This window comes from Mycobacteriales bacterium (assembly GCA_036497565.1).
Classification (GTDB): Bacteria; Actinomycetota; Actinomycetes; order Mycobacteriales; family QHCD01; genus DASXJE01.
Window position 1 is genome coordinate 1 of sequence record DASXJE010000117.1, and the last position, 57,047, is coordinate 57,047.

A 57,047-nucleotide genomic window follows, 5' to 3' on the forward strand; every position below is an offset into this window, starting at 1 on the left:
TCCGACGACGCCCAACCGGCTTTACCACTGGACCGGCACCATCGACCCGGCCGGCGCCGCCGGCGGACCGGCGATCTCCAACCCCGCCGACTACGTACCGGTCTACAACTGGACGACGTACCCGGAGCGGCTCGAGGCGGCCGGTGTCAGCTGGCAGGTCTATGCCAACGACGAGGTCGGCGACGGGGCCGACGGTTACGTCGGCGACTACGGCGACAATCCGCTGTGGCTATTCCAGGCCTACCACGACGCACTCGCCTCGTCCGATCCAAAACGGCGGCGGCTCGCCCAGCGGGCAAGCCTGCGCGCCGCCTGGAAGCCGGATGCCGGCAAGGGCCACGACGTGGACCACGTGCTCGAACAGTTCATCGGGGACTGCCGGTCCGGGTCGCTGCCCACAGTGTCGTGGGTCGTCGCGCCGTACGCCTACAGCGAGCATCCGCAGGCCCGCCCGGCCGACGGCGCGAACTACACCAACCGGGTGCTCGAAGCGCTGTGGTCGAACGAGAAGCTGTGGGAATCCAGCGTCGTCTTCCTCAACTTCGACGAGAACGACGGCTTCTTCGACCACCTGCCGGCGCCGTTCCCGGCACCCGGAACGCCGGGCGAATACGTGACCGGGCTGCCGATCGGCCTCGGGCCGCGGGTGCCGATGACCGTCGTCTCGCCCTGGAGCCGCGGCGGTTGGGTCGACTCGCAGGTGTCCGACCACACCTCGGTCATCCGCTTCCTCGAGGCGCTTACCGGAGTCCACGAGCCGAACATCTCCCGGTGGCGACGCGAGGTGTGCGGCGACCTCACCAGCTGCTTCGACTTCACCCACCACGACCCGAGCATCCCGACCCTGCCGGACACCGCGGCGCTCGTACGCATCGCGGACGCGGAGAAGTCACTGCCGCCGGCCACCCCGCCGCCGACGGGTCAGCAGCACCGGCCCAAGCCGGAATTCGCCAGCCGCCGACAACGCATCCTGCCCTACCAGGTGACGGCGGACGCCGGCGTCGGCGGCCACACCCTCCGGATCCGGGCCGACAATGCGGGTTCGGCGGCCGTGTCTCTGCTCGGCTACGACAAGCTGGCCGCCGACATCACCGCCACGCCGCTGCTCGTGGGAGAAAAGTCCTCCGCGGACTGGCACGTCGCCACCAGCGACGGACGCTATGACGTCGAACTGCACGGACCCAACGGATTCCTGCGGACCTTCGCCGGCAGCGACACCGGTGACACGGCCGTGTCGTCCCGGCTGCAGACCGGGCATTCGCGGGCCCTGCAGCTTCGGCTGTCCAACAAGAGCCGGCGGGCGGCGCGCTTCACGCTGCACGCCAACGACTTCGGCGCAGAGGAGCGCATCGTCGAGGTCCGCCCCGGCCGGACGGTCCGCGTCGACTGGCCCACCGCCGACGGTTGGTACGACGTCACCGTCTCCGCCGTGGATGAGCTCACCTACCGCTTCGCCGGAAAGATCGAACGCCCCTGATCACCCGGCGGAGGGGCCACCGTCGACCGCTGTGTTGTGGATGACCATCAGGCTGACGATCCTGCCCTCCCGGACGGTGAAATAGTTGGTCAGGATCAGCTCGGTGGGCAGATTCGTCCTGTCGTACTCGCCGTCGTAGCGGGCACGCACGATCGTTTCGCCGTAATGGTCGACGACCTCGACGACCTCGAGGCTGACCTTGTCTCCGACCATCTCCCTCGCGACCCAGCGCCGGATCGCCTCGGTGCCCCAGAACTCCCGATGTGCGTCGTTGACGAGGGCGTCGTCGGCGAACGTGGCGACGATCGCGTCCTCGTCGAAGGCGTTGACGGCGGCGACGTGCTCGGCCAGTACGCCGGTCAGGTGGGATGCGGTGGTCATGGTCGTGCTCCTTCGTGTGTGGTGACGTCGCCGGTCGGCAACGAGTCCACGCTCACCGCTCTCCCCGCGGGAGGGTCAAGCCCGCAATGGCCGCTTGACCCTCCCATGGGGGGAGAGTCGACACTGGCGGTATGGCAGCAGCGCTCACGGTCGGCGACTTTTCCCGGATGACGCACCTGAGTGTCAAGATGCTGCGGCACTACCACCAGGTCGGCCTGCTCGTACCGGCAGAGATCAACCCGCAGACGGGCTACCGGTACTACGCGCATGCGCAGATCCCTACGGCGCAGGTCATCCGGCGGCTCCGGGATCTGGAGATGCCGGTAGCCGACGTGAAGGCCGTGCTCCTCGCACCCGATGCTCCGACCCGAAATGCCCTCATCGCCAGGCATCTCGACCGGTTGGAGGCCGAACTGGCCCGGACGCGCGGCGCGACCAACTCGCTGCGCACTCTCCTGGAGCAGCCCGAGACGACCGCTGAGGTCGAGCACCGGACGGTGCGCGCGACGCCGGCGGTCGGTATCGCGCAGGTCGTCGGCCGCGACGACATCGAGTCGTGGTGGCAGGGGGCTCTGGGCGAACTGCACGCCACCGTGCACGCGCAGCACCTGCACGCCACCGGGCCGAGCGGCGGGCTCTACTCGAGCGATCTCTATCAGCACGACAGCGGCGCCGCGACCGTCTTCATCCCGGTCGAGGGGACGGTCCGGCGGATCGGCCGGGTCGTTCCTCTGGTGGTACCCGCCGTCGAACTGGCGGTCATGACTCATCACGGATCGCTGACCGACGTCGACCTCACCTACGGAAAGCTCGGGTCCTACGCGACCGGCCACGAGATCAGCGTCGACGGTCCACTGCGCGAGTACTACCTGCGCAACTCGCACGACACCCTGGACGAAGACACCTGGGAGACCGAGATCGGCTGGCCGATCTTCCGTTCCGACAGCGGACGCTGACGGATCCCACGCCTATCGGCGCTACGGCCGTGGTGGCACCTGCTGCAATGACCAGGTGTTGCCGTCCGGGTCGGCGAAGTAGACGAACGTGCCCCAGTCCTGCACGTCGATGTCGCTGACCTTGACCCCGCGGCCGGCGAGCTCGCTGCGGGCCGCCGCGGCATCGTCGACGACGACCTGCAGCCCTTTCTGCGAGCCTGGTGTCATCGTGGTGATCCCGGTGCCCATGCAGATGGAACACGCGGAACCGGGTGGGGTGAGCTGGACGAAGCGCAGCTCCTCGTTGACCTGGAAGTCGTGGTCGGCGTTGAAGCCGACCTGATCGACGTAGAAGGCCTTCGCACGATCGACATCGGTGACGGGGACGGGGACGAGCTCGAGTTTCCAATCCATGGCCGGAACCTACGCGTAGGGTCCGACAGATCTGGCCCGATCACACGACCGCACCGATGAATTTCCGCGGCGACCAAGGTCACAGCTCCCATGAGTCCGGCCGATATGCGTGATCTGGTGGTCACTGAGAACATCTCCCTCGACGGCGTCATCGCGCCGATGGACGGCTGGTTCGACCGTCACCGGCAGCGCAACCCTCGTCCGATCCCTGCTGCCGACCGGGCTGGTCGACGTCTACCGGCTCTTCGTCTATCCCGTCGTACAGGGGTATGGCGAACGCCTCTTTCCCGAGAAGGTGGCGGCCGGCCTGCGCCTGACCAGGACCACCGCATTCGCCGCCGGCGTCGTGCTGCTGGAATACCGGGCCCCGCGGGCGGGATAGGGCGCGGCCCGCTACACACCGGCCGGAACCTTGCAGGCCACGCAGATGTCGAGACCGCCGATGGGCATCGACGTCATCCAGTTGTCAGCACGATCCGGGCTCTCGCGCGCCCATAACCGAATCTCCCGCGGATTCATCGGGCGGGGCGGGATGAGCAGCACTCCGCACCGATCGCAGATCAGGACGGTGGTGGCGCTCACAAAGGGACGGTATCCCCGGCGTATGACAGCTTTCCGTGCTTATTTAGCTTGACAGTTAATCAACCAGATGGTGAAGTAGCAGTACCGAGCGGCTACCAGGGCCACTCGCCGAGCAGGGCCGCGAACCCGGAGATGGCGGGACGATGACGACGACGGTGGAGGACCGCCTCGATGCCACCTTCACGGCCTTGGCCGACCCGACCCGACGGGCGATCGTGACCCGCCTGGCGAAGGGGGACGCCACGGTCAACGAGTTGGCGGCGCCCTTCGACATGAGCCTGCCAGGCATCTCCAAGCACCTGAAGGTCCTCGAGCAGAGCGGGTTGATCTCGCGCACCCGGCAGGCGCAGTTCCGCCCCTGCCATCTGGAGCGTGACGCGCTCGACTCGGCGCTGACCTGGATCGAGGACAACCGGCGGATCTGGACTGAACGGTTCGACAAGCTCGACGCGCACCTGCGCACCCTCCAACGAACGCCCTCCCGGAGCAAGAAAGGACAGCAGCGATGAGCAATGCAACTCCCGAGGTGGCTGAGCTGGTCTACACCCGGGTCTTCGACGCCCCGAGAGAACTCGTGTTCCGGTGCCTGATCGAACCGGCGCACCTGACCCACTTCTGGGGCCCGACCGGGATGAGCGCCCCGCTCGATGAAATCACCGTCGATCCGCGTCCGGGCGGCGTGTTCGAGACGGTCATGGTGAACGACGCCGACGGGAGCAGATACCCGACGCGCGCGGTGTTCGTCGAGGTCGTGGAGCCGGAACGCCTGGTGTGGACCGAGACCGGGAGCGGTGTGACGACCACGTCGACGCTCTCCGACCTCGGCGACTCCCGCACCGAGGTACGGATCCACCAGGTCAACGTGCCGGAGGCATTCCGCAGCCGCGAGGCGCAGGCCGGTTTCTCGACCTCGCTCGACCGCTTCGCCGACTACCTCTCGACGCTCGTACGCGCGTCCCGGCAGGAGAACGTCGTCGGTGACGAGGCGTCGTCATGACGAGCTCGACGACGACGGAGCGCGAGATCCGCGCGATGATCGCGGCCGAGCGCCGGGACCTCGCCGACGTGCTCGGTGGTCTGCCCGACCGGTGCTGGGATCTGCCGACGCTGTGCGCCGGCTGGCGGGTGCGTGAGGTCGTGGCGCACATGACGATGCCGTTCCGGTATTCGACGCCGCGGTTCGTCGCCGAGGTCGTCAGGTCGGGCGGACAGTTCCACCGGATGGCCGACCGCTGCGCGCGCCGCGATGCGGCCACAGCGCCCGACGAACTCGTATCAGTGTTGCGGGACAATGCGACGTATCCCTGGAAGCCGCCCGGTGGCGGCTTCGAAGGTGCGCTGACCCACGACGTCATCCACGGGCTGGACATCACGGTGCCTTTGGGCATCGGCCGGCGTGTGCCCGAGGAACGGCTACGGACCGTTCTCACCGGCATGTCCACCCCGAAGACGCTGAAGCACTTCGGTACTCAGCTCGACGGGGTCCAGTTGCGGGCCGACGACATCGACTGGTCCTTCGGCTCCGGGACACCGTTGTCCGGTACGGCGCAGGACCTGCTCCTGGTGCTGTGCGGCCGGCGGCTGCCCGCGGGTCTGCTGCGCGGAGAGCCCAGCACGCGCTTCACCGGCGCGTGACCCGGCCCGGTACTCACTCCTGGTGGGTCGGTGCCTGCCACGGCTGCACCCACGGCGAAGGCGGCCAGTGTTCGACCGCGGCCATGAGCGGGTATGCGGTCGCACCGTCGATCGATTCGCGGATGATGTCGGCGTGGCCGGCATGGCGGGCGGTGTCGGAGATCAGGTGCAGCAGGACCCAGCGCACCGACCACCCGTCGATGTCGGTCGGGAGCCACGGGCTCCCCGGCGGCACCGGCACCGCCAGGTCGAGGTCGGGGATGGCGGCGAGCGCCGTACCGGTCTCCGCGGCGGTGTGCTCGTAGTCGTCGAGTACGCCGGCCAGGGACTCGTCCGGGCCGAGTCGGAACGCCGCCAGGTAGTCCTCCGTCGTCCTGGGGGTTCGGCGCTGGAGCACCGTGTCGATCCAGCCCCGCTCGACGTTGGCGGCATGCTTGATCAGGCCGCCGACGGAGAGCGTGCTCGTTGTCGGCGTAGCCCGCGCCTGCTCGTCGGTCAGCCCGTAAGCCGCGAGGAGGAGGGCCTGGCGCTCGTGTGCGAGGTAGGACAGCAGTCCGTCCCGCTCGTCGGCCACCGGAGGAACGAGTGCGGGCATCGCGATGTCACCTCTGCTCGGACCTGCCTGCTGCGGGCCGGATGCCCGGATGATGGCAGCCCGCTCCGACAGTCCCGCGCCGCAGGCTCGGCACGCGCTGGACAAAACCCACTACTAGTGGGTTTTGGTCCACGACACGCCCTACGGCAAGTCCAAAACCCACTACTAGTGGGTTTTGTCCACGAGCGGTCCGCTGACCAAAACGCACTCCTAGTGCGTTTTGGGGAGCGAGTACGGCGTGTCGTGGACCACAACGCACTCCTAGTGCGTTTTGGTCACGCCTGCGCGGGGTGGACGGCGAAGGTGAAGCAACCGGCGGTCGCGCTGCGGACGTGCAGGTAGGCGACGTCCGGTTCGGCGAGGATCTTGCGGATGTGCGCCTCGTGGTCGTCGTCGCGATCGACGAACGTGATGTGGTCGTACGCCCGGGATCCGGTGTGGTCGAAGGGATTCAGCATGCTGCGCCGCCGCCGGAACGCCTCGGGGAAGTCGTCGTGCGCCGCGTATCCCGCGCAGCGGCCGAAGTGGACGAACACCGGTCCGGCCTCCGCCCACGGGCTCGGTTCGGTCCACGGGCTGAAGCAGATCAGCGCGATGTCCTCATCGGCCGTCGCCGGGCGCAGGCAACAGCGCAGCGGTTCCCAGCCCTCCGCCAACCGCAGGGTCCAGGGGTTGCCGAACTCGTCGGCGCCGCGGTCGCGCATCGCGTCGAGCCGGTCGGGGTCGATGGGCAGGTATCGGATCTCACTCATGCGGTCCAGCGTGGCCGGTGCCGGTCCGAAAGACCGGCGGGAATCGGACCTGGCGTCGCCCGGACCAAATGCGCCCCCGGCTCAGGCCATGGCGTCGAGCTCGGCGGCGACCACCGGGAACGCGAACGGCTCACCGGCGGCGTAGCGCTGCACCTCGCCGACGGCCGACTCCCCCAGCCGGCGGATCTCCAGACCCTGCGCGCCGGCGACGTGCGGCGTGAGGATCACGTTGGGCAACGTGTAGAGCGGTGAGTCCGGCGGCGGGACCTCGGGCAGCGTGGTGTCGATCACCGCGTCGAGGCGGCCCGCGGTCAGCTCTTCGATCAGCGCGTCGTGGTCGACCAGCCAGCCGCGCGCGGTGTTGATCAGGGTGGCGCCGTCCCGCATGAGGCCGAGCCGGCGGCGGTCCATGAGGTGCCGCGTCGCAGGCACCGCCGGCGCGTGCAGGCTCACGACGTCTGAGGTGGCGAGCAGCTCGTCGAGATCGAGGCGCTGCACGCCCAGCTTCGTGGCGCCGGGCTCGTCGAGAAACGGATCGGACACGACGACCTCGAGGTCGTAGGGCCGCAGCGCCTCGATGACCCGCCGCCCCACCCGGGATGCCCCGACGATGCCGATCCGGCGGCCGTAGTTGCCGGCCGCGGCGAGTTCGCCCCGGACGTCGACCCTGCCGCGCCGGTCGCGGTACTGCCGGGTGAGCGCGAAGACCCGCTTGCCGACCAGCAGGATCATCGCGACGGTGTAGTCGGCGACGGGTACGGCGTTGGCGTCGGCGGCGGTCGACACCGTTACCCCCCGACTCCAGACCGCCGGGGTGACGTGGCCCTTGACCGTCCCGGCCGCATGCACGATCGCCCGGAGCCGTGGCGCCGCGGCCAGGGCCGCCTCGTCGACCGGCGGGCAGCCCCAGCAGGTCAGCAGCACCTCGGCGTCGGCCAGCGCGGCCCGCGCCGGCGGGGTCGTGAAGTCACGCAGCACGAGGTCCGGATCGACCTCGGCGGCAGCCGTCAGCCGCGCGCGGGTCGGAGCGGTGAACAGCCGACCCGGGAGATCCGGGGACATCGCAAGAACGGTGACCGGTCTGCTCATCTCTGGGCCCGGCGGCCTAGGCGCCCCAGCCCATCGCCGACCCGCCGACCCGCTCGGCGGCGATCTTCTCCGCGTAGCCGGACCGCTTGTAGGCCGCGATCGGGTCGGGGTCGAGCCCCATCTCGTCCCGGAGCTCGGCCAGCAGCGGGCGTACGTCGGTGTTGAACGCGTCCATCAGTACGGCGTTGGCCTCCAGCACCTGCCCGGCCGACTGGGCGGCGGCCAGGGCGTCCCGGTCGACGAGCAGGGCCTTCGCCGTGGCCTCCTGCACGTTCATCACCGAGCGGATCTCGGCCGGGATCTTCGGCTCGATGTTGTGGCACTGGTCGAGCATGAAGGCCACCGACCCGGAGAGCTCGTCGGCGTCGACGATCTCGTTCATGATCAGGAACAGCTCGAACGGGTCGGCCGAGCCGACCATCAGGTCGTCGTCGCCGAAGTGCCGCGAGTTGAAGTGGAAGCCGCCGAGCCGGCCCTGGCCGAGCAGCAGGCCGACGATGAACTCGATGTTCGTGCCGGGGGCGTGGTGGCCGGTGTCGATGAGCACCTGGGCCTGCTCACCGAGGCGCAGGCACTGGCTGTAGGAGACGCCCCAGTCGCAGACGTCGGTGTGGTAGAAGGACGGCTCGTAGAACTTGTACTCCAGCAGCATCCGCATGCCGGACGGCATCGCGGCGTAGGTCTCGGCCAGCGTCTCGTGCAGCCGGTCCTGCCGGGCCCGCATGGAGTCCTGGCCGGGGTAGTTGGTGCCGTCCGCGAACCACAGGCTGAGCAGGTCCGAGTCGGTTTCCTTGGCGATCTCGACGCACTCGATCAAGTGGTCGACCGCCTTGCGGCGTACCCGCGGATCCGGGTTGCACACGCTGCCCAGCATGTAGTCGTCGTCCTGGAAGGTGTTGGGGTTGATCGCCCCGATGCGCACTCCGCAGGCCGCGGCGTGCTTGCCGAGGTCGGCGTAGTCGTCGACCTTGTCCCACGGGATGTGCAGGGCGACGCTCGGCGCCACACCGGTGAAGCGGTGCACCTGACCCGCGTCGGCGATCTTCTCGTAAGGCGTGCGGGGGATGCCCTCCTGCGCGAAGACCTTGAACCGCGTCCCGGAGTTGCCGTACGCCCACGACGGTGTCTCGATCCGCTGCCGCCGCAGGGCTTCCTTCACGAGGTTCGTCGCCATACCCGCTCCCGTCCGTCTCCGATGAAACGATTCAGCCTTCTGGGCACCCTAGGTAGCCTGGCACCGAGCGTCAAGCCATCAGCCTTCCGCGGGTCACCGTGAAACGTTCTAGGAGTCGCGGTAGGCTACCGGACTGGCGCGCACTGTTGCGTGGCCATACCTGATCCGCCCGCGACGTTCGGAAGGAACGTGAGCGGCACATGCAGAGCAGCCGGCCGGGCCTGGTCGACGACCGACCCCGCGCCCTCAGGCACCTCGCTTCGACCCTCACCCCCATCCACCGCGATCCTCGCGATCAGGACGCTCGCGCTCTCCTGACAGCCATCAGCGCGCACTGACAGGTCGGTCGGCGCCGACCACCCTGACACCAACCCGTCGACGGCGGGGTGTCCTGTGCCGCAATGCCCTCATGTCCTGACCAGCCGTCGGCAGGAAGAGAAGACCGTGTCCACCCACGGGGCCGACCCCAAGAGTCGCTGGCTGCGCTGGCTGCTCCCGTACCTGTTTCGATATCGCCGCCAGGTGAGCTTCGCCGTCGTCTCGTCGATCCTCTGGATGGGGACCGTCGTCGCCGTACCCCTGGTGCAGAAGGTCATCGTCGACGGGGCCATCGTGAGCCACCACCGGCGGCTGATGCCGTGGATCTGCCTGCTCGTCGCGCTCGGCGTGGGGCGCTTCGCCACGGCCGCCTTCTGGCGCTTCCACGGCGGCCGGGTCAGCCTGCAGGTCGCCTGCGACCTGCGCACCGAGCTCTACGACCACCTCCAGCGCCTGGACGCCGCCGGGCACGCCCGGCTGCAGAGCGGTCAGCTCGTGTCCCGGGCCAACTCCGACCTGATGCTCGTCCAGCAGCTCGTCGGCTGGCTCCCCATCGCGATCGGCAACCTGCTCAAGGTGGTCTTCGCGCTCGGGATCATGGCCGTGCTGTCGCCACCGCTGTCGCTGGTGATCGCGGTCGTGCTGGTCACCGTCTTCACCCTGAGCCGCCGGATGCGGCGGACGGCGTACGCCGCCGGGTGGGTGTCCCAGCAACGCGAGGCGGACATGGTCACGACGGTCGAGGAGGCCGTCTCCGGCGTCCGGGTGGTGAAGGGCTTCGGACAGGAGCGGGCCGAGTTCGGCCGCTTCGTGGCCGGATTGACCGACATGTTCGGCGCCCGGGTGCGGGCGATCCGGGTCCGGGCACCGCTGCTCGCCTCGCTGCAGGCCGCCCCGCTGCTCGGCCAGGTCGCGCTCCTGATGCTCGGCGGCTGGCTCGCGCTGCGCGGTCACCTCACCGTCGGGACGTTCCTCGCCTTCGCCGGCTATCTCGCCGACCTGACCGGCTCTACCCGGGTGCTCGGCACGATCGTCACGATGGGCCCGCTGGCCCGCTCCGGCAGCGAGCGGATCGCCGAATTGCTCGCCCTCCCGTCGAGGGTCGAGACCCCGCCGATCGGGACCGAGCCGCCCCGCGGCGGTGGCGGCGTCTCCTTCCACGGGGTGACCTTCTGCTACCCCGACACCGACCGGCCGGTGCTGTCCGACCTGCAGTTGCGGGTGGACCCCGGGGAGACGGTCGCGGTGGTCGGACCATCCGGCTGCGGCAAGTCGACCGCGCTGCAGCTGCTGCTGCGGCTGCGCGACGTGAACTCCGGTGCCGTGCGGCTCGAGGACGTCGACGTCCGGGAGTGGGAGCTCGAGGCGCTCCGCCGGCGGATCGGGATCGTCTTCGAGAACAGCTTCCTCTTCTCCGACTCGGTCGCGGCCAACATCGCCTACGCGCGGCCGGACGCCAGCCAGGAGGAGATCGAGGCCGCTGCCCAGGCGGCGGTCATCCACGACTTCGTCGCCACCCTCCCCGAGGGCTACGACACCCAGGTCGGCGAAAACGGCATCGCCCTGTCCGGCGGGCAACGGCAGCGCATCGCGCTGGCCCGGGCGCTGCTCGCCGACCCGGAGGTCCTCGTCCTCGACGACGCGACCTCGGCGGTCGACGTCCGGGTGGAGAAGCAGATCCACGACAACCTGCGTCCCCGGCTGGCCGGCCGGACGACGATCATCGTCGCCTACCGCGAGTCGACCGTGCGGCTCGCCGACCGGGTGGTGCTGCTCGACCACGGCCGGGTCGTCGACGAGGGGACGCACGACGAGCTGCTCGAGCGGTCCGAGCTCTACGGCCGGCTGTTCGGCGAGACCGCGGGCACGACGGCCGAGGAGCCCGCGGAGATCGTCGACGGCGCCGTCACCCGGGAGGCGTGGGTCGCCCCCGACCTCGGCGACCTGAACGCGCCTCCGACGCAGGAGCTCGCCAGCGCCATCGCGACGCTTCGGCCGGTGATCGACGAGCCGCAGATCGACCCGGACGGCGAGGCCGAGCACAGCGAGGGGTTCCGGCTCCCGACCTTCCTCCGCCCGCACTGGCGCCCCCTGGCGATCGGCCTGCTGCTGGTCTTCATCGACGCGATCGCCTCCCTCGTCGGGCCGCTGCTGGTACGCAACGGCGTCGACGCCGCGCTCGTCTCGCACTCCCAGCTGCTGCTGGTCGGTGCGTGTGCGGCGTACCTCGCGGTGGCCCTCGTCGACTGGTGGGACATGTGGGCGACCACGCTGTTCACGTCCCGGACGACCGAGCGGCTGCTCTTCGCACTCCGCGTCAGGATCTTCGCCCACCTGCAGCGACTCGGGGTCGACTTCTACGACCGCACCGAGGCCGGGCGGATCATGACCCGGATGACCAGCGACGTCGACACGGTGTCGCAGCTGCTGCAGGTCGGACTCATCAACGCGATCGTCGCGGTGGTCACCTGCATCGGCATGGCCGGCGTACTCGTCATCCTCAACGTGCACCTGGCGCTCGTGGTCCTCGCCGTCGTCCCCCCGGCGGCCGTGGCGACCGTCTGGTACCGGCGCACCGCCGGGCCGGCGTACGACCGGGCGCGGGAGCAGATGTCGGTCCTCAACAGCGTGCTGCAGGAGGGGATCGCCGGGGTGCGGGTCACCCAGGCCTTCTGCCGCGAGCAGGTCAACCTGGGCCGGTTCGCAGCGATCGCCCGCGGCCAATTGCGGGAGAGCGAGACGGCGTTGCGCTCCACCTCGCTCTACGTCTCCATGATCGACCTGCTCTCGGTGGTGGCGATCGCGCTGACCCTTCTGGTGGGGAGCCGGCTGGTCGGGGCGGGCACGCTCCCGATCGGTGGGCTGCTCGCGTTCCTGCTCTACCTGGCGCAGGTCTTCGCGCCGGTGCAGCAGCTGTCCACGGTGTTCGACGTCTACCAGCGGGCCAAGGTCGGCCTGTCCCGGATCACGACCCTGCTGGCCCGCACCACCTCGACGCCGGAGCCGGAGCAGCCGAGCCGGCAGGGCCGGCTGCGCGGCGACATCGAGCTGGAGGGGGTGACCCTGCGCTACGCCGGCGTGCGGGCGCCCGCACTGAAGACGGTCGACCTGACGATCCCGGCCGGCGAGCGGGTGGCGTTCGTCGGGCGCACCGGTGCCGGCAAGTCGACCATCGCCAAGCTGATGGCCCGCTTCTACGACCCGACCGACGGCCGGGTGCTGGTCGACGGGCGGCCGCTCCGCTCGCTCGACCTGGGCGGCTTCCGCCGGCAGCTCGGATACGTGCCGCAGGATCCGTTCTTGTTCTCGCGCACCATCCGCGACAACATCGCCTACGGGCGCGACGACGCGACCGATGCGATGGTGGAGGCGGCGGCGAGGGCGGTCGGTGCGCATCAGTTCATCACCGAGCTCGACGGGGGTTACCTTGCCGTGGTCCAGGAACGCGGCAGGTCGCTCTCGGCCGGTCAGCGGCAGCTGATCTGCCTGGCCCGGGCGTTGCTGGTCGACCCGTCCATCCTGATCCTGGACGAGGCGACCTCCAACCTCGACCTCGCCAGCGAGGGACTGGTCAACCGGGCGATGCGGGTCGCGTCGGCCGGGCGTACGACGATCGTGATCGCGCACCGGCCGCAGTCCCTGCAGTGGGTCGACCGGGTGGTCACGGTCGACAACGGACAGGTGGTCGACGAGCGCCGGACCGAGGCGGTCGCCTGACCGGCGGAGTACAGACATCGGCGACGGAGAGGACAGGGCAGTGGACATCACGACCGCGTTGACCGAGCTGGGCGTCACGTCCGGCGATCTCACCGACAAGGAGCGGGCCCGCCTCGACGAGGAGGGTTTCCTTCCCTTCGAAGACCTCCTCGACACCGACCAGCTCGACGCGATACAGCGGCGGACCGCGGAGCTCACGGCCGCGGAGGGCGAACGCGCCGGGCTGGAGGTGCACCAGGAGGCGGGCACCGACCGGCTCTCCGACCTGGTGAACAAGGACCCGATGTTCGACGTGTGCCTCACCCACCCGCGGGTCCTCGCGGCGATGGCGCACGTGCTCGAGGACTTCAAGATGTTCTCGCTGAACAGCCGGGCCGCGCTTCCGGGGCAGGGCCACCAGGCCCTGCACACCGACTTCGCGGCGCCGCCCGAGCCGGGCCGCTACCAGGTGTGCAACTCGATCTGGTTGCTGGACGACTTCACCGAACACAACGGCGCGACCCGCATCGTCCCGGGGTCGCACCGCAGCGGCAAGGTGCCCGGCGACGCGTTGGCCGACCCCGCGGCGACCCACCCCGACGAGGCCCTCGTCCTCGGCCGCGCCGGCACCGTAGTGGTCTTCAACAGCCACGCCTGGCACGGCGGCACCCTCAACACCACGGACCGCCCGCGCCGCGCGCTGCACGGCGCGTTCTGCCGCCGGGGCGTGACCCAGCAGCTGGACCAGCAGGCCTACCTCAGGCCGGAGACGGCGGCGCGGCTGAGCCCGGCGGCGACGTACATCCTCGGGGTCTGAGTACGCCGCACATGGCCGCCGCCGCGCCCGGGAATGTCCTTCGGGTCGCCACCCTGAACCTCTGGGGGCTGCGCGGCGACTGGCCGGCGCGGCGATCGGTCATCGCCGCCGGCCTCGCCGAGCTCAACCCCGACCTGGTCGCGCTGCAGGAGTCGGTGGTGACCGAGGAACGGGACCAGGTGGCCGAGATACTGCCGTCCCACCACCTGGTTCACCAGCGCCGCCGGGAGCCCGACGGTCAGGGCGTGTCCATCGCCAGCCGGTGGCCGGTCGACGGGGTCCACGAGGTCGACCTCGACGTCAGCCCGCGCACCGCCGACTTCGCCTGCACGACGCTGGTGGCCGAGATCGACGCCCCGATCGGGGCGCTGCTGTTCGTCAACCACCTGCCGAACTGGCAGCTCGGCCTCGAATACGAGCGCGAGCAGCAGGCGGTGGTCGCGGCCCGATTCGTCGAGGGGCTCGTCGAGGAGACCGGCCGGCACGTCGTCCTGGCCGGCGACATGGACGCCGACCCCGAGGCGGCCAGCATCCGGTTCTGGAGCGGGCGGCAGTCGCTCGACGCGACGAGCGTCTGTTACCGGGACGCCTGGGCGAGCGCGCGGCCAGGAGAGGCGGGGCACACGTTCGTCCCCGACAACCCGCTCGGGGCCGACTGGGACTGGCCCTTCCGGCGGATCGACTACATCTTCGTGCGGTGCGGCGAGCACGGCGGGCCCACCCTCGCCGTCCGCTCCTGCCGGCAGCTGTTCGAGCGGCCGGTCGACGGGGTGTGGGCGAGCGACCACTTCGGTGTCACGGCCGACCTGGCACCACCTCTTTGAAAGCTTTCAGTCCGCATCTACCATCGCGCCATGACGACCCGTACCCCCGATGAGTCGCCGGCTCGCCGTCGTCCGGCCCGCACCGCACGCTCGGCGAAGCCGACGGCGACCACCCGGCGCAGCATCCGCGACGTCGCGAGCCTCGCCGGCGTCTCGGTGGGGACGGTCTCCAACGTGCTGAACAACCCGGATCTGGTCGCCGACACGACGCAGGCCCGGGTACGGCGCGCGATCGAGGACCTGGGCTTCGTCCGCAACGCCTCCGCCCGCCAGCTCCGGGCCGGGCGCAGCCGCGCGGTCGGCGCGATCGTGCTCGACGTGGCCAACCCGTTCTTCACCGAGGTGACGCGGGGCATCGAGGACCGGCTCAGTGAGGCCGGATGCGTGCTGATGCTGTGCAGTTCCGACGACTCCCGCGAGAAGGAGTCGCACTACCTGACCATGCTCGAGGAGCAGCGCGTGCTCGGCGTGCTCATCACTCCGGCGGCGCGCGACGTCGCCGAGTTGGAGCGGGCCCGCCGGCTCGGGACCGCGGTGGTCCTACTCGACCGGCCGAGCCCCAGCCCCGAGCTGTGCTCGGTCGCCGTCGACGACGTGCGGGGCGGTGAGCTGGCCGGCGACCACCTGCTTGCGCTCGGCCACCGGCGGATCGGGTTCGTCAACGGACCCCGCGCCATCCGCCAGTGCGCCGACCGCCGGCGGGGCCTGCGCAAGGCGGTTCGGGCGGCCGGTCTCAATCCCGACGAGGTGATCGTCGAGGTCAGCACCGGGGCGATGAACGCCCACGGCGGCGAGGCGGCTGTCGCCGGGATGCTCGACGGCGGCCGGCGTAGGCCGACGGCGATCTGCTGCGTGAACGACGTGACCGCCCTCGGCGTGCTGCGGGCCCTGATCCAGCGCGGAATCACGGTTCCGGACGACATGGCGGTGGTCGGCTACGACGACGTGGAGTTCGCGGAGATGCTCGCGACGCCGCTCACGTCGGTGCGGCAGCCCAAGTACCGGCTCGGCCACGCCGCCGCCGACCTGCTCCTGGCCGAGGCGGTCGACCCGGAGCACCGCCACCAGCAGCTGCTGTTCCGCCCGGAGCTCGTGGTCCGGGAGTCCAGTCAGGCGGTCGGCTCGGGCAGCCCGGCCCAGGGCTCGCGCGCCGGCGCTGCGGACTGACCGGCCGGGCAGTGCCGGCGTAGATCGCACCAGCCGCAGTGCGGTCCGGTGCGGACCGGGAAGACCGCGTCGGGGTCGGCGCCGGCCGAGACCGTGTCCGTCGCGGCGATGATGTCGTCCGCGGTCGCCTCGGCCCGGCCGACCTGCCTGGCGAGCGTCTCCTCGGTGTGCGTCCAGCGGATCACCGCGCCGGTCGGCAGGTGGTGCAGCTCGACCTGGTGACACGGACGGTGCAGCGTGCGCCGCGCCCCGAGCACGTAGAACGCCAATGCCTGCGACGAGCGGGCGTCGATCTCGCTGAGCTCCCGCCGACCGGTCTTGTAGTCGACGACCACGACCTCGCCGTCGCGCTCGTCGATGCGGTCGGCCCGGCCGGAGATCGCCAGGCGCGCGGTGGTGGCCGCGACGTTGCGCTCGACACCGACCGGCTCGTCGCGCGGATCGAGGGTCTGCGCGTAGCCGTAGACCCAGCGGTGGACCCGGCCGCGCCAGAACGCCGACTGTGCGGTGTCCCGGAAGCCGTCGTCGGTCCAGGCCGCGTCGACGAGGGCGCCGGCCGCCTCGGCCGTGCGCCGTGACACCGGCAGATCCCACCACTTCTTCAGCGCCGCGTGCGCGACCGCGCCGACGGTGTTGTGCGCCCACGGCGGTCCCTTCGGCGGCGCCGGCCGATCGAGATAGGTCATCCGGAACCGGCGCGGGCAGTCGCCGTAGGAGGCGAGCTTCGACGGGGTGCAGGCGAAGAGGCGGGTCGGCATCCCGGCGAGGTCGAGCTGCTCTCCCTGTCCACTCACCTGCGGGTTACCAGCCGCCGCCACCGTCGCCGCCGCCACCGCCGCCCCAGTCGCCGCCACCTCCACCGCCGCCCCAGTCTCCGCCGCCGCCGCCCCAGTCGCCGCCGTTGCCGCCGCCCCAGTCGCCGCCGTTGCCGTCGTTCTGGTCCTGACCGGCGTCGTAGCCCTGGTTGTATCCGGCGTCGTAGCCGCCGCCACCCCAACCGCCGCCCCAGCCGCCGAGCGCCGAGCCGATCAGCAAGGTCTCCCAGAACGGGAACGAGTACCAGCCCGCGCCGTAACCGCCTCCGCCGCCGAAGTAGTACGGCGCGCCCGGGGTGTAGTCCGGGTAGCCGCGCACGGTCTTGTCGCCGACCGTGACCTCGCTCTCCTCGGTGAGCCGCTCGCCGGTGGTCGGCGTCATGGGGGGAAGGTCCGGTCCCGGGTCGAGGCCCAGCCGGCTGCGTGCCGTGCGGGCCGCCTGCAGACCTTCGAGCGAGGTACGCCGCGCCGCGTCGTACTCCCCGTCGGTGTCGGCATGCTCGAGCAGCGAACCGGTGGCGGTGTAGCGCTCGGACGCGTCGGCGATCGCCTGCCGGGCGACCGCATCGGTACCGGCGTCGAGGTTGGCCACGTCGGCTCCTAGCCGCCCGTAGAGGGACAGCACCTCGGCCCGGCGGCCCTCGAGCCGCTGCCTGCGGGCCCGGCGCCGGGTGAAGAGCCAGTAGCCCGTGCCACCCACCACGAGCGCCAGGATGACCAGGCCGACGATCAGGCCGGTGTGTCCGCCGCCGCCGTTGGATCCGCCGGCGGCCGCGCCCGAGCCGGAACCGCACAGGGGCTCGTTGCCCAGGTCGCTCACGAGCGAGGTGAACATCGTGGTGGCGTCGCCGCCGGCACTGACCGGGTGCGCGGCCGAGGCCTTCCGGGCGGCGTCGGCGGCCGCGCCCGGACAGAATGCCCCGGATCGGGCGGCGAGCGTCGTACCGGACAACACCGCGACGGTGATCCGGCCGCGGCCGAGCGCGGAGCCGATCGTGTCTGCCGCCGTCGACGGGTCACCGGCGCTCGCCGGAAGGACGGCGACGTAGAGCCGGTGGTTGCCGATCGCCTGCTGCACCTTGCCCTTGTCCAGCTTCACGGTGCTGCCGGGGGCGACGTAGACGTTCGTGCTCTGCAAGGCGGACGCGGCGGTGTCGACCGGGTCCGCGGCGAGTGCCTGCTGCGGCGCGACGAACGCGGCGGCGGCGCAGGCGGCGAGGACCACCAGAAGTTTTCTCACCCTCCCCACGGTAGCTGCCCCGGGTGCCCTCCGGTTACTCCGACGGACCGCTGTGGTCGACCGGCCGGTCCGGTGGGGTCACCCCGCCCCGTGGGCGAAGCCGATCACGGAATCGGCCACCAGCTGCACGGCGATGGCCGACAGCAGCAGCCCGGCGATGCGGGTCAGCAGCACGATGCCGCTGTCCTTCACCACCCGGATGATCACGCCGGAGTAGCGCAGCGCCACCCAGAGCACCAGGTGCACGGCGATGATCGCCACCGCCAGGCCGACCAGGTCGCCGGCGCCGTTCGCGCGGCGGACGAAGACGATCGCGGCGACGATCGCCCCGGGCCCGGCGAGCAGGGGCGTACCGAGCGGGACGAGGGCGACGTTGACATCCTCGACCTCGCGGGGTTCGTCCGCCCGGTCGGTCAGCAGCTCCAGCGCGACGAGGAGCAGGAGGAGGCCGCCGGCACCCTGCAACGCGGGAATGCCGATCCCGAGATAGGACAGGATCTGCTGGCCGAACGCCGCGAAGGCGCAGATCACCACGAAGGCGACCAGCACCGCCTGCCAGGCGGCCCGGCGCCGGGCCGGCCGGCTGCGCTCCCGGGTCAGGGCCAGAAAGATCGGCACCGTACCGAGCGGGTCGATGATGACCAGCAGGGTGACGAACGCCTCGCCGAAGTAGCGGGCGTCGAACCAGTGACTCATCGGCGGGACCGGGCCGCGCCTCTCACGCGGTCACCGGTCGGCTCCCGGTCGCCGCGGATACGAGGGCGTCGTACTGCGCGGGATCGGTCGTGCACGTGCCCAGGGTCACCGTCTTGTTCGAGCCGTGGAAGTCGCTCGATCCGGTCACCACCAGGTGCAGGTCGGCCGCCAGCCGGCGCAGGTGCGCCCGCTCGGCCGCGGTGTGGTCGGTGTGGTCCACTTCGAGACCGCCGAGGCCGGCCTCGGCGAGGGCCACGATCTCGTCGTCGCCCACGACGGGGCCGCGGCGCCGGGCGAGCGGGTGCGCGAACACCGACACGCCGCCCGCTCCACGGACGGCGCGGACCGCGGCGAAGGCATCCATGTCGTCCTTCGGGAGGTAGTAGGCACTTCTGGAGTTGAGCAGCTGCGCGAACGCCTCGTCCACGGTGGCGGCCGAACCGGCCTGGACCAGCGCGCGGGCGATGTGCGGGCGCCCGACGGACGCGCCGTCGGACAGTGCCTGCACGCGGTCCCATGTGATGGGCAGTCCGTCGGCGGTCATGTGGTCGACGATGCTGTGGGCTCGACGCAGCCGGCTGTCGCGCAGCCGCGCCCGCGCCTCGGCGAAGACCGGTTCGGTGCGGTCGAAGAGGTAGGCCAAGAGGTGCAGGGAGACCCGGCGATCGGCGACCGGAACGACGCAGGACAGTTCGGCCCCAGGCACGAGGGTTACGCCGGCGGGCAGCGCCGCGGCCGCCCCGTCCCATCCCGCGGTCGTGTCGTGGTCGGTGAGGGCGATCACGTCGAGCTGCGCCGTGGCGGCGGCGGCCATCAATTCCGCCGGCGGCAGGGTGCCGTCCGACGCAGTCGAGTGGGTGTGCAGGTCGATGCGCATCGTCGCTGCAGTATCCCCCGCCTCGATCACAAGGCCCTCTGGCGCACCGAACCCGGTCAGTCGGAGTACTGGTCGTGGACGGCACCGCGGCCGAACAACAGCTGCGAGACCTCGAGATAGAGGCTGTCCGGCCTCGGCAGGTAGGGGACCCGGCTCAGCGCCTGGTCCTGGCCGGCGGACTCCATGATGAACTCGCCGTAACCCAGCAGCCGCCCGAGCACCGACCGCTCATAGGTCATGTCCGTGACCTTGCGCAGCGGCATCATCGCCACCCGCCTGGTCAACAGCCCCGACGACAGCAGCACGCGCTGGTCGGTGACTACGAAGCGCTCGACCCACCAGTCACCGAAGAGGTAGGCCAGCCGAAGCAGCGCCAGGATCGCGAGGCCGCCCACGATCTCCTGGACGAGGCTGTTGTGGCGCACCAGGTAGGACAGCACGAGCGCGACCGCGATGACGATCGCCGTCTGGACCAGCGGCCAGAACAGCATCGCCGGGTGTCGGCGCACCTCGACCACACGGCGTTCGGTGGGGAGAAGGTACTTGTGCGGAGTGGAGGACATCGACGTCAGAGAGACCTGACGAACTCCGCGATCTGGTTGGCGGCCGAGCTCAGCCCGCTCCCGATCGAGCGGATGATGTCGGCGGACTGGTGCGGGGACTGGATGACATAGAAGATCACGAAGGCGATCGCCAGCCAGCTCACCAGCTTCTTGGTCGAGACCACAGCCAGCCTCCTCTCCTTCCGACTTGATCTTCAACCTCGTAGTTTTACCGTGTCCGGGCGCTCAAGAAAAACCGACGCGCCGTAAACACTGTGTGTCGACCGTCGGAACGTCCGCGGTCAGCGCCCGCGGCGCATGAGGTACGGCGACGGTGCGCCGACGACCAAGTCGGGCGGCACCGACTCGCGCAGGTCGTGCAGTTCGAGGTCCTCGGCCAGCACGTAGCCCGCCGCGGCCGGCCACAGGATCGCCCACAACCACAACCCCGCGGCCTCGCCGACGGCCACGCATCGGTCGTCGTCGCTCGGCACGACCCACAGCGCCGTGGGATGCCCGCCGGCCTTCATGCTGGTCGCCCGGCTACCGCCGACCGCCGGTCCGGGATCGGGCTCGTCGAGGCCGGCGTAGCCCGCGCCGAGCCCGACACCGGGTTCCTCGGCGACCAGCAGCATGTCCGCGACACCACCGAGCGGCGCCGGTCCGGCGCAGGCCAGCACCGCAGCTCTCCCCCGGCTGCGCTCGTCGCCGGCGTAGGCGAGCCCGGTCACGGTCCAGTCGGGCGGCATCGGCGACGGGATCCAGCAGGGCACCTCGCTGAGGGCGCGGAGGTGCTCGACGGCCTCGGCGGTGGCGGTGGGCAGCACATGCACCGGCGCGACGGCACCGTGTGTCGGGCACCGCCACGCGCTCGAATACGCGCTCGGCGAGCGCAGCCCGGCCCCGCAGCGAGGGCAGGACGGTGGATGTGACACGTCCTGACCGTGCGGGAGATCACCGCCCGCGTCAAGCGGTCCGCGATCTCCGTCGGTGCGCCCGGACCATGGCGAGCCGCCGCGCCCGCCGGCGGCTGCCCCGGTGTCCTGCGTGCCGATGCACCGCCTGGATCGCAAGCCACTCGGCCACCGGTACTCCAAACACTGCGCCGACTGCCCGTCGGCTGCCGATCGACGCGAGTGAGCCGACCGAGCCGACCGACAGACAGGAGGCGATGGAGCCGACGCTGGCCACCGACGCGATCGACCCGACGCTGGCCACCGACGCGATGGATCCGGCGCTGGCCACCGACCCGATCGACCCGGAACTCGCCACCGATCCGATCGATCCCGCACTGGCGACGGATCCGATCGATCCCGCACTGGCCACCGACCCGATCGAGTCGTCGTTCGGACCGGAGCCTGCCGCGTCATCGCTCATGCGGCCGATCCTGGCACCGTCGCACCGCTAGGCGGTGAAGAACCCGCGGATCTGGTGTTCGGAATCGGAGTAGGCGGTGCCGGCGCGATGCAGCAGCGTGCCGATGCCGACCAGTGCCTCGTGCATGTCGTGCTGACCGCGCTGCCATTTCTGGTGCAGTTCGTCGAACTGCGCCGACGCACTGCTGCTCCAGGTGCTGCCGACCACAGTCGCCACCTGCCCGCGCAGGGTGTCGCTCGCACCCTGCAGCTCACCGGCCTTCGCATGACATTGCCCGCCGAGCTCGTGCAGCATCTCCGGCGTCACCTTGATTCCACCTGACATCGGGACAACCTCCGTGTCTGTGCCCGCGGCGCGGGCGAGGGAAATGGACGGTCGCGCGCACCCTCGAAGTGGTGACTCAAAGGCGTGAGCGCAACTCCCAGAGCAGAGGGTAGAACCGCAAACCGAGCCGCGCTGAAAGGTAAGGCGCGCCTGTGGATCCACCGGTTCCCGACTTGCCGCCGATCATCCGTTCGACCATCAGGACATGCCGGGCGCGCCACCGCGCCCATTGCTCGTCATGTTCGATCAGCGCTTCGGCCAGGTCCCACAACGCGCCGTACGCGGACCGGTCGTGGCTGAGCGCCAGCAGCGAATCACTGCGGGCCGACTCCGACCCGACGTCGAATCCGGCGGCCGACAACAGCGCGACGAATCCGTCCCACAGGGTCGGCTCGTCCAGCCGGCGCCGGAGCCGGGACTGCTCGGCGGGTGTCGCGTCGCGCAGCCGGTCGACGTAACGCGCATCCTTCGCGCCGGAGAGAAATTCGATCTCCCGGAACTGCACCGACTGGAACCCACTGGCCGGGGCGAGCAGTGTCCGGAAGACCAGGAAGTCCTGCGGAGTCATCGTTTCGATCACGTCGATCTGCTCGACGAGGAGCCGTTCGACGACGTGCGCCCGGGACAACCGCATCCGCGGCAGATAGCTGTCGCCCAGAAGCATTGCGTCGCGGGCGGAATCGAGCTCGTGCAGCAACAGCGCGAACCACAGCTCGTAGACCTGGTGGACGGTGATGAACAGCAGTTCGTCGTGCGCGGGCGGATCGGATTCCGGCACCTGCTGGGCCAACAGCTCGGGCAACCGCAGGTAGCTGCCGTAGGAGAGCCGCGCACCCTCCTCGCCGAAGTTGCGGTTCGCGCCGCCCGTGTCGCCAGCCCCACCCATCCGACCTCCTCGGGTCACCGCCGGTGACGCTACGGCACCCGGCTGTCCACAGGCTCCCGCTCGGGCCCCCGTCCGGTCGGCCGATCCGGCCAGACTGGCGACGTGCATCTCGAACTGACCCTGCTCACCCCCGGCCACACCCCGGTCGACGTCGCCGTCGACGCCGAGCCCGGCACCACCTTGGGCGACGTCGCCGACGAGCTCGCCGGCCTGGCCGGAGCCTCGTCAGCCGGGTTCTACGCCGGGACCCGCCTGCTGGCAGCGCAAGCACCGCTCGGCGGACCGGACCTGCGGTCGGGATGCTTTCTCGGAGTGGGCTCGCCCGGCACTCGCGATCGAGGAGTGTCCGGCGTCCTCGAGCTTCGGGTCGTGAGCGGCCCGGACGCCGGCGCTGTGCACCCGTTGCCGCGCGGGCGGGTCGTGGTGGGTCGCGACGAGGGCACCGACGTTCCCGTCGCCGACCCGGATGTGTCCCGGCGGCATGTCGAGATCGCGATGTCCGGCGACGGAGTCACCGTGCACGATCTCGGCTCGACCAACGGCACCACGCTCGACGAGGTGCCGGTCGGCCCGGATCCCGTCCCCCTCACCACCGGATCGCTGCTGCGGATCGGCGAGACCGGCCTGACCCTCGTCGTACCGACCGATCCACCGGCCGCGGTCCGGGCCGGCGACGGCGGGACGCTCACCGTGCATCGCCCGCCCCGACTGTGTCCGTCGCCGGCGGAGCTGGAGGTGGTGCTGCCGCAGGAGCCGGCCCGGCGTAGTCCCGGCAAGATGCCGGTTCTCGCGGCGATCGTGCCGCTGCTCGGCGGACTGGGGCTGGCATTCGCACTCCGGTCGGCGGCCTATCTCGCGTTCGCGGCGCTCTCTCCGGTGATGGTGCTCGGTGCCGCGGTGAGCGACCGGTGGGGACTCCGCCGGAGCAGCCGCCGCGAGCGTGCCGACTACCGCGCCGCCCGCGCCCGCGCCGATGTCGAGCTCGCCCGCGTCGTGGCCGAGGACACCCGGCTCCGACGGGCGGAGGCGCCCGACCTCGCCGTCATCCGGCGCACCGCCTGTGGCCCGGGAGAGCGGCTCTGGGAGCGGCGGCGCGCCGATCCCGACCATCTCGTCCTCCGGCTCGGCACCGCCGCGCGGCCGTCGCGGGTCACGGTCCGCCGATCGGGCGGCCCTGGGCAGCCGGTCGATCCGCCGACCGCACGATCGGTTCCGGTGACCGTCGGACTGCGCGGCTGCGGGGTGGTCGGCGTCGCCGGACCGTCGGCGCCGGTCGACGCCCTGCTCCGCGGACTGCTCGGGCAGTTGGCGGCGCTGCACGGCCCGCAGGACCTGCAGGTCGTGCTGCTCGCCGACGACGCCAGCGCCGGGCGGTGGTCGTGGCTCCGCTGGGTGCCGCACCTCATCGGACCCGACGGCGGCAGGTGGATCGGCGTGACTGCCGAGCAGCGCGGTCGCCGGGTCGGGGAGCTGCTTTCGTTGCTGGAGGCGCGATCGAGGGACCGGCCGACCCGTCCCGCCGTATGGACCGGGCCTTCCGTCGTGATCCTGATCGACCGCGCGTCGGTGCTGCGCGACGATCCGGGAGTGGCGCGGTTGCTCGACGAGGGACCGGCCCTCGGGATCTACGCGATCTGCGGCGACCGCGCCGCCCGCCTGTTGCCGGCCGAATGCGGTGCGCTGGTCGAGGTCACCGGCGAGGTCGGCACCCGGCTCCGGCTGGTGGCCGGCGACGATCCGCCGATCGAGCAGATCGTGATCGACGGCGCGGGCCACGGCTGGGCGAGCGACGTGTGCCGCGCGCTGGCGCCGCTGCGGATCGGCGGAGCCGGCGGACGGGACGGGCCCCCACCGACGTCCCGACTGCTCGACCTGCTCGGTGTCGAAGTCCCGACGGCGGAGGCGATCCGCGCCCGCCGACGATCCGACCTTCCGACGACCCGGGTGGTGCTGGGCGAATCCGCGCAGGGCACCTACGCCGTCAACCTGGTGGCCGACGGACCACACGCACTCGTCGCGGGGACGACCGGGTCGGGGAAGTCCGAGCTGTTGCAGACCGTCGTCCTCGGCCTCGCGATCACCAACCGCCCGGACCAGATGACGTTCGTGCTCATCGATTACAAGGGCGGCGCGGCATTCAAGGACTGCGCCGACCTCCCCCACACCGTCGGGATGGTCACCGACCTCGACCATCATCTGACCCGGCGGGCGCTGCGGAGTCTCGACGCCGAGGTGGCGCGTCGCGAACGCCTGCTCTCCTCGGTGGGCGCCAAGGACATTGACGGCTACCTGCGCCCCGATACCGACTCGGCCGAGCCACTCCCCCGGCTCGTGATCGTCGTGGACGAGTTCGCCACCCTCGTCGACGAACTCCCGGACTTCGTCACCGGACTGGTCGGCATCGCGATGCGCGGCCGGTCGCTCGGCGTGCACCTGATCCTCGCCACCCAACGTCCCTCGGGGGTGGTGTCACCGGTGATCAGGGCCAACACGAGTCTCCGGCTCGCGCTCCGGATGACCGACGACAGCGAGTCCCGCGATGTCCTCGACGTCGCGGACGCCGCCCGCATATCGGCGGCCCGCCCCGGACGCGGATTCGCGCGGACGGCCACCGGAGCGCCGGTGGAGTTCCAGGCGGCGCGGGTCGGCGGCCGGGGTCGCGGGTCACGCATCCGGCCGGACCGACCCACCGTGCGCCTCAGTCCGTGGTCCATCGCGGGCGACACCAGCGGGACACCGGCCGACCCGATCGACGACAGCGACACCGATCTGCGTACGACGGTCGCGGCGATCCGCTCGGCCGTCGACCCCGACACCGATCCACCGCGCCGTCCGTGGTTGCCGCCGCTGCCCACCGTCGTCACGCTCGCCGATCTCGGCGCCTGCTCGGGCGACGTCCTGCCCTACGGGCTGGCCGACCATCCCGCCGAGCAGCGACAGGCCACCCACGCGATCGACCTCGCCCGGGGCGGGTCGGTGCTGGTCGCCGGCGGCCCGCGCAGCGGCCGGTCGACGACGCTGCGGACAATCGCCGGTGCGGCGGCCAGCCGGTTCGGGCCGGAGGATCTGCACCTCTACGTGCTCGACTGCGCGGGCGGGGCGCTTTCCGCCGCGGCGGATCTGCCGCACTGCGGCGCGGTGTGCGGGCGCCTCGACGTCGACCGCGGCGACCGGATGCTCGCCCGACTGGCCGCCGAGGTCGACCGGCGCCAGTCGTTGCTCGGGGCCCGCGGTTTCGCGTCGGTGACCGAGCAGCGGGCGGCCGTGCCGGAGGCCGATCGGCTGGCGTGGCTGCTGCTTCTCGTCGACGGCTGGGAGGGATTCCAGGCGGCCTACGACGAGGTCGACGGCGGCAGGCCGGTCGAGACCCTGCTCCGGCTGGCGCGGGAAGGCAGCGCCGCGGGCCTGCGGGTGGTGGTCACCGGCGGCCGGCCGGCTCTCACCGGTCGGATCTCCGCGGCCCTCCCGACGAAGGTCGTGCTCCGCTGCGCCGACCCGCTCGACTACGGCCTCGCCGGGTTGTCCCCGCGCGCGGTCCCCGACGCGATGCCGGACGGGCGGATCGTCGCGGTCGACGGTGCCGTCGAGGCGCAGGTGGCGCTGCTGGGTCCGGACCCGTCCGGGCCGGCGCAGGCGGCCGCACTGCGTGATATCGCGACGAGGCCGGTGATTGGCGTGCCCACCCGACCGCGCGCGTTCTGCGTGCGGGCGCTCCCGACCAGCGTCGACCCGGCCGACATCGCCGGGCCGGCAGCGCCGGGCCCGCTCTGGGCGTTGGTCGGCGTGGGCGGGGACGACGCGGACGCCGTCGGAGTCGACCTCGCCCGCGACGGCCCCGGCTTCCTGGTCGCCGGCCCGGCCCGCAGCGGCCGGTCGACGGCACTGCGCACCATGGCAACGAGTCTGCTCGCCCAGGGCACGCCGATCGCGATCGTCGCCGCCCGCCGGTCGCCAATGCGCGCACTCGCCGGCACGCCCGGTGTCCGCGGCGTCTTCGGCCCGGGCGATGCCGGGCCACTCGCCGAGGCGATCGAGGCCGGTCCGGTCGTCACTGTCGTCGACGACATCGCACTGCTGACCGACACCGCGGCCGGCGACGTGGTCACCGACGTACTGAAGTCCGACGACGGCATGCGTGCCGTGATCGCGTCGGGCCGCAACGACGAGGTCGCCATGCTCTTCCGGGGCCCGGCAGTGACCGTCCGCGCGGGCCGGTGCGGGTTGCTGCTCTCGCCGAGTCCGACGGACGGCGACCTGCTCGGCGTCCGCCTGCCGCGGGGGGTCGGCCCGGCGCCACCCGGGCGAGGGGTGCTCGTGGTCGGCGGGCGGGTCAGCGCCGTCCAGGTCGCGGCCGACGGTGCGCTCCCGCCATAGCCGGGTCCGCAGCGCCCCGTCTCCTCTAGGCTGCGCACATGGAGAAGCTCTCGCTCGATGCCCTGGTGCGTGAACAGTCATCGAGAGCGGGGCAGGCATCGAGCGGCAGAAGCGCGACCACGGTCTACGGCGGCCACGAACACGTGCTGCGCCAGACCGTCATCGCCATACAGGCGGGCAAGTCGCTCGCGGAACACGAGAACCCGGGCGAAGCGACCGTGCACGTCCTCCGCGGCCGGGTCCGGCTCAGCTCCGGCGAGGTGTCGTGGGAAGGCCGTCAGGGTGACCTGCTGGTCGTTCCCCCGGCCGCGCATTCGCTGCTGGCGCTGGAGGATTCCGCCGTACTGCTCACCGTGGCGAAGCAGCTCCTCACCTAGTCGCTGCACGACCCAGTTCGTCGAGGCTGCCCTATCGACCGAGGAACGGTCGCCGGTCGCCTAGACTCAGTGGCGTGCTGGGTCTCCCGGATCACGTGAAAGCGTGCCTGTTCGATCTCGACGGCGTCCTGACCCAGACCGCGAAGGTGCACGCCGCAGCCTGGCAGCAGACCTTCGACGAATATCTGCAGGAACGGGCGAAGCGCACCGGCGAGCCCTTCGTCCCGTTCGACATCGCCGACGACTACGACCGCTACGTCGACGGAAAGCCCCGAGCCGACGGTGTCCGATCCTTTCTCACCGCGCGCGGGATCAGCCTGCCCGAGGGTGATCCCGACGACCCACCGTCGGCGGAGACGGTGAACGGCCTGGGCAACCGCAAAAACACCCTGCTGCTCAAGAAGATCCGCGAGAGCGGTGTCGAAGCATTCCCCGGCTCGGTGCGCTACGTGAAGGCGGTGGCGAAGGCGGGCATCCATCGGGCGGTCGTGTCGTCGAGCGCCAATTGCCGCGATGTCCTTGTGGCCGCGGGTATCGACGATCTGTTCGAGGCCCGGATCGACGGCGTGGTCGCGACCCGCGAGTCGCTGAAGGGGAAGCCCGCTCCGGATACCTTTCTCGCCGGTGCCCGGGCGCTCGGCGTACCACCCGCCGACGCAGCGGTCTTCGAGGACGCGCTCGCCGGCGTCGAGGCCGGCCGGGCCGGCGGCTTCGGAATCGTCATCGGCGTCGACCGGGTGGGGCAGGCCCAGGCGCTGCGGACCCATGGCGCCGACCGCGTCGTCAAGGACCTCGCCGAGCTCCTCGACGAGCCGTCGTGATCGCCCACCCGGGTTTCGCCGTCGAGCCGTGGTGCCTTCGGGTCACCGGCCCGGACCTGGAGGTGCTCTCGCAGACCGAGTCGGTCTTCGCCCTGTCCAATGGACATATCGGCTGGCGTGGCAACCTCGACGAGGGCGAGCCGCACGGGCTGCCCGGCTCCTATCTCAACGGCGTGTTCGAGCTGCGCGGACTCCCGTACGCCGAGGCCGGCTACGGCTATCCGGAGTCCGGCCAGACCATCATCAACGTCACCAACGGGAAGCTGATCCGGCTCCTCGTCGACGACGAGCCGTTCGACATCCGGTACGGCGAACTCCGCAGCCACGAGCGCATCCTCGACTTCCGAACCGGGGTGCTGCACCGCCAGGCCGAGTGGCAGTCGCCGGCCGGTCGCACGGTCCGGGTCACCTCCGACCGCATGGTCTCCTTCGTGCAACGGTCGGTCGCGGCGATCAGTTACGAGGTCGAACCGATCGACGGCCCGGCGCGCATCGTGGTGCAGTCCGAGCTGGTCGCCAACGAACAGCTGCCGTCGTTCGGGAACGACCCACGCCGGTCCACCACCCTCGCTCCCCCATTACGTTCCGAGCAACACGGGGCGCGCAACGCCCGGGTGGAGCTGGTCCACCGCACGTCCCGCAGCGAACTGCGGATGGCCGCCGCGATGGACCACATCGTCACCGAGCCGGCCGACGTACACGTCGAGTCCGAGAGCTCACCCGACGTCGGCCGGGTGACGATGACGACGACGCTGCAACCCGGCCAGAAGCTGCGGATCATCAAGTTCGTCACCTACGGCTGGTCGGCCACCCGCTCGCTACCCGGGGTGCGCGACCAGGTCGGCGCGGCCCTCGTCGGCGCCCGGCAGACCGGGTGGGAGGGACTGCTCGCCGAGCAACGCACCTACCTCGACGAGTTCTGGGACCACTCCGACGTCGAACTCGACGGCGACGCGGAGGTGCAGCAGGCCGTCCGGTTCGCGTTGTTCCACGTGCTGCAGGCGGGAGCGCGTGCCGAGGGCAGGTCGATCCCCGCGAAGGGTCTCACCGGTCCCGGGTACGACGGACACTGCTTCTGGGACACCGAGACCTATGTGCTGCCGGTGCTCATCTTCACCGTTCCCGACGCGGCGGCGCACGCACTGCGCTGGCGGCACGCCACCCTGCCGCTCGCACTGGAACGGGCCCGCCAGCTCGGGTTGGAGGGAGCGGCCTTCCCGTGGCGCACCATCCGAGGTGAGGAATGCTCCGGATACTGGCCGGCGGGTACGGCGGCATTCCACGTCGGAGCCGACATCGCCGACGCCGTGGTCCGCTATGTCGACGCCACCGCCGATCGCGACTTCGAGGAGTCCGTCGGCGTCGAGCTGCTCGCGCAGACCGCGCGGCTCTGGCGCTCCCTCGGCCACCACGACCCACAGGGGCGGTTCCGCCTCGACGGTGTCACCGGGCCCGATGAGTACAGCGCCATCGCCGACAACAACGTCTACACCAACCTGATGGCGCAGCAGAACCTGCGGGCGGCCGCCGACGCCGCCGCCCGGCACCCGGGAAAGGCGTTGGAACTCGGTATCGACGCCGAGGAGATGGCTTCGTGGCGGGACGCGGCCGAGGCGACCCTGATCCCCTACGACGAAGCGCTCGGCGTCCACCCGCAGGCGGCGGGCTTCACCCGGCACCAGGAGTGGGACTTCGCCAACACCAAACCCGAGCAGTACCCGCTGCTGCTGCATTTTCCCTACTTCGACCTCTATCGCAAGCAGGTGGTCAAGCAGGCCGACCTGGTCCTCGCGATGCAACTGCGCGGCGACGCCTTCACCGACGAAGAGAAGGCCCGCAACTTCGCCTACTACGAGCGGCTGACGGTGCGCGACTCGTCGCTGTCGGCCTGCTGCCAGGCGGTGATGGCCGCGGAGGTCGGCCATCTCGACCTGGCGCACGACTACCTCGGTGAGGCGGCGCTCATCGACCTCGACGACCTCGAGCACAACACCCAGGACGGTCTGCACATCGCGTCGCTGGCCGGAGCGTGGATCGCGCTCGTCGTCGGGCTCGGTGGCATGCGGCAGAAGGGCGACACCATCCGGTTCGCGCCGAGATTGCCGGACGGCCTGAGCCGACTCGCGTTCAACGTCTACCTGCGCGGGCAACGGCTGCGGGTCGAGGTCACCCACGAGTCGGCGACCTACCGGGTCGGCGACGGAAATCCGATGACCATCATCCACCACGGCGAGACGGTCGTCGTACCCGCACGGGAACGACTCGTGCGCCCGATCCCCCCGCCACCGAACCGACCGACGCCGACCCAACCGCCCGGGCGGGCACCGGCCCGCCGGCACGCCGACGGCTTCCGTCGTCCCATCGGCCCTACCGAATAAGTAGGTGGGCCCGTCAGCCCATGTGCGGGTAGCGGTGGTCCGTGGGCGGGACGAACGTCTCCTTGATCGTGCGCGGGGAGACCCAGCGCAGCAGGTTGAGGATCGACCCGGCCTTGTCGTTGGTGCCGCTCGCGCGGGCACCGCCGAACGGCTGCTGCCCGACCACCGCTCCGGTGGGCTTGTCGTTGACGTAGAAGTTGCCGGCCGAGAAGCGCAGCGCCGTCTCCGCTTCCAGCACCGCCGCCCGATCGGTCGCGAACACCGCTCCGGTCAGGGCGTACGGCGCGGCGTCGGCGGCCTGGGCGAGCACCCGCGACCAGTCGCCGTCGTCGTAGACGAAGACCGTCAGGATCGGCCCGAAGAACTCCCGCCGGAACATCTCGTGGTCGGGATCGGAGCAGACGATGACCGTGGGAGCGACGAAGTAGCCCTCCGAGTCGTCGTACGAACCGCCGGCCAGGATCTCGCAGGCCGGGTCGGTGCGCGCCGCATCGAGCACCGCCGCATGCTTGTCGAACGCCCGCCGGTCGATCACCGCGCCGCCGAAGTTGGTGAAGTCGGCGATGTCGCCGTAGCGCAGGCTGTCGGTCGTCTCGGCAAGTGCGTCGCGCAGACCGGAGTCCCACAGCGACCGCGGGACGTAGGCCCGGGACGCGGCTGAACACTTCTGCCCCTGGTATTCGAAGGCACCCCGCACCAGCGCGGTCGTGAGCGGCGCGATCGGCGCGGAGGGGTGGGCGATCACGAAGTCCTTGCCCCCCGTCTCCCCGACCAGCCGCGGATAGGTGCGGTACGACGCAATGTTCGTGCCGACCGTCGACCACAGGTGCTGGAACGTCGCCGTGGAGCCGGTGAAATGGATGCCGGCGAGATCTGGGTCGACGAGCGCAACGTCGCTGACCGCGGCCCCGTCACCGGTCACCATGTTGATGACGCCCGGCGGCAGACCGGCCGCCTCCAGCAACCGCATCGTGTAGTGGGCCGCCAGTTGCTGCGTCGGCGAGGGCTTCCACAGCACCGGCACCCCCATCAGCGCGGGTGCCGTCGGCAGGTTGCCGGCGATCGAGGTGAAGTTGAACGGGGTGATCGCCAGCACGAACCCTTCGAGCGGCCGGTGGTCGAAGCGGTTCCACGTCCCCGCCGCCGACTGCGGCTGCTCGGCGAGGATGCGGCGCGCAAAATGCACGTTGAAGCGGAAGAAGTCGGCCATCTCGGCGACCGCGTCGATCTCGGCCTGAAAGACGGACTTGCTCTGCCCGAGCATCGTCGCCGCATTGATCGTGTCGCGCCACGGGCCGGCGAGCAGGTCCGCGGCCCGCAGCAGTACGGCGGCCCGCTCGTCGAACGGCATCGCCCGCCAGGCCGGGGCGGCGGCCTTCGCCGCGACGACCGCGTCGCGCACGTCCTGCGGGGTGGCGTTGTGCAGGGTGCCGAGCACACCGGCATGCCGGTGCGGCTGCACCACGGCGACGGGAGCGCCGCCGCCGGGCCGCTGCTGCCCGCCGATCGTCATCGTCAGCTCGACCTGCTCGTGGCCCATCTCCTTGAGCCGGGCCTCGATCTGGGCGCGGTCACCGCTGCCCGGTGGATAGCTGCGGATCGGCTCGTTGACCGGCGTGGGTGGGACGGTGACGGCATCCATGGCGTGCTCCCCGGTACGACGACGGACCTGGTAGATCAGAGTAGTTCGACCAGCGGACCAAGTTCCTGGGTGGCGTACCACCCCAGGTCGTAGCCCTCGGCGCCGTCCACCACGAACTGCGCATCGGCGCTGCCGAGGTCGGCGTCGAGGACCGACCGCGCGGCCTTCGCCACGGTGTCCTCCGCCGCGGCGTCGTCGAGGTGGGCGGCGACGACCTGATCCATGACGACCGGCTGACCGAGCCGCACCACGGCCCGGTCCAGATCCGGTCGGGGCGTGACGTCCGCGTCGGGAACGTCCGCCACGACGACCACGCGGCGGCGGGGCGCGGCCGGGTCGTCGTCGAGCAGCCGCAACGCGGCCCGAGCGGCGGCGAGCAGCGCGGCGTATTCGAGCGACTCGGCGTCCTCGTCGACGTACCACTCGCGCAGCGCCGGGGTGACCGCAAACGCCGTCAGCGGCGCGGATCCCATCGTTCCGCTGTCCAGCAGCGCGCGCAGGGCAGGCACCGTCGCGGGGAGGTAGACCCTCACCGGCGCGCCTCCGCCGGTAGGGCGGTCAGCGCCGCAAAGCAGGTGCGCAGGGCGGTGTCGAGCACCTGGCCGCGTCGTTTCGGGTTCATCAGGTTGGATCCGATCGCCGTGAGGTCCTCCGGGCCGGGGCCGAGCATCGTCACCTCGGTGCCGGCGGCGCGCACCTTCTCCGCCTCGTGCAGCAGCCGGCGGGTCTGCCCGCGCCGCCAGCCGCGTTCGACCCGGGCCACCGCCGACCGTGGCCGGTCGAAGGCGAACGAGATCAGCGGCGCGAGAACGACCACCTCGTCGAGGCCCAGACCGGCCAGCAGATCGAGCGAGGTGGGCGAACACACCCCGCCGTCGATGTAGCGCCGGTCGTCGATCGCCACCGGCGCGTACCAGCCGGGGATGGCGCAGGAGGCGGTGACCGCGTCGGCGAGCGGCGAGACCGGCGCGCCGTCCCGGCCGAACGCCACCCGGCGGCCGGCGTCGTAGTCGAAGGCGACGATCCACGGGCGCGGCTGCCGCGGCCACGGGCCGTCGCCGGCCAGATCGTCGACCATCCGGCGGACCGGCTCGAGCGTGCCCCGTCCCCGCGGCAGCAGGCCGGACAACGCCGCGGCGGCCGGGATCCGGCGCGGGTGCCGCACCACCTGCGTGATGAGCCGCGGCGACCCGAGCGCGAACCCGGGCCGCGGCGGCAACGACCCACCGGAGTCGCCGTCGTAGTCCCAGCTGATGAACGGGTCGTCGGACCGGGAGGCCCCGCGCTGATGGCGGAGCATGGCGTCGACCGACACCCCGTGGCTCAGCAGCGCGGCCGCGACCGAGCCGGCGGAGGTCCCGACGCAGATCTCGACGCTGCGCGCGTCGACGCCGACGAACTGTTCGAAGGCGTGCAACGCCGCGACCGTCCAGGTGAAGCCCAACACGCCGCCGGCGCCGAGCACCAGGCCCCGGCGGCTCGCCCCTTCACTCACGGGAGCAGACCCACCAGTTCGGCCAGGGACTCCTCGATCAGCGACGCGAGGATGCCGACGTCGCTCATCGCGTCGCGGTCGGCGTTGAGCCCGTAGTAGACGCCGCCGTCGTAGGACGTGAGCCCGATCGACACGGCCTGACCCTTGGCCAGCGGGACGACGGGGAACACCTCGAGCATCCTGGCACCACCGGCGTACAGGGGCATCTGCGGGCCGGGGACGTTGGTTACGACGACGTTGAACAGCCGGCGCGACAGGCTGCTCGCGGCCCGGGCGCCCATCGCGTGCAAGGTCGGCGGGGCGAATCCGGACAACCGGATCAACGCGTCGGCGCCCACCGACTGGCCGGCTTCCTTGTGCGCCTTCATCGCGTAGCTCACCCGGGACAACCGGACGAGCGGGTCGGGCTCCCCCACCGGGAGATCGACGAAGTACGACAGGATCCGGTTGCCCGTCGCGCCCTGGCCGGTGTCGGTGCGCACCGACACCGGAACCATCGCCCGGATCTCCGAGGCGCTCGTCACCGGCTCACCGCGGGTCATCAGGAATCCCCGCAACGCCCCCGCCACCGTGGCGAGCACGACATCGTTGACGGTGCCGCCGTGCTGCTTGCGGACCCGCTTGTAGTCGTCGAGCTCGGTGCGGGCGACCGCGAACCGGCGCTGCGCGCCGATCGGGACGTTGAACGGGCTGTCCTGCGCCGGACGCGCGGCGGTGCGGGCGGCGGCCGCGAGTCCCCCGATCGCGCCGAGGATCGTCTCGGCGGTGTGTTGCACGTCACGGATGCCCATCCGCACGGTGTCCAGCGCGGCGGACGGCCGGCCGGCGAGGTCGGCGACGGCGTCGAGGACGAGTTCGACCGGTCCGGGCGCCGGCCGCGGCATCCACAGCTCTTCCGGCACCTCACGCGGCTGCGGCGTCGGGTCGAGGATCACCTGCGTCAGATCGACCGCGCTGACGCCGTCGACCATGGCGTGGTGGGTCTTGCTGATGAGGGCGATCCGGCCGTCGTGCACACCTTCGACGCAGTACATCTCCCAGAGCGGCCGGCTGCGGTCCAGCGGACGCGACATCAGCCGCGACACGAGTTCGGCCAACTGCAGGTCGGAGCCCGGCCGGGGCAGCGCACTGCGCCGTACGTGGTAGCCGATGTCGAAGCCGGAATCGTCGACCCACACGGGGTTGCCCAGATGACCGGGTACGCCGACCACCTTCTGCCGGTACCGGGGCACCAGCGCGATCCGACGTTCGATCAACCGGACGAGGTGGTCGTAGTCGAAGCCGCGGGAGGGCGGCTCGAACACCGCGACCCCGCCCACGTGCATCGGCGTCGTCGGTTCCTCGGCGTAGAGGAACGAGACGTCCAGTGCGCTCAACCGATCGGCCACCTCGGCAGCACCTCCCTGGCGCGGGCCTGACCCTTTCATGCTGCCACGTCGGACCTGCCGGCATGCGAGCCCGGCGATACGCGGCGAACCGTCAGGCCACGGCGAGCGTCCGGGCGAGGTCGACCAGCCCACGCCGCAGCCGACTCCTCGGGGCGACCTCTGCCAGCGTCTTGCCGAGACCGAGCGCGGAATCGACCGCCGCGGCGTCGGCGGGGAGGAAGACCGGTTCGCCGACGCCGGTATGGCGCTGCAGGGCGGCACCGATCTCGCGCCGCGGATCACCCGGTATCGCCGCCTTCCGGACCCGGTTGACGACGACCCGCGGGGTCAGGTCGGGAAGCACGTCGGCGAGCTCGCCGAGGCAGCGCACCAGGCGCGCCAGCCCGACCGGGTCGGCTCCGCCGACGCAGAGCACCACGTCCGCCGCGGCCAGCGCCGCAATCGTCGCGCCGTTGCGTCGCGGGGCCATCGTGTCGTAGGCGATCTCCTCGTCCTGCTCCACACAGAAGCCGCAGTCGACGACGGTGAACGGCACCAGGCTGCGGGCGACGTCGAGCACCGCCTCGATCGAGCCGGGCCGAAGCTCCGGCCACCGGTCGGCCCGGGCGATGCCGGTCAGGACCCGCAACGACGGGCCGACGGCGAGCGCGAGATCGGCGAGCGAGGTGACGTCGAGGGTGCCGGCGGCGGCGTGGCGGGCGGCGGCGGCCAACCCGGGCGATTCGTCGAGCAGGCCGAGGACCTGGGCGACCACCCCGCCGTAGACGTCGCCGTCGACGAGCAGGGTCGGTACGCCGAGCCGGGCCGCCTCGTCGGCGAGCCCGACGGCGACGGTGGTGCGTCCCGGCGCACCGGTCGGGCCCCAGACGGCGACGACCGTGCCGTCGCCGCCCGGCGCCGGCGACGCGACACCCGGGGTCCCCAGGTGCGGCGCCGCGCCATGCGGATCGGAGACCACCCGGCGGGCGGCCTCGGTGCCGAGCCCGGCCACCGCCGACAGCACCGCCGCGGAGATCGCAGCAGCACCCGCGTCAGCCGCCAGCACCGCCGGTACGCCGAGCGCGGCGAGCCGGCTCTCGGCCACCTCGTCACCGGGGTTGACCAGCCCCACCACCGCCACCCCTGCCGCGGCGAGCCGGGTCACCGCATCGCGGTCGAGGCGACGCAGGTCGGCCGCGAGCAGTGCGGCCCGGGCGGTGCCCGCGGCGGCCGCGGCGAGCAGGTCGGCGAGGTCGACACAGCGCCGGACCACCGAGACGCCGTAGTCGGCGCGGTCGAGCTCCCCGACCAGATCCGCCTCCCAGCGGGCGCCGGTGACCGCGGTCAGGACCGGGACGCTCACCGGCCCGACCCGCCCACATGCTGGGTGACGTAGAGGGTGCTCCCGGCGACCGCGGCGATCAGGGCCGACTCCTGGTCGCGGTGCACCCGCACCGTCAGTTGCACCTTGTCGCTCCCGGCCGACAGGCCCGACCGGCCGCCGGAGACGGCCTGCACCGGTGCTCCCTGCAGCACCGGGCGGGTCGTTCCGTGCGGATCACCGGCGGACGCGGGGCCGGCGTAGACGTCGATACGGTCACCGCGGGACAGCCCCGGCGGCAGAACGCTCGGGTCGACCGGGAGCGGGACCAGCACACCGTCCGGCACCGGACCGAGCGCCGACCGCGGCAGGAAGTCGCCGCCACTCAGATCCCGGTTGGTGACCTGACCCGCCGGGGAGACCGCCGTGGACAGGTAACGCGGGGCGTCGGCGTAGAGCCGGACCCGCACCGGACGCAGGTCCCCGGCGGTCAGTGCCGTTCCCGACGCGACGTCGTGGGAGAGGCCCCAGATCGTGACCGACTTGTCGGCGCCGGCAACCACCCGGGCCCCGACGGCGACCGCGACGAGGACGAGGAGCACCCCGATCAGCATCCGGAGGTTCACCCAGGACGGGGTGCGGAGACGGCGCGCGGCCGGCGATCGTGGTTCCGGCACGGTCTCTCCCAACACGTCGGAGTCGAGGACGCCGGTGGTGCCGCCTCCGCCACTGACTGGGTGATGGTGCCAAACGCCGGCCGGGGACACCATTCGGTGTCCACAGGCGGCTGTGGACGGCGTCGGCAGCGGCAGCGGCGCAGGTGCCACACTGTTCGCGATGCCCGTTGACCGGTTTCTCACCCTCAGCGACGTCGCCGAGGTGCTCAACATCTCCGCGTCGCAGACCTACGCGCTGGTGCGCAGCGGCGATTTGCCCGCGATCAAGATCGGGGGCCGCGGCCAGTGGCGGGTCGAGCGCGATCAGCTCGAGTCCTACATCGCCCGGATGTACACCGAGACGCGGGATTTCGTCCAGGGGCACCCGCTCGGCCGCGACGAGCCGGTTCCCCAGGACTGATCCGGTGCCCCAGGACTGATCACGACGCCCGGACCACCGCGAGGGCGGCCATGGGGACCGTGCGCACCTGCCGCACCGCCCGGGCCCGGCGCGCCTCGCCGGCCGCGTGCTCCGCGATCTCGACGAAGTCCGCGCCCACCCGGTCGAGGGTTCCCGCGATCCGGGTCGCGTCGACGAGGGTGACGACCGTGCTGGACCGGTCGCGGGCGACACCACGCAGCGCATAGGCGAGACCGAGGCGGGCCGCGACCCGGCCCTCGCTGCCGGGTATGGCGGACAGGGCGTCAAGCCCGGCGATGCTGGTCACCGCCGCGAGCGGCACCAGCGCCTCGCGGTCCGGCCGCTCCGCCACCAGCGCCCAGTCCGGGCCGGTCCGCTCCAGGACGCCGACCACCTGCTCACCGCCCCGGCAGGACAACCGCACCGGATGCCCGACGGCGGCGCGCAGCCGGTCGACGAGTCGCAGCGCGGCCACCTCGGTGCGGGTGCGTTCGACCACCTCGCCCGCCAGCTCCGCGGCATCGGCCGCCGCGGCCTGCGCCTCGAGGTCGGCGAAGAGCCGCTCCCATCGCACGAGCCGGCCTAGCTCGGCGACGGCTGCCGCGAACGGCTACCCACGTAGTCGGCGAGCAGGCTCAGGTAGCCCGGGGCGAAGCCGGTGGCGTCCGGCGTCTCGAGTCGATGGTCGCCGCCCTCGAGCACGGCCACGGTGAGCAGGTCCGGGCGGACGTGGCGCCGGTAGGAGTCCACGCTGGCCTCGACCGGGACCGCCGTGTCGTTCGCGCCGAAGACGGTGAGGATCGGCACGGTCAGCAGTCGCATCGCCGCGCGCGGGTCGTGGTCGATCAGGGCGGCGGTCAACCCCCACAGCGCGGCGTCGGCGGGCACGAATGCGCCGATGTCGGCCAGGATCCGCATCGCTTCGGCCCGGGCGGAATCGGCCATCCACGCCGCTACCTGCGGCCACGGTGTCCGGGCCGCCGCGAGGTCGAACAGCTCCGTCATGGCGGCGAGCCCGGTGTCGACGTCGGCGGCGCTGCGGCCCTGCAGCCCCTGGCGGGTGGCGAACATCTCCTGCTCGCGCGGGCTGACACCGGGCCCGGAGTTGGTGATCACGAAGCCCACCGCCGCGCCGCGCGCCGCGGCCTCCAGCACGACCCAGCCACCCTGGCTGTGCCCGAACAGTCCGGCCGACGATGCCCCGATCGCGCCCCGGCAGGCCGCGACGCAGGCCACCGCGTCCTGCGCCTGGCCCACGATGTCGGCGTCGGTCCACGCCCCGGTCGAGCCGCCGACCCCCCGCTTGTCGAACGACGCCACCGCCCACCCGGTGGCGAGAAACCGCTCCCGGATCGGCGGGAAGAGCGTGTCGTTGTCGCGGTCGCTGGGGCCGGAGCCCGGATGCATGACGACCAGCGGCGCCTCGGGCTCCCGGTCCGGGAGCCAGATGCTCCCGGCGAGCTCGCAATCCGGTCGCGGCACCACGATCTCCCGACGCTGCATCGCCCGAGTATGTCGACCCGCGACGACGTACTCCACCGAAAATCTACTCCCCTTGACCGCAGGTACATGGAGGCTATACAAAGCAAACGCACGCAAACGAAGGTAGGTGGCCATGACGCGATGGGCGCGGACGACCGGTGCGGGTGTGCTCCTCGCGGGGCTCGTGCTCCTGGTGGCGTGGGTGAGCCCGGACCCGCGCACGCTCGGGCCGATGCTGGCCCACCCGCAGGGTTACCTCGACCGGGTCGGACCCGATCGGGCCGCGATCACCCTCGTCGCGGTGACCTGCTGGCTGATCCTCGGCTGGCTGCTCCTCGCGGTCTCGGCCACCGCGGCGGGTTCTCTTCCGGGACTCCTCGGGACGATCGCGCGGGCGGTCTCCGGCCGCCTGGTCCCGGCGACCCTGCGCCAGGCGACCGTGCTCGCCCTCGGGCTGTCCGTCGCGACCGGCGGCGCGTCGGCGGCGGCCGACTCGGGGCACGTGCCGGGCGGCCGCCCGGACCGGGCCGTCACCGTCTCGTCCAGCCTCGCGCTGCCGGGCCGGGCCACCGCCCGCATCGACGTCGACTGGCCGGTCGGACCGGCGACCGCCGCGGCGCCGGCCCGCCGCACGGTGACCGTTGCTCCCGGCGAGTGTCTGTGGGACCTCGCCGCCACCCAACTGGGCCCGGGCGCGACGAACGCCCAGATCGCCGCCGAATGGCAGCGCTGGTACGCCGCGAACCGCAGCGTCATCGGGCCGGATCCGGACCTGATCCACCCCGGCCAGCGGCTGCTGTCCCCCGAGCCGCACCGACCCGACCGAATGGAGCAGCGATGACGGTCGCCGCGTTCACCGAGATCTCCGCCGCGGAGCCCGCCGACCTAGTCCCGGGTGCCCCGCGGCCGACGATCGGGCCGCGGGTGCGACCCGTGCCGGCGCTCGAGCCGCCCTACGATCCGCTCGACGACGACGACCGACCGCATCTCACGCTGCTCTCAGGTCCCCAGCCATTGCCGTTCGACGACCTGCCGTCGCCGCAACGCCCGGTCGCCGAGGCGGCTCCGCGCCGGACCCGGCTCGGGCAGCAGTTCTGGGGTCCGCAGCCGACCCGGCGTAAGGACCTGCCCGATCCGCGACCGGTGGCCCATCGCTTCCTGCAGGCCTCGGTCGAGGCGCTGGCCGGCCGGCGCCCGGCCACCCAACTCCAGCAATGGACCAGCCCGGCCGTGTTCGCGGACCTGTCCCGCGCCCTGCGCTCCCGCCGGAACGACGCCGCATCAGCCACCCCGACCGTGCTCTCCGTGCACGTCAGCGAACCCGCGGACGGAGTGGCCGAGGTGTGCGCGGTCATCCGGCACGGGGATCGGGCCCGCGCCGCGGCCGCCCGGCTCGAAGGCGTGGACGGGCGGTGGCGCTGCGTCGCGTTACAGCTGGGCTGACCAATTGGGCCGACCAACTGGCCTGACCAACTGGGCTGGCCGCCGCGGTCAGCCCGCCGTCGGTGCCCCGTGACAGCGCTTGTACTTCTTGCCCGACCCGCAGGGGCACGGCGCGTTGCGGGACGGTCCGCTGCCGGTGACGGTGGTGGTGTTGGCCGACTCGGCCTCCTGCTCCGCCTGCTCGCTGTCGAGCGTCGGCGCCGAATACTGCAGCCCGTCCGCCCGCGCACCGGGCGCCGCGAGCCCCTTGGCGCTGATCGCCGGACCGGCGGAGACCGGCTCGGGATCGCGGTGGGCACCGCGACCGGCGGCACCGTTCCCGTCGACGGACGGGTCCGGCTTGGCGGTCGCGGTCGCACCCGAGATCTCGCCGGTCGGCTCGTTGTTCGCGATCACGGTGACGCCGGCCTCGGACGGGTCGGACACCTGCTGGGGATCGACCTGCACGTCGACGTTGAACAGGTAGCCGACCGACTCTTCCTTGATCCCGTCGAGCATCGCGGAGAACATCTCGAAGCCCTCGCGCTTGTACTCCACCAGCGGGTCGCGTTGGGCCATCGCCCGCAGGCCGATGCCCTCCTGCATGTAGTCCATCTCGTAGAGGTGCTCGCGCCACTTGCGGTCCAGCACGGACAGCACGACCTTGCGCTCGAGCTCGCGCATGACCTCTGAGCCGAGCGTTTCCTCGCGGGCGTCGTACGCCGCGTGCGCGTCGGCCTTGACCTCCTCGAGCAGCAACTCGACGGAGAGCCCGCTCAGCTCGCCGCCGGCCTGCACGACGACGTCGTCGACGGTGACCGTGGCGGGATAGAGCGTCTTCAACGCGGTCCAGAGCTGGTCGAGATCCCAGTCCTCGGGGTAACCCTCGGCCGTCGCTCCGGAGATGTAGGCGGTCACGACGTCGTCGATCATGTGTTGCACCTGCTCGTGCAGGTCGGCTCCGTTGAGGACCCGGCGGCGCTCGGCGTAGATGACCTCACGCTGGCGGTTCATGACCTCGTCGTACTTCAGGACGTTCTTGCGGATCTCGAAGTTCTGCTGCTCGACCTGGGTCTGCGCCGAGCGGATCGCCCGGCTGACCATCTTGGCCTCGATCGGCTGGTCATCGGGGATGTTGAGGCGGGTCATGATCGCTTCGACGGTCGTGGCGTTGAAGCGGCGCATCAGGTCGTCGCCGAGTGACAGGTAGAACCGGGACTCGCCGGGGTCGCCCTGGCGCCCGGACCGGCCTCGCAGCTGGTTGTCGATACGCCGGGACTCGTGCCGCTCGGTGCCGAGTACGTAGAGGCCGCCGAGCTCGACGACCTCGTCGTGCTCGTTGGCGGTCGCCGCCGACGACTTCTCCAGCGCGGCCGGCCAGGCGGCCTCGTACTCCTCCGGGCTCTCCGCCGGGGTGATCCCCCGCTGGCGCAGCTGGAGGTCGGCGGCGAACTCCGGGTTTCCGCCGAGCATGATGTCGGTGCCGCGACCGGCCATGTTGGTCGCCACGGTGACCGATCCCTTGCGGCCGGCCTGCGCGACGATCGCCGCTTCCTTCTCGTGGAACTTCGCGTTGAGCACCTCGTGCGGGATGCCGCGGCGTACCAGCAGCCCGGAGAGCAACTCGGACTTCTCCACGCTCGCCGTGCCGACGAGCATCGGCTGGCCGGCGGCGTTGCGCTTGGCGATGTCGTCGACGACGGCGTCGAACTTGGCCTCTTCGCTCTTGTAGACGACGTCGGTCTCGTCGGCCCGGACCATCGGCATGTTGGTGGGGATCGGGATGACCCCGAGCTTGTAGGTCTGCTGCAGCTCGGCGGCCTCGGTCATCGCCGTACCGGTCATCCCGGCGAGCTTGTCGTAGAGCCGGAAGTAGTTCTGGAGGGTGATCGTCGCGAGGGTCTGATTCTCCTCCTTGATCTCCACCCCCTCCTTGGCCTCGATGGCCTGGTGCATCCCCTCGTTGTAGCGGCGGCCCTGCAGCACGCGGCCGGTGAACTCGTCGACGATCAGCACCTCGCCGCTCGCCACGACGTAGTCCCGGTCCCGCTTGTAGAGCTCCTTCGCCTTCAGCGCGTTGTTGAGGTAACCGACGAGCGGGGTGTTGACCGCCTCGTAGAGGTTGTCGATGCCGAGCTGGTCCTCGACCTTCTCCACGCCGGCCTCGCTGATCGCGACGGTCCGCTTGCCCTCTTCGACCTCGTAGTCGATGTCGCGGGTGAGCATCGGGGCGATCCGGGCGAACTCGGTGTACCAGCGGGCGCTCTGCTCGGCCGGGCCGCTGATGATCAGCGGGGTCCGGGCCTCGTCGATCAGGATCGAGTCGACCTCGTCGACCACCGCGAAGTTGTGGCCGCGCTGCACCAGCTCCGAGGCGTCCCAGGCCATGTTGTCGCGCAGGTAGTCGAAGCCGAACTCGTTGTTGGTGCCGTAGGTGATGTCGCAGTTGTACTGCGTGAGCCGGTGTTCGGGGGTCTCGTTGGCGAGAATGACGCCGACCGTGAGCCCGAGGAACCGGTGCACCCGGCCCATCCACTCGGAGTCGCGCTTGGCGAGGTAGTCGTTGGTCGTGACCAGGTGCACGCCCTTGCCGGCCAGCGCGTTGAGGTAGACCGGGAGGGTGGACACCAGCGTCTTGCCCTCGCCGGTCTTCATCTCGGCGACGTTTCCGAGGTGCAGCGCGGCACCGCCCATGATCTGGACGTCGAAGTGCCGTTGGCCGAGGGTGCGCTTGCTGGCCTCCCGGACCACCGCGAAGGCCTCGGGCAGCAGCTCGTCGAGGGTCTCGCCCTCGGCGAAGCGGGCCCGGAACTGGTCGGTCTGCTCCCGCAGCTCCTCGTCGGTCAGGTCGACGTAGTCGGGCTCGAGGGAATTGACGTGCTCGGAGATGCGGGCCAGCCGCCGTAGCAGCTTGCCCTCGCCGGCACGCAGGATCTTCGCAAGTACCACGGTGTGACTTCCCACTCCTCAGAGGTCGGCTCGTCCCATGGTAGGCGCCGACCCCCGGCTCCGAGGCAACCCACGGGCCCCTGCGGCGCGTGGGTGACCCCGGGCCCGGTCCCCCGAACGGACGCTACGAGGAGCGTACGGCGTACTCGGCGGCCGCGACGGCCGCCTGGGGCGCCGCGCCGTTGACCGGCGCAGCCATGGTGTCGGTGAGCCGGATGACGCCGTACGCGAAGCCCTTACGGCGATAGACGACGCTGGCGAGACCGGTCGTCGCGTCGGCGAAGAGATAGAAGTCGTGCCCGACGAGTTCCATCGCGAACAGGGCCTGGTCGACGGTCATCGGCGCCGCGCTGTGCTGCTTCTGACGGACGATCCGGCCGGGCGAGCCGTCGTCCTGGTCGCCATCGCCGAAGTCGCCATCGACGGCATCGGCTTCGTCGCCGGCGGGCCGGTCCGCCGCCTCGGCGTTCGCTCCGACCATGGCGGCGCTGGTGGCGTCGAGCACCTCGGCCGGCGCCGCGTCGACCCGATCGACCGCGTCGGACACCGAGGGTGGCCGGTGGTGACCGTAGTGCACCCGGCGGCGGTCGGCCGCGCGGCGCAGACGTGCCTCGAGCTTGCTCACCGCGGCCTCGAGAGCGGAATAGAAGTCGTGGGCGCAGGCCTCGGAGCGGACGACCGGGCCGCGCGATTTGCAGGTGATCTGGACGTTCTGGCACGCACTGGACTGGCGTGGATTGCGTTCGTGCTGGAGTTCGACGTCGACCCGGATCACCTTGTGGTCATAGCGTTCGATCCGGCCCAGCTTCTCCGCGACAAACTGCCGATAATGCTCTGGAACCTCGACGTTTCGGCCCCTCACGACAATGTCCACACAGACCTCCCGGTACTGATCTCCCCCGGCGACGCCGGGGCGTTCCTGTCGGAGAATCGGCTCCCTTCCGGTGTCCTTCGTCATCTCCGACGCTAGTCGGGTTGCGGCTCGCCGGACACCCTTTGCCGGTCCCGGCGCAAGGATTGTGGTCGACGGGGCGTCGCGGCAACCGCAGCGCAAGCAGTGATGTCGATCTTCGCGTCGCGCAGAGCGCGCGCGGCTTCGACGAGTGTCGCGCCGGTGGTGACCAGATCGTCGACGACGACGACGGTGCGCCCGCTGCACGCGGCGGTGCCCGATGCCACAGTGAGGACGCCGGCGAGGTTGGCCGAGCGGGCCGCGGCCGACAACCCGGCCGAATCACGCGGTCTGCCCCGCACCCGGAGAGCGGTGACGACCACGACCGCGAGCCCGTCGACCGATAGCGCCGTCGCGGCGTGACGCGCCAGTCGCCGTACGTGATCACCGCCCCGGGCCCGCGCCACCGACCGGCGGGACGGCACCGGGATCAGGACCAGTTCCGTGCCGCCTGGTCCGGTCGGGCAGGTTCGGCGCACCGCCCCGGCTAGTGCGGCGCCGAACGGGCCGGCCAGCTCCCGGCGGCCGCGCTCCTTGTAGGCGAGCAGCGCGGACCGGACCTCACCCTCGTAGCGACCAGCCACCCACAGCGGCGGCATCCCCGGCGGGCTCGGGCGCGGCCGGTGCGGCATCGGGCGGTCGAGCAGGCCGGCGCACGACCCGCACCACGCCGGGCCCGGCCGCCCGCAGCCGCCGCAGCCGACCGGAAAGACGAGGTCGAGCAGGTCGGCGAGCACGCACCCGATCGTGGCTGCCCGAACGCCCGGGCCGCGATGACCCGCCCGGATCTGTGGACAAGGACGGCACCCTCACCCCGGATAGGTCGGCGCCACCGCGTAGATCAGCTGGTTGTTGCGCAGCAGCTGGTTCCAGGACCGGTCGGCCAGGAGCCACATACTGCCGGCGGAGGAGACCAACGTGAGGTGCTCGGGGGCGGCCGCGACCGCCGTCGGCGGGCCGGGCAGCCCGGCGGTGCTCTGGGCGGCCTCGGCGGAGCCGTCCATCTGGATCTGCCACGGCACCCGGGCCGAACTCGCGTTGGGGGCCAGCGCCGCGAGCTCGGTGGCCGACGCCCAGGACACGTCCGTCGCCTCGGAGAGGTCGGCTCCGGCCGGTCGTAGGCCGTCGACCGTCGTCGTACCGGACTGCGTCGACACCCGGCCGACGTAGAGCCGGCCGCGGCCGATGAGGGCGACCCGGGTGCCGTCCCGCGACAACTGCAGTTGGGTGATCGGGGCGTAACGGGCGAGCTCGGGCGCGGCCACGACCTGCGCGGCGCCGTGGACCGGGACGCTGACGAGGTCGACCCCGTCGCGCACTGTCCAGACCGCGCTGGAGTCCCGCTCCCAGGTGGGTGGGGTGAGCGTCGTGGCATGCAGTCGATCGGTCAGTGACCCGCCGAGCGGGCCGACGAAGAGGTGCTCGCTGCCGGTGCGGATGTTGACCCCGGCGAGCATCCCGCGGTTCAACCCGACGGCGACCGAGGACAGGCCGTAGGCGCCGGTCCCGGCCGGGCCGTCGATCCGCCCGTCCTGCGTCCAGACCGCACCGTCGGCGAGGAAGTAGGCGGAGGCACTCGTCGGCAGCGCGTCCGGGTCGAAGCTCTGCCAGTCCGACTGTTGCTGTTCGATCCCGACGCCGGGAACGGTCAGCGGCTGGCCGTCGGCGAGGATCTGCACCGGGTCGGAATTGAGCTGGTCAAGCGTCCACACGATCTGGGCCGACATTCCCATGAGCTGGCCCGACGTCATCGACCCGAGCCCGGACAGGTCCACCGTGATCACCGGCGACGACTGGACGATGTTGCGGCGCAGGGTGACCCCGGACGGCACTGCGGTGCGGACCGCGGGCGACAGCCAGGACGACGGGCCGGCGAGCAGGGCCGCCACCATCCGGTTGGCCAGCGAGCCGGCCGGCACCGAGAAGTAGCGCGGGTCGGGAACGACGACGTCGTGCTGCGGGCCGAGGAAGTAGAGGTTGACCCGCTGGTAGTTGCGGGCGAAGTCGCTGGAGGTGACGAACACTCCGGGCGGCGGGCTGCCGACCCGCCACTGACCGTCGATCTTGCGTAACGAGAGCGTCAGCCGCAACCGACCCGGCTCCGCGGTGTAGGAACCGTCGGTGCCCACCGTGGCCACCCGGCGCACCGACAGCGCGACCCTGCTGCCGTCCCGGGACGGGTTGACGTAGACCTGGTTGCCGTCGTAGACGGTGGCGCCGGCGCCGTCATCCCAGGACGTCGCCGCGCGCGGCGTGAGGTATTTGCGGGCGACGTCGTGCTGGGGATCGCCGCCGGAGGTGGCGTCGAGGAAGCCCTGCACGATCTCGCTGGGGCCCATGCCCCGCCGGGGCGGACTGGGTACCGAACGCACATTCGGCCCCTGCTCGAGCGCGAGGCCCGCGTGCACCTTGCGCACGCTGATCGGCGCGGAGGTCTCCGGGACACTCGCGCAGGCGGTGACCACGAGTACGGCGACCGCCGAACACAGCGCCAGGCACACCCGGGAGGCCCTCATGACTGCCCCGCCACCCGCGTCGCGTCGGTCGGTGACGGCCCGCCCGCTGCGCCGGGCGGGTGCTCGGCGACCGCGGGATCGTCGGCGACCGTCCCGTCGTCGGCCGCCAACGCCCGGGCGTCCGGCGGTTCGAGCGGAAGCGGCGACCAGCTCAGTACGTCGCCGGCCCGGGTCGGGACGGTCAGCCGGAACTGCGCCCCGTGCCCGGAGCGGCCCCACACGTTGAGCCACCCGTTGTGCAGCCGGGCGTCCTCGAGGCTGATGGCGAGCCCGAGCCCGGTGCCGCCGGTACGCCGGTTGCGGGAGGGGTCGGCCCGCCAGAACCGGTTGAAGACCAGCGCGGCCTCGCTCTGGGTCAGGCCGACGCCGTGGTCGCGCACGGTCACGGCGACGGCGTCGGCGTTTCCGGCGAGCGCCACCTCGACCGGTAGCCCGTCCCCGTGCTCCAGCGCGTTGCCGAGCAGGTTGCGCAGGATCCGCTCGATCCGCCGGGGGTCGATCTCGGCGACCACCGGGGCGTTGGGCGTCCGGACCACGAGGTCGCTCCCGGCCCGGGCGGCGATCGGGGCGACGCCGTCGACCGCCCGGTCGACGAGGAGCCGCAGGTCCACCGGCTCGGCGTCGAGCTCGACCGCGCGGGCGTCGTGCCGGCTGATCTCCAGCAGGTCGACGAGCAGTGCCTCGAACCGGTCGAGCTCGGCCTGCAGGAGCTCGGCCGAGCGGGCCACCCCGGTCGGGAATCCGTCGCGGGCGGCGTAGAGCAGGTCGGCGGCCATCCGCACGGTGGTCAGCGGCGTCCGCAGTTCGTGCGACACGTCACTGGTGAACCGTCGCTGCAGCCGGGACAGGTCCTCGAGCTGGGTGATCTGCTGCTGCAGGCTCTGCGCCATGTGGTTGAACGACGTGGCGAGCCGGGCCAGGTCGTCCTCCCCGCGCACCGGCATCCGTTCGGCCAGGTGACCGGCCGACAGCCGCTCGGCGGTGGCGGCGGCCGACCGCACCGGCCGGACCACCTGCCGGGTCACCAGCACGGCGATCGCGGCGACCAGCAGCACGAGGACCAGGCCGGCGACGACGACGGTCCGCTGCACCAGCGCGAGCGTGCGCTGCTCGGTCTGCAGCGGAAAGAGGTAGTAGAGCCCGAAGGTGCCCACCGGGCTGGTCACCGGCTCACCGATGATCAGACCCGGGCTGGACTGACCGCCCTCGTGCCGGATCGGGCCGAATTCATAGCTCTGCTTGGACTGGGAGACCAACCGGCGCAGCCGGTCGGGGACCGTCGTCGGGTCGACGTTGCCGGAGACGACCGGCTCCTGCCCTACGGCCTGGGGCAGGATCACGACGTCGAACAGGCCCGCGTTGCTGCCCTTGCCGGAGAGGTTGGCGACCAGGTTGTTCAGCGCGTTGCGGACCGTGTCCGCGCCGGACGCGGTGATCACCGACATCTGAGCGGTCGACACCCGGAGCCCGTCGTCGGCCTCGGCCAGTGCCGCGTGCCGTTTGGCGTCGAGCAGACCGGCGCTGATCTGCCCGAGCAGCACGATGCCGATGATCAGGACGACGATGCCGGAGACCAGCGCGGTCGTGGCTGCCACCCGCACCTGCAGCGAGTGCCGCCACCGGGAGCGCAACCAGGCCGCCGGTGGCCCAACGACGGCGCGGACGCGTGCAAGGGCGGTCATCACGGAACTACGGGGACCCGGCCTTGTAGCCGACGCCGCGCACGGTCAGCACGATGCGGGGATTCTCCGGATCGCGTTCGATCTTCGACCGCAGCCGCTGGACGTGGACATTGACCAGCCGGGTGTCGGCCGCGTGCCGATAGCCCCACACCTGTTCGAGCAGGACCTCGCGGGTGAAGACCTGCCGCGGCTTACGGGCCAGGGCGAGCAGCAGGTCGAACTCCAGCGGGGTCAGGCTGATCAGCGCACCGGCGCGGCTCACCGAGTGCCCGGAGACGTCGATGGTCAGATCGCCGATCGCCAGCGACTCGACCGGTTCGTCGTCGTTGCGACGCAGCCGGGCCCGGACCCGGGCGACGAGTTCCTTCGGCTTGAACGGCTTGACGACGTAGTCGTCGGCACCGGACTCGAGGCCCAGCACGATGTCGACGGTGTCGGATTTGGCCGTGAGCATGACGATGGGTACGCCGGATTCGGTCCGGATCGCCCGGCACACGTCTATCCCGCTCATACCGGGCAGCATCAGGTCGAGCAGGACGACATCCGGACGCATCTCGTGGAAGGCGGCCAGAGCGGCACCGCCGTCGCCGACGAAGGAGGCGTCGAACCCTTCGCTGCGCAGCACGATGCCAAGCATCTCGGCGAGCGCCGGGTCGTCGTCGACCACCAGCACACGTCCCCTCATAGCCCTATCGTGGCACCTCCCGACCGCAAACCGGGACCCGCGCGGGCGCGGCGCGGTTCCCGACGGGCTTGGGGGCCGTCAACTGCCGTGCTCCCAGGAGTCCAGATATCCGGTCTGAACCTCGCTCAGCCGGTCGATCGCGAGGCCCATCGAGGTGAGCTTCCGCCGGGCGACCTCGTCGTCGACCGCCGCGGGGACGTCGTACACGCCGGGCGGCAATTCGGCATGGTGCCGGACGAGCCACGCGGTGGTCAGCGCCTGGTCGGCGAAGGACATGTCCATGACCGCCGCCGGGTGGCCCTCCGCGGCCCCGAGGTTGGCGACCCGTCCCTCGGCGAGCAGCAGGAGCCGGCGGCCGTCGGCGAGCACGTATTCGTCGGTGTGCGGACGGACCTGGCGGCGGACCCGGGCCGCGTGCTCGGCCAGCCAGCGGACGTCGATCTCGACGTCGAAGTGGCCGGCATTGACCAGGACCGCCCCGTCCTTCATCGCCTTCAGGTGCGGCTCGACGACGACGTCCCGGTTGCCGGTCACGGTGATGAACACGTCGCCGATCGGAGCCGCGGCGGCCATCGGCATGACCCGGTATCCGTTCATGGTGGCGTCGAGAGCCCGGACCGGGTCGATCTCGGTGACCACCACGGAGGCGCCGAGCCCGGTGGCCCGGCTGGCGACGCCGCGCCCGCACGATCCGTAGCCGGCGACGACGACGGTGCGGCCGGCCAGCAGCATGTTCGTGGCGCGGAAGATCGCGTCGAGCACCGATTGCCCGGTGCCGTAGGTGTTGTCGAAGAGCTGTTTGGTCCCGGTGTCGTTGACCGCGATCATCGGGATCCGCAGCGCGCCGGCGCGCGCCATCGCCCGCAACCGCAGCAGCCCGGTGGTGGTCTGCTCGCAGCCCGCCCGGACCCGGTCGAGCAGATCGGTCCGCTCGGCGTGCAGGGTGCTGACCAGGTCGCAGGCGTCGTCGAGCACGAGGTCGGGCTCCCGGTCGAGTACAGCGCCGATGTGCCGGTAGTACTCGGGCAGGTCGACGCCGGCCCGCGCGAATACGGCGACGCCGTGATCGGCGACCAGTGCGGCGGCCGTGTCGTCCTGCGTCGACAGCGGGTTGGACGCCGCCAGGGCGACCTGTGCACCGCCCGCGACCAGGGTGCGCATCAGGTTGGCGGTCTCGGCCGTGACGTGCATGCACGCCGCGACGGTCAGCCCGGACAACGGGCGCTCGGCCGCGAACCGCTCCCGGATCCCGCGCAGCACCGGCATGTCCCGGTCGGCCCAGTCGATCCGGCCCCGCCCGGCCGCGGCCAGGCCGAGGTCGGTGACGTCGTACGGCGGTGCCACCTTCATCGCCGGGCCGCGAGCGGGAGTCGGCCGGTCAGTAGCGGTAGTGGTCCGGCTTGTACGGGCCATCCACGGGTACGCCGATGTAGTCGGCCTGTCCCTTGGACAGCGTCGTGAGCTTCACGCCGAGCGCGTCGAGGTGCAGCCGGGCGACCTTCTCGTCGAGGTGCTTGGGCAGCACGTAGACCCGCTTCTCGTAGTCACCGGGCTTGGTGAACAGCTCGATCTGCGCGATGGTCTGGTTGGTGAACGAGTTGCTCATCACGAAGCTCGGGTGCCCGGTGGCGTTGCCGAGGTTGAGCAGCCGTCCCTCGCTCAGCACGATCACCGCGTGCCCGTCGGGGAAGATCCACTTGTCGACCTGGGGCTTGATGGTGACCCGCTCGATGCCCGCGATCTTCGCGACGCCGGCCATGTCGATCTCGTTGTCGAAGTGGCCGATGTTGCCGACGATCGCCTGGTGCTTCATCCGCGACATCGCGTCCGCGGTGATGATGTCGCGGTTACCGGTGGCCGTGACGAAGATGTCGGCGCTCTCGACGACGTCGTCGAGGGTGGCGACCTGGAATCCGTCCATCGCCGCCTGCAGCGCGCAGATCGGGTCGATCTCGGTGACGATCACCCGGGCGCCCTGGCCGCGCAGCGATTCGGCGCAGCCCTTGCCGACGTCGCCGTAGCCGAAGATGACCGCGACCTTGCCGCCGATCAGCACGTCGGTGGCCCGGTTGATGCCGTCGATGAGCGAGTGCCGGCAGCCGTACTTGTTGTCGAACTTGCTCTTGGTCACCGAGTCGTTGACGTTGATGGCCGGGAAGAGCAGCTCGCCGGCCTGCTGCATCTGATAGAGCCGGTGTACGCCGGTGGTCGTCTCCTCGGTGACGCCGCGGATCTCGGCGGCGGCCCGGGTCCAGCGACCGGGGTCGGCCGCGAGCGACCGGCCCAGCGTGGCGAGGACGACGGCCTGCTCCTCGGACTCGGCCGACTCCGGGGCCGGCACCACACCGGCCCGCTCGAACTCGACGCCCTGGTGCACCAGCAGCGTCGCGTCGCCCCCGTCGTCGAGGATCATGTTCGGGCCGGCGGCCTCGGGCCAGGTCAGGGCCCGCTCGGTGCACCACCAGTACTCCTCGAGCGACTCGCCCTTCCAGGCGAAGACGGGGACGCCACGCAGGTCGTCGGGGGTGCCGTCCGGCCCCACCGCGACCGCCGCGGCGGCGTGGTCCTGGGTGGAGAAGATGTTGCAGCTGCACCAGCGCACTTCGGCGCCGAGGGCGACGAGCGTCTCGATGAGCACCGCGGTCTGCACCGTCATGTGCAGCGAGCCGGTGATGCGGGCGCCGGCCAGTGGCTGCGCGGCGGCGAACTCCCGCCGTACGGCCATCAGACCGGGCATCTCGTGCTCGGCGAGCTCGATCTCCCGGCGGCCGTACGCCGCGAGGGAGAGGTCGGCGACCTTCACGTCGTCGGCCTGCAGACGGCGCGGCTTTGCCCCGGTGGATGTGCCCGTGGATGTTCCCGTGGATGTTGTGGTGGTCATGCGGACTCCCTGACAGGTGTGATGAGGGGCGCGGCGGGGCGGTCGGCCGGTGCCGGGCCGTCGGCGCGGATCTCGGCGATCAACCGTTGGTGCTTGTCCTGCTCGAAGCGCAGCCAGTCCGGCGGCGAGACGTCGTCGGGCCGCTCGGGAGTGGCCGACAGCCATCCGTCCACGGCGTCGTGCAGTTCGGCGTCGGCGCGCAGCCTGCGGGCGAACCCGACGTCGCCGAGGCCGAGGTCGTGATCGGCGAGCAGCTCGCGCAGCGTACGAAGCCGCTGCAGCTGGGCCGGGCCGTACAGGCGGTAGCCGGCCGCCGACCGGGACGCCTCGACCAGCCCGATGGCCTCGATGTAGCGCAGCATGCGCGCCGACCACCCGGTCGTCTCCGCCGCTTCGTGGATCGTGAGGGTATCCATCGCCCCGGACGTTACCACGGTCGTGTCAACGTTCTAAGAAACCCTGCTACGGGGTCCCCGGCGCCGCGAGGTTGGTGGTGACCCGGTACGCCGTGCCCGAGCCGGTGACCGTCACCGGTCCCCCGCCGGCCGGGAGGTAGGCCGATCGGCCCGGAGCCAACCCGACGGACTCGGCGTCCTGCTCGACCCGCACGGTTCCGGACAGCGCCACGAAGATCTGCGGTCCGGCCGCGTCGACGGTCACCGCGTCGTCGGCCACGGTGATCCGGGACAGCCGGAACTCCTTGGCCGGGACGTCGTAGACGTGCTCGCCGTTGGGCAGCGCGCGACCGGACTGCACCGGCGGCAGGCCCGGGACCGGATCGAGCACCCGCAGCAATTCCGGGACGTCGACGTGCTTGCCGGTCAGCCCGCCGCGCAGCACGTTGTCGGAGTTGACCAGCACCTCGACACCGAACCCGTCGAGGTAGGCGTGCAGGTTTCCGGCGGGCAGGAACACCGCCTGCCCGGGCGCCAGCCGGACCAGGTTCATCAGCAACGCGACGACGACGCCGGCGTCGTCGGGATAGGCGGCGGCCAGGTCGGCGACGCGCGCCTTCTCCGGCGCGAACTCGCCGCCGCCCACCCCGCAGGCGGCACCCACGGCGGCGACGAGGGGCCCGCGCTCGGGCGGATCGAGAGCCAGCAACCCACCGACGACCTGCCGCAGCCCGGCCTCGTCGGGGCGCTCGGCGAGGACGGCGTCGTAAGCCGCGAGTTCGGGCACCGCGAGCTCGGCGAGCAGCCGGCGGGTCTCGGCGACGTCGCGGAAGCCGATCAGGCCGGTGAACGGGGTGACGGCGCAGATCAGCTCCGGCTTGTGCTGCGGATCGGGGTAGTTGCGGCGCGGGTCGTCGGGCGGGATCCCGGCGGCCTCCTCCGCGGCGTACCCGGCCCGGGCCAGCTCCGTGGTCGGGTGCGCCTGCAGGGAGAGCGGCGCCTCCGCGGCCAACAGCTTGGCCAGGAACGGCAGCGTCGTACCGAGCTCGGCGACGGTGTGCTCGCCCAGCTCGCCGACCGGGTCGGCGGCGATGCGCTTGTCCAGCGGCTCGCCGTTCGGCAGTCGCGACGGCCCGGTGGAGTGGGCGCCCATCCACAGCTCCGCCCGCGGCTCCGGCGCCGGACTGGGCTCGCCCAGCAGCTCCGGGAGCACGGTGCGCGAACCCCACGCGTACGGGCGCACCGGGTTGGTGAGCGGGAAGATCATTGTGGGCTTCCTTGCGGGGTCTCGGGCTGGGATCCGGATGTGGTTCCGGGTTGGGGTCCGCGGTCGAGGTCGGGTTCGAGGTAGATGACCCGCGCCAGCGGCTCCACCTCGCGGACCCGGCGTTCGGCACTGTCGATGGCGGCTGCGACCTTGTCCAGGCTGATCGTGCGGGGCACCGCGATCTTCGCCGCGACCAGCAACTCCTCGGGTCCGAGGTGCAGGGTGCGCAGGTGGATCACCCGGTCAACGCTCTGCCCGACCAGCGCCGCCCGGATCCGCGCCACCGCGTCCGGCGAGGCGGCCTCGCCGATGAGCAGGCTCTTGGTCTCGATGATCAGCACGATCGCGATGGCGCCGAGCAGTACGCCGATGGCCAGTGACCCGGCGGCGTCCCACCGCGGTTCGTCGGTCAGGGTGGCCAGACCGACGCCGAGGAGGGCGAACACCAGGCCGATCAGCGCGCCGAAGTCCTCGAGCAGGACCACCGGGAGCTCGGGTGCCTTGGCCCGCCGGATGTAGCCGGCCCAGGAGCTGCGGCCGCGCACCTTGCCCGCCTCGTGCACCGCCGTACGGAAGGAGAACCCCTCCAGGACGGCGGCCACGACCAGGATCAGCACCGCGACCAGCGGCGACTCGAGCTGCTTGGGGTGCTGGAGTTTGTGCATCCCTTCGTACAGCGCGAACACCGAACCGAGCGAGAAGATCACGAGCGCGACCACGAAGGCGTAGAAGTACCGGTCGCGGCCGTAGCCGAACGGGTGTTCCTCGGTGGCCGCCCGGGTGGCGGTGCGGCCCCCGACGAGCAGCAGGATCTGGTTGCACGAGTCGGCCACGGAGTGCACCGACTCGGCGAGCATCGACGTCGAGCCGGTGATGAAGAAGCCCACGAACTTCGCCACCGCGATGCCGATGTTGGCGCCGAGGGCGGCGATCACCGCCCGGGTGCCGCCGGACGTGCTCATCGCGGCGGTGCGGTCTCGGCCGTCACGGGGCCGACCCGGGCGGACCGTCCTCGACCGGACCCCACGGGTCGATCCCGTAGAGCATCGCGAGGTAGCTGGCGGCGAAATCGAGTACGCCGATCAGCTGGGCCAGCCGAAGCAACGGTGGCGCCTCCTCGGCGGCCCATTCCGTCACCGGCAGGCCCCGCCGTTCGATCAGGTCGTCCACCTGCGAGAGGCGGCGGACCGCGTCGATCTCCGGGTCGGCGTCGCGCACCATGACCAGGCGGGCCCGCACCGGCTCCGGCTCGTCGACCCGGTCCCGGAACAGGTCGTCCTCGACCGGGGCAGGAGTGAGCCCGCCGGCGCCGAACGGCCCGTCGAGCGGCCCGAGCCCGCCGAGCCACAGATCGTCGAAGCTTCCGGTCACGGCCGGATAGCGCGCGGAGGCGCCAAGCATGTCGGTGAAGCGGCGGGCCGCGACGTCCGCGAGCGGGGAGGACCCCCAGACCACCGGCAGCGATCCGGCGAGCTGAATGGCCAACTGCTTGGCCGGGTTGACGAACGACTCGCTGGTCGGCCGGCAGCGCACCGCGTCGTCGTCGAGCCGCTGGGCCACGGCCTCGAGGAGGTCACCGGGCACGTCCAGCAGCCCGACCGGGGCGGCCAGGCAGACCAGCCCGGTGAGCAGGGACCACAGCCGGCCGCGGGCCGGTCCGTGATCGGGCACCGTCACCAGGCTGCCGCGGGCCCGGGAAACGACCGCCGCCAGCGGGGTGTCGGCCGGACCGACCCCGGCCACTTCGCAGCCCCGCGACCCGGCCGCCTGCAGTACCGACAGGGTGGCGGCGTTGGCGCCGGACGCGCTCAGCCCGACGACGAGGTCGGCGGCCCCGACCCAGCGCGGCAGGTCGGGCCCGGCGTGGGCCACGATCGGGGCGGTGACCTCCGGTCCGGTGAGCGTCGACAGCGCCCGGGCGGCCAGCCGGCAGACGCCGCTCCCCACGACGAGCACGCTGCGCGGGGCGCCCTGACCGGCCAGCGAGGCCACGCCGCCCTCCTCGGCGGCCGCGACCGTACGCCGGACCTGCGGGCCGGCGGTGGCGTTCTCCCGCAGCATGCCGGACGGATCGGCGGAGGCCTGTCGGTCGGGGTCGTCGAGGACCGTCTCGTCGACCGGCCCGGGCCCGGATCCGACGCTCATCGAGGGACGGTCAGGACGAGCCGGCGTCATCCGGCGCCGGCCGGCCCGGGCGGGTCGCCTCGTCGACGAGCAGCACCGGGATGTCGTCACGGACGGGGTAGGCCAGTCCGCAGCCTGTGCAGACGAGCTGCGAGGCCGCGTCGTCGACGCGGAGCTCGGCGTGGCACGCCGGGCAGGCGAGGATCTCCAGCAGGGCAGGATCGAGGTTCACCGGGGCTCCCGAGGGTTGGCAGGTCAGGACCGGACGATACCGAGCACCTCGTCGCGCAGTTCGGCCATCCGCGCATCGTCGGGCGCCTCCACGTTCAGCCGGAGCAGCGGCTCGGTGTTGGACGGGCGCAGGTTGAACCACGCGCCGTCGGACAGGTCGACGGTCAGCCCGTCGAGCTCGTCGATCGTCGCGTCGGGGCGGTCGGCGAAGGCGGCCTTCACGGCGGCGGCCCGGGCGGCCTGGTCGTCGACCGTGGAGTTGATCTCGCCGGAGGCGACGTAACGGCTGAACTCGTCGACCAGCTCCGACAGCGGCCGGTCCTGACCGCCGAGCGCGGCGAGCACGTGCAGCGCCGCCAGCATCCCGGAGTCGGCCCGCCAGAAGTCGCGGAAGTAGAAGTGCCCGGAATGCTCGCCGCCGAAGATCGCCCCGGTCTCGGCCATCGTGCCCTTGATGAACGAGTGCCCGACCCGGCTGCGGACCGGGGTGCCGCCGTGCTCCCGGACGATCTCCGGGACGGCGTGGGAGGTGATCAGGTTGTGGATGATGCTGGCGCCCGGCTCCCGGGCCAGCTCCCGGGTGGCGACGAGGGCGGTGATCACCGACGGCGAGACCGCCTCGCCGCGCTCGTCGATGACGAAGCAGCGGTCGGCGTCGCCGTCGAAGGCCAGCCCCGCGTCCGCGCCGATCTCGCGGACCTTGGCCTGCAGGTCGCGCAGGTTTTCCGGCTCGATCGGGTTGGCCTCGTGGTTCGGGAACGATCCGTCCAGCTCGAAGTACATCGGGGTGAGGTCGATCGGCAGGCCCTCGAAGACCACCGGCACCGTGTGACCGGCCATGCCGTTGCCCGCGTCGGCGACCACCGACAACCGCCGGATCCCGGAGAGGTCGACCAGCGATTTCAGGTACGCCGCGTAGTCGCTGAGCAGGTCGCGCTGCGACACCGAGCCGGGCGGACCGTCGTGGGCCGGGACACCGGCCTCGACCAGCTCCCG

56 protein-coding genes (1 of these 56 running past the window's edge) are annotated in these 57,047 nt (G+C 71.7%); 18 read left to right on the forward strand and 38 right to left on the reverse strand.

The genetic code is table 11. The annotated features are described in order from the left end of the window. Positions 1-1,477 (forward strand): alkaline phosphatase family protein (locus VGH85_10200; GenBank protein ID HEY2174167.1); only part of this gene is annotated, 1,477 nt, incomplete at its 5' end. Here VGH85_10200 and VGH85_10205 read toward each other — a convergent pair. Then, positions 1,478-1,858 (reverse strand): nuclear transport factor 2 family protein, encoded by a 381-nt coding sequence (locus VGH85_10205; GenBank protein ID HEY2174168.1) that lies wholly within the window; start codon positions 1,856-1,858, stop codon positions 1,478-1,480. 131 nt (positions 1,859-1,989) lie between these two features. Here VGH85_10205 and VGH85_10210 point away from each other — a divergent pair, with 131 nt between their 5' ends. Then, on the forward strand, positions 1,990-2,814 hold the full coding sequence (locus tag VGH85_10210) for a MerR family transcriptional regulator (protein ID HEY2174169.1): 825 nt from the start codon (positions 1,990-1,992) through the stop codon (positions 2,812-2,814). Positions 2,815-2,835: 21 nt separating this feature from the next. On the opposite strand, the gene VGH85_10215 is transcribed toward VGH85_10210, so the two are convergent. Next, positions 2,836-3,207, reverse strand: a complete 372-nt coding sequence (locus VGH85_10215) for a glyoxalase superfamily protein (protein ID HEY2174170.1) — start codon at positions 3,205-3,207, stop codon at positions 2,836-2,838. A gap of 109 nt (positions 3,208-3,316) precedes the next feature. On the opposite strand from VGH85_10215, the gene VGH85_10220 reads away from it, so the two are divergent. After that, entirely contained in the window at positions 3,317-3,589 is a 273-nt protein-coding gene (locus VGH85_10220) for a dihydrofolate reductase family protein (GenBank protein ID HEY2174171.1), read from the forward strand. 11 nt (positions 3,590-3,600) lie between these two features. Here the strand turns inward: VGH85_10220 and VGH85_10225 are convergent, their stop codons facing one another. Next, on the reverse strand, positions 3,601-3,789 hold the full coding sequence (locus tag VGH85_10225) for a hypothetical protein (protein HEY2174172.1): 189 nt from the start codon (positions 3,787-3,789) through the stop codon (positions 3,601-3,603). 143 nt (positions 3,790-3,932) lie between these two features. Between VGH85_10225 and VGH85_10230 the strand changes: the two genes are divergently transcribed. Genes VGH85_10230 through VGH85_10240 form a run of 3 tightly spaced genes read left to right on the forward strand, consistent with a single transcriptional unit; the run spans position 3,933 to position 5,424 of the window. Further along, positions 3,933-4,298: a metalloregulator ArsR/SmtB family transcription factor gene (locus VGH85_10230; GenBank protein HEY2174173.1), complete on the forward strand. Its 366-nt coding sequence runs from the start codon at positions 3,933-3,935 to the stop codon at positions 4,296-4,298. Beyond that, positions 4,295-4,786 carry an SRPBCC domain-containing protein gene (locus VGH85_10235; protein HEY2174174.1) on the forward strand — a complete coding sequence of 164 codons (492 nt, stop codon included), beginning with the start codon at positions 4,295-4,297 and terminating at the stop codon, positions 4,784-4,786. Before VGH85_10230 ends, VGH85_10235 begins: the two co-directional genes overlap by 4 nt. Continuing rightward, a complete protein-coding gene (locus VGH85_10240; GenBank protein HEY2174175.1) occupies positions 4,783-5,424 on the forward strand; it encodes a maleylpyruvate isomerase family mycothiol-dependent enzyme in 642 nt (213 codons plus the stop codon). Before VGH85_10235 ends, VGH85_10240 begins: the two co-directional genes overlap by 4 nt. Before the next feature lie 13 nt (positions 5,425-5,437). On the opposite strand, the gene VGH85_10245 is transcribed toward VGH85_10240, so the two are convergent. The 4 genes from VGH85_10245 to rhaI form a co-directional block, all read right to left on the reverse strand. Continuing rightward, positions 5,438-6,019, reverse strand: coding sequence for a DinB family protein (locus VGH85_10245; GenBank protein ID HEY2174176.1), 582 nt, complete (start codon positions 6,017-6,019; stop codon positions 5,438-5,440). Positions 6,020-6,294: 275 nt separating this feature from the next. Then, positions 6,295-6,771, reverse strand: coding sequence for a DUF1203 domain-containing protein (locus VGH85_10250; GenBank protein HEY2174177.1), 477 nt, complete (start codon positions 6,769-6,771; stop codon positions 6,295-6,297). A gap of 81 nt (positions 6,772-6,852) precedes the next feature. Further along, positions 6,853-7,833 (reverse strand): hydroxyacid dehydrogenase, encoded by a 981-nt coding sequence (locus VGH85_10255; GenBank protein HEY2174178.1) that lies wholly within the window; start codon positions 7,831-7,833, stop codon positions 6,853-6,855. Between the two features lie 43 nt (positions 7,834-7,876). Beyond that, the gene (gene rhaI / locus VGH85_10260; protein HEY2174179.1) at positions 7,877-9,034 is read right to left on the reverse strand and encodes an L-rhamnose isomerase; all 1,158 of its coding nucleotides are present in this window, start codon (positions 9,032-9,034) and stop codon (positions 7,877-7,879) included. A gap of 444 nt (positions 9,035-9,478) precedes the next feature. On the opposite strand from rhaI, the gene VGH85_10265 reads away from it, so the two are divergent. The 4 genes from VGH85_10265 to VGH85_10280 are packed head-to-tail and all read left to right on the forward strand — an operon-like array spanning position 9,479 to position 15,856. Beyond that, the gene (locus VGH85_10265; protein HEY2174180.1) at positions 9,479-13,069 is read left to right on the forward strand and encodes an ABC transporter ATP-binding protein; all 3,591 of its coding nucleotides are present in this window, start codon (positions 9,479-9,481) and stop codon (positions 13,067-13,069) included. 40 nt (positions 13,070-13,109) lie between these two features. After that, positions 13,110-13,865 carry a phytanoyl-CoA dioxygenase family protein gene (locus VGH85_10270; GenBank protein ID HEY2174181.1) on the forward strand — a complete coding sequence of 252 codons (756 nt, stop codon included), beginning with the start codon at positions 13,110-13,112 and terminating at the stop codon, positions 13,863-13,865. 11 nt (positions 13,866-13,876) lie between these two features. Then, positions 13,877-14,689: an endonuclease/exonuclease/phosphatase family protein gene (locus tag VGH85_10275; protein HEY2174182.1), complete on the forward strand. Its 813-nt coding sequence runs from the start codon at positions 13,877-13,879 to the stop codon at positions 14,687-14,689. Between the two features lie 30 nt (positions 14,690-14,719). Continuing rightward, complete coding sequence (locus tag VGH85_10280) at positions 14,720-15,856, forward strand: LacI family DNA-binding transcriptional regulator (GenBank protein ID HEY2174183.1); 1,137 nt, start codon at positions 14,720-14,722, stop codon at positions 15,854-15,856. Here VGH85_10280 and VGH85_10285 read toward each other — a convergent pair. The 7 genes from VGH85_10285 to VGH85_10315 all read right to left on the reverse strand — a co-directional run bounded on the left by VGH85_10285 (position 15,799) and on the right by VGH85_10315 (position 20,961). Continuing rightward, complete coding sequence (locus tag VGH85_10285; protein HEY2174184.1) at positions 15,799-16,710, reverse strand: PD-(D/E)XK nuclease family protein; 912 nt, start codon at positions 16,708-16,710, stop codon at positions 15,799-15,801. The two genes, VGH85_10280 and VGH85_10285, sit on opposite strands and share 58 nt — an antisense overlap. Further along, on the reverse strand, positions 16,658-17,911 hold the full coding sequence (locus tag VGH85_10290; GenBank protein HEY2174185.1) for a hypothetical protein: 1,254 nt from the start codon (positions 17,909-17,911) through the stop codon (positions 16,658-16,660). Before VGH85_10290 ends, VGH85_10285 begins: the two co-directional genes overlap by 53 nt. Positions 17,912-17,989: 78 nt before the next feature. Beyond that, complete coding sequence (locus VGH85_10295; protein ID HEY2174186.1) at positions 17,990-18,607, reverse strand: MarC family protein; 618 nt, start codon at positions 18,605-18,607, stop codon at positions 17,990-17,992. A 22-nt stretch (positions 18,608-18,629) separates the two neighbouring features. Further along, positions 18,630-19,484, reverse strand: a complete 855-nt coding sequence (locus VGH85_10300) for a PHP domain-containing protein (protein ID HEY2174187.1) — start codon at positions 19,482-19,484, stop codon at positions 18,630-18,632. A gap of 56 nt (positions 19,485-19,540) precedes the next feature. Beyond that, positions 19,541-20,047: a PH domain-containing protein gene (locus tag VGH85_10305; protein HEY2174188.1), complete on the reverse strand. Its 507-nt coding sequence runs from the start codon at positions 20,045-20,047 to the stop codon at positions 19,541-19,543. Positions 20,048-20,052: 5 nt separating this feature from the next. After that, positions 20,053-20,211, reverse strand: coding sequence for a hypothetical protein (locus tag VGH85_10310; GenBank protein HEY2174189.1), 159 nt, complete (start codon positions 20,209-20,211; stop codon positions 20,053-20,055). Positions 20,212-20,328: 117 nt separating this feature from the next. Continuing rightward, positions 20,329-20,961: a DUF6758 family protein gene (locus VGH85_10315; protein ID HEY2174190.1), complete on the reverse strand. Its 633-nt coding sequence runs from the start codon at positions 20,959-20,961 to the stop codon at positions 20,329-20,331. Positions 20,962-21,197: 236 nt separating this feature from the next. Between VGH85_10315 and VGH85_10320 the strand changes: the two genes are divergently transcribed. Then, positions 21,198-21,434 carry a hypothetical protein gene (locus tag VGH85_10320; GenBank protein ID HEY2174191.1) on the forward strand — a complete coding sequence of 79 codons (237 nt, stop codon included), beginning with the start codon at positions 21,198-21,200 and terminating at the stop codon, positions 21,432-21,434. On the opposite strand, the gene VGH85_10325 is transcribed toward VGH85_10320, so the two are convergent. Continuing rightward, the gene (locus VGH85_10325; GenBank protein HEY2174192.1) at positions 21,431-21,727 is read right to left on the reverse strand and encodes a WXG100 family type VII secretion target; all 297 of its coding nucleotides are present in this window, start codon (positions 21,725-21,727) and stop codon (positions 21,431-21,433) included. The two genes, VGH85_10320 and VGH85_10325, sit on opposite strands and share 4 nt — an antisense overlap. A gap of 76 nt (positions 21,728-21,803) precedes the next feature. Then, positions 21,804-22,613, reverse strand: a complete 810-nt coding sequence (locus VGH85_10330; GenBank protein ID HEY2174193.1) for a tryptophan 2,3-dioxygenase family protein — start codon at positions 22,611-22,613, stop codon at positions 21,804-21,806. 102 nt (positions 22,614-22,715) lie between these two features. Here VGH85_10330 and VGH85_10335 point away from each other — a divergent pair, with 102 nt between their 5' ends. The 4 genes from VGH85_10335 to VGH85_10350 all read left to right on the forward strand — a co-directional run bounded on the left by VGH85_10335 (position 22,716) and on the right by VGH85_10350 (position 30,563). After that, the gene (locus VGH85_10335) at positions 22,716-26,987 is read left to right on the forward strand and encodes an FtsK/SpoIIIE domain-containing protein (protein HEY2174194.1); all 4,272 of its coding nucleotides are present in this window, start codon (positions 22,716-22,718) and stop codon (positions 26,985-26,987) included. Between the two features lie 38 nt (positions 26,988-27,025). Beyond that, positions 27,026-27,364: a cupin domain-containing protein gene (locus tag VGH85_10340; protein ID HEY2174195.1), complete on the forward strand. Its 339-nt coding sequence runs from the start codon at positions 27,026-27,028 to the stop codon at positions 27,362-27,364. A 74-nt stretch (positions 27,365-27,438) separates the two neighbouring features. Continuing rightward, entirely contained in the window at positions 27,439-28,185 is a 747-nt protein-coding gene (locus VGH85_10345; protein ID HEY2174196.1) for a beta-phosphoglucomutase family hydrolase, read from the forward strand. Next, positions 28,185-30,563 (forward strand): glycosyl hydrolase family 65 protein, encoded by a 2,379-nt coding sequence (locus tag VGH85_10350; GenBank protein ID HEY2174197.1) that lies wholly within the window; start codon positions 28,185-28,187, stop codon positions 30,561-30,563. Before VGH85_10345 ends, VGH85_10350 begins: the two co-directional genes overlap by 1 nt. A 13-nt stretch (positions 30,564-30,576) precedes the next feature. Here the strand turns inward: VGH85_10350 and pruA are convergent, their stop codons facing one another. The 6 genes from pruA to VGH85_10380 form a co-directional block, all read right to left on the reverse strand. Next, positions 30,577-32,205 (reverse strand): L-glutamate gamma-semialdehyde dehydrogenase, encoded by a 1,629-nt coding sequence (pruA, locus tag VGH85_10355; protein HEY2174198.1) that lies wholly within the window; start codon positions 32,203-32,205, stop codon positions 30,577-30,579. Between the two features lie 35 nt (positions 32,206-32,240). Further along, positions 32,241-32,678 carry a hypothetical protein gene (locus VGH85_10360; GenBank protein HEY2174199.1) on the reverse strand — a complete coding sequence of 146 codons (438 nt, stop codon included), beginning with the start codon at positions 32,676-32,678 and terminating at the stop codon, positions 32,241-32,243. 56 nt (positions 32,679-32,734) lie between these two features. Next, complete coding sequence (locus VGH85_10365) at positions 32,735-33,700, reverse strand: patatin-like phospholipase family protein (GenBank protein HEY2174200.1); 966 nt, start codon at positions 33,698-33,700, stop codon at positions 32,735-32,737. Next, positions 33,697-35,088, reverse strand: a complete 1,392-nt coding sequence (locus VGH85_10370) for a wax ester/triacylglycerol synthase family O-acyltransferase (GenBank protein HEY2174201.1) — start codon at positions 35,086-35,088, stop codon at positions 33,697-33,699. The genes VGH85_10365 and VGH85_10370 overlap by 4 nt, the downstream gene beginning before the upstream one ends. A 91-nt stretch (positions 35,089-35,179) precedes the next feature. Continuing rightward, complete coding sequence (locus VGH85_10375; protein ID HEY2174202.1) at positions 35,180-36,430, reverse strand: hypothetical protein; 1,251 nt, start codon at positions 36,428-36,430, stop codon at positions 35,180-35,182. Beyond that, the gene (locus tag VGH85_10380) at positions 36,427-37,065 is read right to left on the reverse strand and encodes an SAF domain-containing protein (GenBank protein ID HEY2174203.1); all 639 of its coding nucleotides are present in this window, start codon (positions 37,063-37,065) and stop codon (positions 36,427-36,429) included. Before VGH85_10380 ends, VGH85_10375 begins: the two co-directional genes overlap by 4 nt. A gap of 160 nt (positions 37,066-37,225) precedes the next feature. Here VGH85_10380 and VGH85_10385 point away from each other — a divergent pair, with 160 nt between their 5' ends. Next, positions 37,226-37,465: a helix-turn-helix domain-containing protein gene (locus tag VGH85_10385; protein ID HEY2174204.1), complete on the forward strand. Its 240-nt coding sequence runs from the start codon at positions 37,226-37,228 to the stop codon at positions 37,463-37,465. 19 nt (positions 37,466-37,484) lie between these two features. On the opposite strand, the gene VGH85_10390 is transcribed toward VGH85_10385, so the two are convergent. After that, on the reverse strand, positions 37,485-38,039 hold the full coding sequence (locus VGH85_10390) for a hypothetical protein (GenBank protein ID HEY2174205.1): 555 nt from the start codon (positions 38,037-38,039) through the stop codon (positions 37,485-37,487). Between the two features lie 8 nt (positions 38,040-38,047). After that, complete coding sequence (locus tag VGH85_10395; protein ID HEY2174206.1) at positions 38,048-38,968, reverse strand: alpha/beta hydrolase; 921 nt, start codon at positions 38,966-38,968, stop codon at positions 38,048-38,050. Between the two features lie 112 nt (positions 38,969-39,080). Here VGH85_10395 and VGH85_10400 point away from each other — a divergent pair, with 112 nt between their 5' ends. Together VGH85_10400 and VGH85_10405 are read left to right on the forward strand one after the other, a co-directional pair. Beyond that, positions 39,081-39,788, forward strand: a complete 708-nt coding sequence (locus tag VGH85_10400) for a hypothetical protein (GenBank protein ID HEY2174207.1) — start codon at positions 39,081-39,083, stop codon at positions 39,786-39,788. Continuing rightward, positions 39,785-40,390 carry an Rv3235 family protein gene (locus VGH85_10405; GenBank protein ID HEY2174208.1) on the forward strand — a complete coding sequence of 202 codons (606 nt, stop codon included), beginning with the start codon at positions 39,785-39,787 and terminating at the stop codon, positions 40,388-40,390. Before VGH85_10400 ends, VGH85_10405 begins: the two co-directional genes overlap by 4 nt. Before the next feature lie 48 nt (positions 40,391-40,438). On the opposite strand, the gene secA is transcribed toward VGH85_10405, so the two are convergent. The 14 genes from secA to VGH85_10475 form a co-directional block, all read right to left on the reverse strand. Then, positions 40,439-43,318 (reverse strand): preprotein translocase subunit SecA, encoded by a 2,880-nt coding sequence (gene secA, locus VGH85_10410; protein HEY2174209.1) that lies wholly within the window; start codon positions 43,316-43,318, stop codon positions 40,439-40,441. Positions 43,319-43,442: 124 nt separating this feature from the next. Beyond that, complete coding sequence (gene raiA, locus VGH85_10415; GenBank protein ID HEY2174210.1) at positions 43,443-44,180, reverse strand: ribosome-associated translation inhibitor RaiA; 738 nt, start codon at positions 44,178-44,180, stop codon at positions 43,443-43,445. Positions 44,181-44,284: 104 nt separating this feature from the next. Beyond that, a complete protein-coding gene (locus VGH85_10420; GenBank protein ID HEY2174211.1) occupies positions 44,285-45,007 on the reverse strand; it encodes a phosphoribosyltransferase family protein in 723 nt (240 codons plus the stop codon). 72 nt (positions 45,008-45,079) lie between these two features. Then, on the reverse strand, positions 45,080-46,786 hold the full coding sequence (locus VGH85_10425; GenBank protein ID HEY2174212.1) for an LpqB family beta-propeller domain-containing protein: 1,707 nt from the start codon (positions 46,784-46,786) through the stop codon (positions 45,080-45,082). Then, positions 46,783-48,468 (reverse strand): MtrAB system histidine kinase MtrB, encoded by a 1,686-nt coding sequence (gene mtrB, locus VGH85_10430; GenBank protein ID HEY2174213.1) that lies wholly within the window; start codon positions 48,466-48,468, stop codon positions 46,783-46,785. Before mtrB ends, VGH85_10425 begins: the two co-directional genes overlap by 4 nt. A gap of 7 nt (positions 48,469-48,475) precedes the next feature. Beyond that, a complete protein-coding gene (gene mtrA / locus VGH85_10435) occupies positions 48,476-49,153 on the reverse strand; it encodes an MtrAB system response regulator MtrA (GenBank protein HEY2174214.1) in 678 nt (225 codons plus the stop codon). Between the two features lie 78 nt (positions 49,154-49,231). Next, positions 49,232-50,503 (reverse strand): adenosylhomocysteinase, encoded by a 1,272-nt coding sequence (ahcY, locus tag VGH85_10440; GenBank protein ID HEY2174215.1) that lies wholly within the window; start codon positions 50,501-50,503, stop codon positions 49,232-49,234. A 28-nt stretch (positions 50,504-50,531) separates the two neighbouring features. Next, positions 50,532-52,034 (reverse strand): adenosylhomocysteinase, encoded by a 1,503-nt coding sequence (gene ahcY / locus VGH85_10445; GenBank protein ID HEY2174216.1) that lies wholly within the window; start codon positions 52,032-52,034, stop codon positions 50,532-50,534. Further along, positions 52,031-52,450: a MerR family transcriptional regulator gene (locus tag VGH85_10450; protein ID HEY2174217.1), complete on the reverse strand. Its 420-nt coding sequence runs from the start codon at positions 52,448-52,450 to the stop codon at positions 52,031-52,033. The genes ahcY (VGH85_10445) and VGH85_10450 overlap by 4 nt, the downstream gene beginning before the upstream one ends. Positions 52,451-52,496: 46 nt before the next feature. Then, positions 52,497-53,696: a mannose-6-phosphate isomerase, class I gene (manA, locus tag VGH85_10455; protein HEY2174218.1), complete on the reverse strand. Its 1,200-nt coding sequence runs from the start codon at positions 53,694-53,696 to the stop codon at positions 52,497-52,499. Further along, positions 53,693-54,658, reverse strand: coding sequence for a cation diffusion facilitator family transporter (locus VGH85_10460; GenBank protein HEY2174219.1), 966 nt, complete (start codon positions 54,656-54,658; stop codon positions 53,693-53,695). The genes manA and VGH85_10460 overlap by 4 nt, the downstream gene beginning before the upstream one ends. Before the next feature lie 22 nt (positions 54,659-54,680). Then, positions 54,681-55,841, reverse strand: coding sequence for an SIS domain-containing protein (locus VGH85_10465; GenBank protein HEY2174220.1), 1,161 nt, complete (start codon positions 55,839-55,841; stop codon positions 54,681-54,683). Between the two features lie 10 nt (positions 55,842-55,851). Next, the gene (locus tag VGH85_10470) at positions 55,852-56,052 is read right to left on the reverse strand and encodes a Trm112 family protein (GenBank protein HEY2174221.1); all 201 of its coding nucleotides are present in this window, start codon (positions 56,050-56,052) and stop codon (positions 55,852-55,854) included. A 23-nt stretch (positions 56,053-56,075) separates the two neighbouring features. Further along, positions 56,076-57,047, reverse strand: the 3' portion of a protein-coding gene (locus tag VGH85_10475; protein ID HEY2174222.1) for a phosphomannomutase/phosphoglucomutase. Its footprint extends 378 nt past the window's final position; only the last 972 of its 1,350 coding nucleotides appear in the window; its start codon lies beyond the right edge, outside the window; the stop codon is at positions 56,076-56,078.

Bases quoted from the DNA above. Each gene is read 5' to 3' on its own strand.
- VGH85_10205 (HEY2174168.1), bottom strand. From the start codon at position 1,858: ATGACCACCGCATCCCACCTGACCGGCGTACTGGCCGAGCACGTCGCC.
- VGH85_10210 (HEY2174169.1), top strand. From the start codon at position 1,990: ATGGCAGCAGCGCTCACGGTCGGCGACTTTTCCCGGATGACGCACCTG.
- VGH85_10215 (HEY2174170.1), bottom strand. From the start codon at position 3,207: ATGGATTGGAAACTCGAGCTCGTCCCCGTCCCCGTCACCGATGTCGAT.
- VGH85_10230 (HEY2174173.1), top strand. From the start codon at position 3,933: ATGACGACGACGGTGGAGGACCGCCTCGATGCCACCTTCACGGCCTTG.
- VGH85_10235 (HEY2174174.1), top strand. From the start codon at position 4,295: ATGAGCAATGCAACTCCCGAGGTGGCTGAGCTGGTCTACACCCGGGTC.
- VGH85_10240 (HEY2174175.1), top strand. From the start codon at position 4,783: ATGACGAGCTCGACGACGACGGAGCGCGAGATCCGCGCGATGATCGCG.
- VGH85_10245 (HEY2174176.1), bottom strand. From the start codon at position 6,019: ATGCCCGCACTCGTTCCTCCGGTGGCCGACGAGCGGGACGGACTGCTG.
- VGH85_10250 (HEY2174177.1), bottom strand. From the start codon at position 6,771: ATGAGTGAGATCCGATACCTGCCCATCGACCCCGACCGGCTCGACGCG.
- VGH85_10255 (HEY2174178.1), bottom strand. From the start codon at position 7,833: ATGTCCCCGGATCTCCCGGGTCGGCTGTTCACCGCTCCGACCCGCGCG.
- rhaI (HEY2174179.1), bottom strand. From the start codon at position 9,034: ATGGCGACGAACCTCGTGAAGGAAGCCCTGCGGCGGCAGCGGATCGAG.
- VGH85_10275 (HEY2174182.1), top strand. From the start codon at position 13,877: ATGGCCGCCGCCGCGCCCGGGAATGTCCTTCGGGTCGCCACCCTGAAC.
- VGH85_10280 (HEY2174183.1), top strand. From the start codon at position 14,720: ATGACGACCCGTACCCCCGATGAGTCGCCGGCTCGCCGTCGTCCGGCC.
- VGH85_10295 (HEY2174186.1), bottom strand. From the start codon at position 18,607: ATGAGTCACTGGTTCGACGCCCGCTACTTCGGCGAGGCGTTCGTCACC.
- VGH85_10300 (HEY2174187.1), bottom strand. From the start codon at position 19,484: ATGCGCATCGACCTGCACACCCACTCGACTGCGTCGGACGGCACCCTG.
- VGH85_10305 (HEY2174188.1), bottom strand. From the start codon at position 20,047: ATGTCCTCCACTCCGCACAAGTACCTTCTCCCCACCGAACGCCGTGTG.
- VGH85_10320 (HEY2174191.1), top strand. From the start codon at position 21,198: ATGGAGCCGACGCTGGCCACCGACGCGATCGACCCGACGCTGGCCACC.
- VGH85_10325 (HEY2174192.1), bottom strand. From the start codon at position 21,727: ATGTCAGGTGGAATCAAGGTGACGCCGGAGATGCTGCACGAGCTCGGC.
- VGH85_10330 (HEY2174193.1), bottom strand. From the start codon at position 22,613: ATGGGTGGGGCTGGCGACACGGGCGGCGCGAACCGCAACTTCGGCGAG.
- VGH85_10340 (HEY2174195.1), top strand. From the start codon at position 27,026: ATGGAGAAGCTCTCGCTCGATGCCCTGGTGCGTGAACAGTCATCGAGA.
- pruA (HEY2174198.1), bottom strand. From the start codon at position 32,205: ATGGATGCCGTCACCGTCCCACCCACGCCGGTCAACGAGCCGATCCGC.
- VGH85_10360 (HEY2174199.1), bottom strand. From the start codon at position 32,678: ATGGGATCCGCGCCGCTGACGGCGTTTGCGGTCACCCCGGCGCTGCGC.
- VGH85_10385 (HEY2174204.1), top strand. From the start codon at position 37,226: ATGCCCGTTGACCGGTTTCTCACCCTCAGCGACGTCGCCGAGGTGCTC.
- VGH85_10395 (HEY2174206.1), bottom strand. From the start codon at position 38,968: ATGCAGCGTCGGGAGATCGTGGTGCCGCGACCGGATTGCGAGCTCGCC.
- VGH85_10400 (HEY2174207.1), top strand. From the start codon at position 39,081: ATGACGCGATGGGCGCGGACGACCGGTGCGGGTGTGCTCCTCGCGGGG.
- VGH85_10405 (HEY2174208.1), top strand. From the start codon at position 39,785: ATGACGGTCGCCGCGTTCACCGAGATCTCCGCCGCGGAGCCCGCCGAC.
- VGH85_10425 (HEY2174212.1), bottom strand. From the start codon at position 46,786: ATGAGGGCCTCCCGGGTGTGCCTGGCGCTGTGTTCGGCGGTCGCCGTA.
- mtrB (HEY2174213.1), bottom strand. From the start codon at position 48,468: ATGACCGCCCTTGCACGCGTCCGCGCCGTCGTTGGGCCACCGGCGGCC.
- mtrA (HEY2174214.1), bottom strand. From the start codon at position 49,153: ATGAGGGGACGTGTGCTGGTGGTCGACGACGACCCGGCGCTCGCCGAG.
- ahcY (HEY2174215.1), bottom strand. From the start codon at position 50,503: ATGAAGGTGGCACCGCCGTACGACGTCACCGACCTCGGCCTGGCCGCG.
- ahcY (HEY2174216.1), bottom strand. From the start codon at position 52,034: ATGACCACCACAACATCCACGGGAACATCCACGGGCACATCCACCGGG.
- VGH85_10450 (HEY2174217.1), bottom strand. From the start codon at position 52,450: ATGGATACCCTCACGATCCACGAAGCGGCGGAGACGACCGGGTGGTCG.
- manA (HEY2174218.1), bottom strand. From the start codon at position 53,696: ATGATCTTCCCGCTCACCAACCCGGTGCGCCCGTACGCGTGGGGTTCG.
- VGH85_10460 (HEY2174219.1), bottom strand. From the start codon at position 54,658: ATGAGCACGTCCGGCGGCACCCGGGCGGTGATCGCCGCCCTCGGCGCC.
- VGH85_10465 (HEY2174220.1), bottom strand. From the start codon at position 55,841: ATGAGCGTCGGATCCGGGCCCGGGCCGGTCGACGAGACGGTCCTCGAC.